Here is a 56071-nt window from a genome sequence, read left to right as displayed (position 1 = left end):
TAGGGCTCCACGGCGGTCACCTCGGCCCACTTCTGCCGGGCGTCGGCGTGGAAGCGGTCCAGTTCGGCGGTGGTGTAGCCGTCGCCGATGACGACCACGTCGAGGCGGTCGGCGGTGGGTCCGTTGTCGACCATCTTGGCAACGGCGCCGTCGGCCGCCCGCTGCGCCTCGGAGAGGCGCCCCGCGCTCTCGGCCCGGGCGCCCGCGGCCGGTACGAGGGTGTGCCCGGAGCCGGCCTCGCCGCCGTGCTCCGGCCCCGGTATCTCCACCTCCACGCGCGGTTTCGGCGGTGTGTCGGCCGCCCCCGCCGGGCCGGCCGCCAGCAGCATCGCGGCCGCGCAGGCCACCGCGAAGGCGCCGCGCACGGCGGAACGGACGGCTGGACGGCGTACGGCCGGACGGCCTCGGCCTGTGCTGCGTACGGCTGGACCCATCAAGTCCTCCCCCGGGAAAGGTGGTTAAGCGGCGCGATAAGCACGCTGAATCGGCTGCTTAAATTAGGGTGCCGCAGGGGGCGTGCGCAATGGCCCGGTCCCCCTGAATACTGAGGAGTTCGAGCAACCAGGGGGATTTCATGGACGAACCGGCCCGCATCGGTCGCCGAGTTCAGCGCATGCGCACCGAACTCGGCATGACCCAGCGACAGTTGGCGGAGCCCAGCTATACGCCCGCCTACATCTCGACGCTGGAGTCGGGCAAGGTCCGCCCCTCCGAGACGGCGCTGCGCTTCCTCGCCGGCCGCCTGAACACCTCGTACGAGGAACTCGCCACCGGCCGCCCCGCCCACCTGGCCACCGAACTGCGGCTCGCCCTGGCCGACGCCCAGCAGACCCTCGCCACCGGCGACGCCGACGAGGCCGCCGCCCGCTACCGGCGGCTGCTCGCCGAGGCCGAACGGCTCGGACTCGCGCCGGAACAGGCGGAGGCCCGGCTCGGACTCGGCGACTGCGCCCTGGAATCCGGGGAACTACCCGAGGCGATAGGACACTTCGAGGCGGCGGAACGCCTGCTGGCCGACGAGCCCCTCCCCCGCCGGGCCCGCCCGATCCGCGGCCGCGCGGTGGCGCACCTGCTCGCCGGCGAACTTCGCTACGCGTGCTACCTGCTCGAATCGACCATCGACGAACTGAGCACGAGCGGGCTGGCCGACCCCGAGGCGCTGGTCCTGCTGTACGCGGCGGTGATCGGCCCGTACATCGACATGGGCGCACACGCCCGCGCGGCCCACGCCGCCGAGCTCGCCCTCGCGCTCGCTCCGCGGGTCGGCGATCCGGCGCTGGTCGCGGGCATGCACCGGCAGGTGGCACGCACCTTCCTCGCCGAGGGCCGGGTGGCCGATGCCGACGCCTCCCTCGCCAAGGCCCAGGAGATCTACGGGCAGTTGCGGCTGCGGACCGATCTGGCGCACTGCCACTGGATGCGCGGCTACGTCCAGGCCCAGAACGGCGAACTGGAGGCGGCGGAGCGGGAGTTGCGGACGGCCCGCGAGATGCTGTCGGCCCGCCGCGCCGCCCTGTACACGGCCCAGGTCGAGGTCGAGCTGGCCGACGTACTGCGTAGGCTCGGCCGGTACGGGGAGGCCGCCGAACTGCTGTCGGCGCTGCTGGCTCCGGGGGACCTGGGGGACAGCCACGGCGCCGTGCACGCGGGCGGTGCGCACCGGCTCCTCGGCCTGATGGCCGAGGAACGCGGCGAGCCCGAGGCCGCCGAGGAGCACTACGTACAGGCCCTGGCGCTGCTGGAGCGCAGCGGGGCCACGGGCGACCTCGCCGATCTGTGCCGGCTGCTGGGCGACCTGCTGCGGCGGACGGGGCGGACCGAGGCGGCCCTGGACGCGTACCGCACGGGGCTGGGCCACCGGTCCGCCCCGGGCACCACCACCCTGGGCCCGGCGCCCGCCGCTCCCGCGTTCCGGATCGACGTGGTCGACCGGATCGACCGGATCGACCGGGTCAGTGGTTCTCGGTCGGCTGGAGGTCGCGTGGAATGAGCGTCCAGGTGGTGGCCGCGGCGGCGACGGCGAGGGCTCCCGCCATCAGGAACGCCGGGGTGATGGCGAGCGTGTAGGCGTGCGAGGCGGTGTCGATCAGCGCCTGGCCGACGGCCCCGCCCAGCCGTTCCGCGGTGTGGGCGGCTTCGCCGACGGAGTCGCGCACGGCCGCTGCGCTCGGCCCGTCCAGGTCGAGGACCGGCAGGTTGCCCCGGTAGAGGGCGGCCGCGGTGGAGCCGAGGATGGCGACGCCCATGGCCGAGCCCAGCTCGTAGCAGGTCTCCTCGATGGCGGCGGCACTGGACACCTCGTCCGCGGGCGCGGCGGAGATCAGCGTGACCGAGGCGACCGTCGTGGCGAGTCCGGCGCCGAGACCCATGACGGTCAGGGCGGCCGCGAAGGCCGGGTAGCCGAGCTCGGCGAACTGCTGGAAGCCCCAGGGCAGGGCCATGCCGGCGGCCAGCACGACCAGTCCGGCGCCGAGCACGTGCCGGATCGCGAAGCGCTGCATGAGGGTGGGGGCCACCATCGAGGCGCAGATCAGCGCGAGCGGCGCCGGCAGCAGGCGCAGGCCCGCCTCCAGCGGGGTGTAGCCCTGGCCGTACTGGAACCACTGCGTGACGAGGAACAGGATCGCGCCCATGCCCATCATGGGCAGGAAGATCGCGGTGGCCGCGACGCTGAAGGCGGGCTTGCCGAAGAGCCGCACCTGGAGCAGGGGGTTGCCCACGCGCAGCTGGCGGCGGACGAAGACGGTCAGCGCCACGACGGCGAGGGCGAGCAGCGCCCAGGGCAGCGGGTCGGCGACACCGCTCTTGCCGAGCTGCTTGATGCCACCGGCCAGGGCGAGCATGCCGACCACGGACTGGCCGACGCCCCACCAGTCCCAGCGGCCGGTGCTGCGCGCGGAGCGCGACTCGGGCAGGTAGCGCGCACCGGCCGCGATGATGAGCACGGCGACGGGGAGGTTGAGGAGGAAGGCGGAGTGCCAGCCGTAGTCCTGGACCAGGAGACCGCCCACGACCGGGCCGAAGGCCATGCCGCCGCCGAAAACGGCCGCCCAGACGGCGAGGGCGAAGGCGCGCTCCTTGGCGTCGGTGAAGACGCTGCGCAGGATCGACAGGGTGGAGGGCATGATGGCCGCACCGCCGACGCCGAGCAGGGCGCGCGCCGCGATGACGTGCCAGGCCTCGCTGGAGAAGACGGCTGTGAGCGAGGCCAGCGCGAAGATGCCGAAGCCCGCCATGAGCAGCCGCTTGCGCCCCCAGCGGTCGCCGAGCGCGCCGGCGGTGACGAGCAGGCCGGACAGGGCGAGCGCGTAGATGTCGATGATCCACAGCTGCTGTACGGCACTGGGCTGGAGGTCGCCGACGAGGGAGGGGAAGGCCACGTTGAGGATCGTGGTGTCCATGGAGATGAGCAGGAGACTGCCGGAGAGGATCGCCAGGACGATCCACCGGCGGGGGTCCGGCGCGGGGGTGTGCATGAGGTTCCGTTCAGGTGTGGAGCGCGGTGCGGAGCGGGTCAGGGTGCGGGCGCCGGAGGCGGGGGCACCGCGCTGGTTCGCGTTCCGCTGAGGAAGGAGGTCAGGACCAGCCGGCCGATCTGGCGGGGGGCGAGGTGCCCGTCGCGGACGCCCTCGGCGGCCGCGTCGAGCAGACCCCAGAGCGAGTACCAGATCCAGTACGGGGGCAGGTCGGCGCGCAGGCGCCCCAGGCGCTGGCCGAGGGCGAGGAAGGCCAGCGCGCGCTGGTCCTGCCGGTCCACGCCGGCGCGGAACTCCGGGTCCGCGAGGACGGTGGCGTCGCGCGAGGTGAACCCGTAGAGGTGCGCCGCGGGCAGCAGGGCGACGACCAGCTCCTCGAGTGCGGCGTCGAAGGCCGCGCCGTCGGCCGTCCCGGGCAGGTCGACCGGGGTCAGGCACGCGTCGACCACGTGGATCGCGCGGACGGCGACCGCCTTCAGCAGGGCCTCGCGGGTCGCGTAGCGGCGGCTGAGGGTGGCGCGGCTGGTGCCGATTCCGGCGGCGATCTGCACCATCGAGGCGCTGTGGTCGCCGGCGAGGACACGCGCCGCGGCGTCGAGCAGTTCTTCTTCGTGCACCATGGCGGTGAGCCTCCTTCGCCTCGAACGATACAAACTTGTCTCACTCGAAGCAAATCTGCCCCACCGCGCTCGTACGAGGCCGCCCGGAAGCGGCTCGGGAAGAACCGCGCGCGCAGGCCGCGAGGGGGTAGGTGCAGCATGAGAGAACAGCGCCCGGGCGAGGCACGGGCGGGCACATCCACGGCGGAGGGGCCATGCGGGACGACGGCAGGGACGACGGCAAGGACGATGGCAAGGACGACGGCACCGGCCATGGCGACAGAGCGGGCGCGGACGCGGTCCCGGGAGACGGCCGGAACGAGAGCCCCGAGGAACGCGCGGACCGGCAGTGGCAGGAGCTGGTGCAGGAGATACGTGTCGCGCAGACCGGCGTACAGATCCTCTTCGGCTTCCTGCTGACGGTCGTCTTCACCGCCCAGTTCCACGGGCTGCCCGCATGGGACAAGGCGATCTACGTCGCCACCGTGGTCCTCGCGTCCCTGGCCACCGGCGCGCTCATCGGCCCCGTCGCCTTCCACCGCATCGTCAAGGGCCGCCGCATCAAGCCCCAGGCCGTCGCCTGGGCCTCGCGGCTCACCTTCGCGGGCATCATCCTGCTGCTGGCCAGCATGACGTCCGCGCTCTTCCTGGTCCTGCGCGTGGCCACCCGCAACGCCTTCGCGCCGTGGCTCGTGGCCGGCGTGTTCACGTGGTACCTGCTGTGCTGGTTCGCCCTGCCGCTGTGGGCGCGGGCCCGCTACACCAGGAAGCGCTGACGCCGGCCCCGGCCCGCCGCCCTACTCCCCCGAGCGGGCGCGGGCGCCCGAGCGGGTGCGTCCGGCCGTCTTCGCCCGCTGCGGGTGCCGGCGTACGTACTCGTGCTCCAGCTCGTTCATCCGCTGCGTATGGGTGACCAGGGCGTCGTCCGACCCGTGCAGCAGCGTCTCGTGTCGGGTGCGGTGGATGGCCTCCAGCTCCTTGAGCAGCCGGCCCTCCTCCAGATTCCGCGCCGACGGACCGTCGTCGTGTTCGGCCATGACCCGTGCACCTCCTCCACGCCCCAGCGGGCTCTAGCGGTGTCCGCTTCCATCATCCCCTCCGCCCCGTCCTTCCGCCGGTAGGGCAGCGGCGCCGTGGGGCGTGCGGGTCGCGAAGGTCTCGTTGGACGCCGTGGGGTGCCGCCGGCGTCACTGCCGCCTGCGTCACTGCTGCCCGGCGGCTCGCGCGCGGCAGTTGCGGGAGACCTCGGCGGCGAAGGCGCGGGCGGGCGGGGCCAGGGCGGACCAGCGGCGGACCGCCCAGCCGACCGCGAGGGGCGGCAGGGCGGGGATCGGGACGAGGCGGATCGGGCCGTCGGTGCCGGGGACGCGCCAGCCGGGCAGCGCGGGCACGACGGCGTGGCCGAGGCCCAGTTCGGCCAGGAGCAGGGCGGTGTCCCAGTCGGCGACGCTGGTGTCGGACCGTACGCGGATGCCGGATTCCGCGAGGGCGGCGTCGAGGCGGGCGCGGGAGGCGGAGTTCTCCGGAAGCCGGATGTGGCGGATCCCGGCGAGGTCGGCGGGGTCGATCCGGGAGCGGGCGGCGAGGGGGTCGTCGGCGCCCACCGCGAGCACCCAGGGCAGGGCCATCACGGGGCGCTGCTCGATGCCGCGGACCGGGTCGCCGATGGTGATCCAGGCGAGGTCGAGGTCGTCGGCCGCGAGGGCGTCGAAGCAACTGCGGCTGGAGTTCTCGGTCTGGAACTCCAGGCTCACCTCGGGGTGCCTGCGGCGAAAGGCGACGACGGCCTCGGACATGAAGTGCCGGACGGTGGTGGCGCCGGTCGTGACGCGCACCGAGCCGCCGTCCCCGCGTACGAGGTCGTCCAGGCGGCGCAGGGCGCCGTCGAGACCGGCGATGCCGTCGGCGGCGGCCGACTGGAGGATGCGGCCGGCTTCGGTGGGCACGACCCCGCGGGCGTGGCGTTCCAGCAGGCTCGCGCCGGTCTCCTTCTCCAGCCGGCGGACGTGCTGGCTGACGGCCGACTGGGTGCGGCCCAGGTCACGGGCCACGGCGCTGAGGCTTCCGGCGCGGCACACGGCCACGAACACGCGGAGGTCGTCGAGGGTCATGGACCCAAGATATCCCTTGGGTCAGGGGAGGAAATCGGAGGATTGACTTGGGGTTTGGAGTGGATCACGATCGGTGCAGGGCCCGGGCGGCAACCCGCTCCGGCCTCCGCCACCGGGGTCCGGACCCCCGGCGGAGGAGGGAACGGGTGTCGACCCACAGCCGCCCGAAAGGAGGGTCCCGTGCCGGACCACGTCGTCGCGTGGCTCCGGAGGCTCGGCGCGCGCGCCGCATCGAGCAACCCGGCGGGACCCTCCTCGCGCACCCAGGACGTGTCCGGGAGCTCGTTGCCCGCGCTGTTCGGCTCGTTCCGCCCGCTGCCGAGCGAGTCGGCCCGGCACGAGTGCCGGGCCGGGCTCGGCCGATGACCGTCAGGGGGTGAAGGTCCAGCGCTGGGCAGGGGTGTCGTCGCAGGCGGTACGGGTGAGCGGGGTGCCGTTGGCGGTGGCGGAGCCGGCCGGGGTCAGGCACTGGCCGGCGTTGCGCAGGGTGCTCTGGGGGCCTGCCTGCCAGGTCTGGCCGGCGCTGCCGTCGCACGGCCGGACGCTCACGCGGGAGGCGTTCGCGGCGTCGAGGCAGACCCCGGCCAGGCCGGTGAGGCGGCCGTCGGGCTGGAGGGTCCAGCGCTGGTTGGGGCCGCCGTGGCAGGTGTACAGCGTGGGTTCGGTGCCCGGGGTGGTCGCGCTGTGCGGGAGGTCGAGGCAGGTCGCGGAGGCGGCGTTGACGAGGGTGGCGTCGGCGGGGAGCGGGGCGGGGCGGCCGGTGAGGCCGATCTCGGCGGCGCTGGTCCAGGGGCCGCGGCCGCCCGCCTCGGTCAGGGCCCTGAGGCGCAGGTAGCGGCCCGTTCTGGCGGCCAGCGGGACGTTCTTGACCACCGAGGTGTCGGCGAAGGTGCCGGTCGCCACGGGCGGGCCCCAGTCCGCGGTGGTGTCCGAGACGTAGATCTCGTAGCCGCCGATGCGGCCGTTGACGCCGCCGTCCTGGCGGGGCAGGTAGCCGAGGCCGTCCAGCGCGTAGCGGGCGCCGAGGTCGATCTGGATCTCGTGCGGGAGCGGGGCGGGCTTCCCGGAGGACCAGGCGGTGTGCCACATCGTGGCCGGGTCGCCGTCGAAGGCGTTGACGGCGGCGCCGTTCTCGGCGCTCGTCTCCTGGCTGTCGGCGGAGACCAGGGACCAGCCCGACCGGTCGAGGGGTGAGGAGGAGGGCAGGGGCTGGGCCGGCGGGAGGGTGGTGCCGGCGGCCGAGACGCTGAACGCGCCCGACTTCGCACCGGTCTTGATCCAGAGGACGCCGGAGCGGTCGGTCGGGTCGAAGAACCACCCCGTGGCGGCCGCGTCGTAGGCGGCCTTGGAGGTCAGGCGCGCCAGGGAGGCTCCGTCCACCGTGAGCGCGGAGGGAGCGGAGGCGACGTGGAGGGTGAACTCGTAGCCGCGCGAGGACGGTTTGCCGGTGTAACTGCCGGTGGCGGCCGAGACGGAGACGTTGACCGTGCCGGAGCCGCTCGCCGGGGCGGTGACGTCCACCCGCTGGCGGGCGTAGGCCCCGGACTGGTGGGCGCGGGTGAGGCCGTCGTCCTCGTAGAGGCTGAAGGAGCTGGTGCCGCGCGGGTGGATGTCGTAGGTGAGGGTGGAGACGGGCTTCTCACCGGTGTGGTTCATCTGCGGCCACATCGGCACGATGCCGCCGCCCTTGACGAAGAGGGGCAGGGTGTCGAGCGGGGCCTGGTAGCCGTTCAGCCAGCCCGGACCGGCGTACGTCTTCCCCGTCCAGTAGTCGGTCCAGCTCCCGGCGGGCAGGTAGATCCCGTCGCGGACGGAGGTGTCCGAGACGACGGGCGCGACGAGGAGGGAGTCGCCGGCCATGAACTGGCCGCTGGTGAGGTTCCCGCGGGCCACCGGGTCGTCCGGGTACTCGAGGACCATCGCACGGGTGCTGGGGGTGCCGGTCTCGTGCGCGACGCGGCTCATCGTGTACAGGTACGGCATCAGCCGCATCTTGAGCTGGAGGTACTTGCGGTTGATGGACAGGTACGGCTCGGCGAAGCGCCAGGGCTGCTTGTCCTGGTAGCCGGCGGAGGGGTTCGTCGCGCCCCAGCCGGACATGGTCATGAAGGCCGGGGTGAAGGCCTTCCACTGGAGGTCGCGGGTGTAGGTCTTGGGGCTGCCGCCGAAGATGCCGTCGACGTCGCCGGACGCGTAGTTGAGCGCGGAGAGGCCCGCTCCGGTGATCGCGGGGACGTGCCAGCGCATGTCGTCCCAGGTGCCGTTGGTGTCTCCGGTCCAGACGACGGCGTTGCGCTGGGTGCCGGCCCAGCCGTCGACGGTCCAGACGTAGCGGCGGGCGTCGGAGTTCTTCTCGATGCCGTCGACGGCCTGCTGGACGCCGTTGAAGGCGTACTTGTAGCCGCTGCCGATCCAGGCCACGTCGGTCTTCACGCCCCGGCTGCCGGCCGTTCCCACCTCGTCCGCGATGGAGCCGAGGCCGGTCGAGGTCCACAGGCCGGTCTGGAATCCCTTGGCCTTGAGCGCGTCCACGGTGGACTTGAGGGGGGCGGTGTAACCGCAGCCGTAACCGTCGTTGGGGAGGAACCAGCCCGAGGGCATGTCGGCGGCGCGGGCGTCGGCCGCGTAGCCGACGACGTCCGGGGTGGTCTGGTGCCGGAGGCGGCCGTGGTCGCCCTGGTAGTCGGGGTTGGAGGCGTTGAAGCAGTCGGCGTTGCCCAGTTCGAAGCCCCACATCGGGGCCATGAACGGCTTGCCGCTGACGTCGGTGTAGGCATCGAGCACTCCCTTGAGGGAGTCGCCGGTGAAGTACCAGGCGTCGAAGCGCTTCTCGTCGTGGGTGAGGGCGGTGGGGGCGTTGAAGGAGTAGGAGCCGGGGGCCCAGGTGTTGCGCATGACGCCGTAGCCGTTGGTGGACATGTAGAAGGGGGCGGGGCTGGCGTTGTTGTTCTCCCGCCACTTGTTGTCGACGGCGACGGGGACGGTCTTGCCGCGCAGGGCCCATTCGCCCAGCCGCAGGCCGGTGCCGTAGAACTGCTCGTCCGCGCCGCGGGCGAGGTACTGCGTGGTCTGGCTGCCGGTCCAGCTGGTGGGCTGGGTCTCCTGCCAGACCGGGGTGGTGTTGTCGGCGCGGTAGACCGAGAACTGGAGGGGCGATTTGTTGACCCGGATGGAGAGCGCTCCGGTGGTGATGCGGTAGTACGCGCCGGCGTCGGAATAGCTCGTGGTGACGGGGCCGAAGTCGGTGGTGGGGGCGAGGTCGGTGCCGGCCGGGTCGTTGGTGAAGGCCCCGTCGGGCGAGAGCCAGAGCCGGAAGATGTCGGCGCGGGCGACGACCACGCGGGCCTTGGCGCCGCTTGAGGCCGTGACCGTGAAGGTGTTCCCGCTCTGGGTGAACCCGGTGACCGTGCCCGCGGTGGCGGTGGCCCCGGCGGGGGCCGCGGCGGCGGGTGAGGCGATGGGCCCCGCGGCGGCCAGGCCCGCGACGGTGAGGGTGGCGGCGATCAGGGCGGCGACCCGGGGGCGCCGCCGCGGCAGCGGGCCCCGGAGGCGACCGGAGCCCTCCGCGTGGCCGTGGCGGTCCCCGGGGCTGCCGCCCGGGCTGCTGCCGGAGTTGCTGCCGGGATGGCTGCCGTGCCGGCCTGGGCTCCTGCGGATGCTGGGCAGTCTCATGGGGCACTCCTCGTGCGGTCCGGATCGCGGACACATCGCTTTGGCATGCGCCTGGCAAGATAGCGCCCCATGGAGGTGAATTGAAGGAAGTTGCTCGAAGTGGCTGGCTGGCAAGCATCTTTGAACATGTGTCACCTTCGCGGTTCTTTCCTGAGGCACAGCGGCGGCCCGCCGGAGCCGCGTGGCCGGAAGTCGACCGCCGCACCGAGGAGGAGGGGCGCCCGGCGCGGGGCGGGCAGGCGGTCGAGCCCGAGGCGCTCCCCGGGGTTCGCTCCTGCGGGGTGCCGGCCCTCGGGCGGCAGTCTCCGACCGCAGGCCGAGGCGAGTTCAGACCCGGCCGGGGCACTGGCAAAAAGCCGTCTGACCTGCGCAGACGAGTCATTGTCAGACCCCTGCGCGAGGATCTTGGCATGACGACGACCACCGCTTCCGCCCTGGCCACCCGTGACGAGTACGCCGATGCGATCGGCGCCGCCCTCAGGGCGTCGGCCGCCTACTACGGCTCCGGCGAATCCGCTCTGGACGACGCCTCGTTCGACCTCCTCCTCGGCCTGATAAAGGCGTACGAGGAGCGGTACCCGGAGCACACCGACCCCGCCTCGCCGACGGGGAAGGTGGCCGGCGGCGCCGTCCCGGCCGGGGACGTCCCGCACACGGCGGCGATGCTCTCGCTGGGCAACGTGTTCGGCCCCCAGGACCTGCTCGACTGGGAGGCCTCGCTGGTCCGGCGGCTCGGGGCGCCGGTGGCGGGCGGGTACGCGGTCGAGCCCAAGCTCGACGGGGCCTCGCTGGCGGCACGCTACCGCCGGGGCCGGCTGGTGCAGCTGGTCACCCGGGGCAACGGGACGGACGGCGAGGACGTGTCGCACGCGATCGGGACGATCGTCGGTCTCCCCACGGAGCTGGCCACCGATGCCTCCTTCGAGGTGCGCGGCGAAGTGCTGCTGACGGCGGAGCAGTTCGTGCGGGCGAACGCGATACGGGCCGAGCACGGGGCCGGCCCGTTCTCCAACCCCCGCAACGGCGCGGCCGGCACGCTGCGGGCCAAGGGGCGTCCGTACACGGTGGAGATGAGCTTCTGGGCGTTCGGCGCGGTCGAGCTCGACGGCGCCGCCGGGCTCGCGGGCGCCGGCCACGCGGAGGTCATGGCCCGAGTCGCCGCGGCGGGCATCCGCACCGCGGCCGACACCCCCGCCGGGCTGACGGTGGTCGACACCATCGCCGAGGTGCAGGAGCAGGTCGACCGCATCGCCGCGCTCCGCGCCCGCCTGCCCTTCGGGATCGACGGGGTGGTCGTCAAGGTGGACTCCCTGGCGGAACAGGCCGCGGCCGGCACCGGCTCACGCCACCCGCACTGGGCGACCGCGTACAAACTGCCGGCCGTGGAGCGGCGCACACGGCTGCTGGAGGTGACCTGGTCGGTGGGGCGGACGGGGGTGCTCGCGCCCACCGCGGTCCTCGAACCGGTGGAGATCGACGGCTCGGTGGTGCGGCACGCCACGCTCCACAACCCGGCCGACATCGAGCGCCGGGGCCTGCGGATCGGCGACACCGTGACCGTCTACAAGGCGGGGGACGTGATCCCGCGCGTCGAGGCCCCGGTGGTGGAGCTGCGCACCGGCGCGGAGCGTCCGATCGAGCCGCCGGCCGTGTGCCCGGGGTGTGCGGGGGAGATAGACCGCTCCCAGGAGCGGTGGCGCTGCGCCCAGCCGGCCGACTGCGGGCGGATCGCGGCGATCCTGTACGCCGCCGGGCGGGACCAGCTCGACATCGACGGCCTGGGTGAGCGGTACGTACGGGCGCTCGTGGAGGCCGGGCAGGTCCGGGACGTGGCGGACCTGTTCACGCTGGACCACGCGCGGCTCGCCGAGGCCGCCGGGAGCGGAAAGCGGGCGGCGAAGCTGGTGGAGCGGATCGAGGCGGCGAAGGGCCTGCCGCTGTCCCGGGTGTTCTGCGCGCTCGGCGTCCTCGGGACGGGGCGGGGCATGTCCCGGCGGATCGCGCGGCACTTCGGGACCATGGAGGCCATCCGGGCGGCCGACGCGGCCGCGATGACCGCGGTGGAACTGGTCGGCGCCACCAAGGCGGCCGGGATCGTCGCCCAGGTGGCGGAGCTGGGGCCGGTCATCGACAAGCTTGCGGCGGCCGGGGTCAACCTGACCGAGCCGTCGGCCGCGACCGCCGGTGCCGGGGACGGCAACGGAGAGGGGGCCGGGGCCGGGGAGGGGCCGCTGGCCGGTCAGACGGTGGTGGTCACGGGCCGCATGGCGGGCGCGCTGGCGGCGTACGACACGCGCGACAAGGTGCGCGAGCTGATCGAGCGCGCGGGCGGGAAGTCGGCGAGCGGCATATCGGGGCGCACCACGCTCCTGGTGGCGGGCGAGAAGGCGGGCGGCAAGGTCGCCAAGGCCGAGGCCGCCGGGATCGAGATCCTCGGCGAGGAGACGTTCGCCGAGCGGATCGCCGCCTTCCTCACCCGCTGACGCGCCGGCCGCCGACCACCGGGGTGACGGCCAGGACGGGCGGAACCGGGGTGGACCACCGGTGGCCGCACGGGTCGAAGAGCAGTGCCACCGGCCGGCCCGGCCGCTGGCGCCAGGAGATCCGTTCGGGCGCGCCGTCGCACACCGGGCAGCGGGGCAGCGGGCCGGGTTCCGGCAGGCGCCCGGGTGCGGCCGCGAGGGGCGTGGGGTGCGGATCGCGCATGGAGGCTCCCTGGTCGTGCGGTTGGGCTGATGGCACTGTGCCATGGACGGGCCCTTGGCCGCACGGGCGAATCCTCCAGTGTTTTTGCTGGTCAGGCGTGTGGTCGACAGGGGGATTCCGGTCCTCTGGGGGCACTTGGTGATCAACCGCGGCTGCCGCCGGCCTCCACCAGCCCCGATTCGTACGCCGCGATGACCGCCTGGGCGCGGTCGCGGACCCCCAGCTTGCCGAAGATGCCGGTGATGTGGTTCTTGACCGTCGAGACGCTGATGTCCAGGTCCGCGGCGATCTCGGCGTTGTCGAGGCCGGTGGCCAGCAGCTGCCAGATCTCCCGCTCGCGGGGGGTGAGTTCGGGCGGGACCGCGGAGGCGGCCGGGCGGCCGCGGGCGGGGGCGGGGGTCCGTACGTAGGCGGACAGCAGCCGGGTGAGGAGCCGGGGCGCGACGGCGGCCTCGCCGCCGTGGACGATGCGGACCGCGGCGCCCAGTTCCTCCGGGGAGATGTCCTTCGGCAGGAAGCCGTAGGCGCCGGCGCGCAGGGCGGCGACCACGTACTCGTCCATGTCGAAGGTGCTGAGCGCCAGGACGCGGGTGTCGGGGAGGGTCCGCGCCAGCTCCGCGGTGGCCTGCACCCCGTCGAGGACGGGCATCCGGATGTCCATGACGACCACGTCGGGCCGCAGCTCGTGGGCGAGGGCCACGGCCCGGGCGCCGTCCTCGGCCTCGCCCACGACCCGGAACTCCGGATCCGGGCCCAGGATCAGGGCGAGTCCCCGGCGGACGAGCGGCTGGTCGTCGGCTATGAGCACGCGGATCATCGGTGTCGTTCCCCTCCCTCGCCGCCCCGCGTTCCCGGGGCCGGGAGGCGGGCCGCCACCCGGAATCCGCCGCCGTCGCGTGCGGCCGCCTCCAGGGTGCCGCCCTGGAGCGCTACGCGTTCGTGCATTCCGATCAGACCGTACCCGGTGCGCGCGGCGGGCCGCGAAACCGGCGGCGGGGCTCCGGCCCCGTCGTCGCACACCTCCACGGCGACCTCGTCCTGGCGATACGTCAGCCGTACGTGGGCCCGTGCCCGTCCCGCGTGCTTGCGGGTGTTGGTCAGCGCCTCCTGCACGATCCGGAAGAGGGTGAGGCCCACGCTGGGCGGCAGCGTGCGGACCGGCCCGTCGACGGTGAACTCCGTCTCCGTACCCGCCAGCCTCGACTCCGCGACGATCCGCTCCAGGTCGCCCGTGCCCGGCTGCGGCGCCGGAGGGGTTTCCTCGGCTTCCTCGCCGGCCCGAAGGACGTCGAGGAGCTGGCGCATCTCGCGCAGGGCGATGCGCCCCGACTGCTCCAGGGTGACCAGAGCCTCGCGCGCGGCCCCGGTGTCGTGCGCCAGGTTGGCCCGCGCACCGCCGGCCATCAGCTGCATGGCGGTGATGTGGTGGGCGACGATGTCGTGCAGTTCCCGGGCGATCCGGCGGCGTTCCTCGGCGACCGCGCGCTCGGCCTGCAGCGCGTGATGGGCGGCGACCTCCCGTTGCCGGCGGTTCACGATCAGGGCCGCGCCGATGACGAGGACCGCGCCCGCCGCGTTGGCGGCGACGGACCAGCCGGAGGGCAGCAGCATGCCGCCCTGGCCCACCGAGGGCATCGGGACGGTGACGAGGAAGGCGCCCACGACCACGGCGGGACGGCAGAACCTGACCACCGAGTAGAGCGCGATGGCGAGGCCGAGCGGGAAGTGCGGTGTGACGTCCTGGAGGGCCAGGTTCGGCACCACCCCCAGGGCCAGCACCGCAGCGAGCACGGCGGCCGGGTGGCTGCGCCGGGCGAGCAGGCACAGGGCCGCCACCACGAGGGCGCAGGCGGCCGAAAGGGTGAGCGGCATCCCCTCGGACCGGGTGCCGACCGAGAAGCCCAGCAGGTCGACGGCGGCGGCTCCGATGGCCACCAGTGCGTCGTTGCGCGTCCAGCGCAGCCTGTCGGCGCCTTTCCCCACGCTGTCGTCCATCCGTGCCCGGTCCTCCCCCACCGGCCGCCCGCCCGCCGGTGCGGGGGCGGTGCGCGCCGGTTGCTGGTGATCCAGTCTGACAGCCGGGCCCTCCGGTGCCACCGCCCCGGAGGCCCGTCCCGGACCGGGACCAGGGTCCTGGTCCGGGCCGTGGTCCGGACCCTGCTCCCACGAGCGGGTTCCTCCCCCGCCCCGACGATTCCCGGGCCGGGGGCTGATGGTCTGGAGATCCGCCGGGAACCCCCGGTGTCGTGTCAACAGACCGGAGGAGTCACGTGATCCGCGCCCTGACCGGATTCTCGACGAGAAATCCGTGGAAGGTGATCGCCGTCTGGGCCGTCCTGGGCATCGCCCTGACGTTCCTGGGCCAGGCGCTGCTCTACCGCGCCACGCAGAGCAGTACCGGCGATTTCCTGCCCTCCACCTACGACTCGGCCGCGGCCCTGAAGGTCGCCGAGGAGCGGTTCGGGGTCAAGCCGGACGCCAACACGCTGACCGTCCTGGTGGCCAGGTCGGACGGCGCGCAGCTGGGCGACGCGGACGAGCGGCGCATCGACGAGGAGGCCGCGAAGCTGGGCCGCCACCGGGTCGTCATGCCCCGGCCCGAGGAGGAGACGCCGTTCGCCCGGGACCACTCCCAGGTCCCCCGGGTCAGCCCGGCGATGACGGCCCCCGACCGCGCTTTCCGGCTGCTGACCGTGGAGCTGACCGGCAATCCGCAGGATCCGGGGCTCCAGGACACCTACCGGGCCTTCCGCGAGCACGCCCGGGCCGAGTTCGCCGCGGCCGGACTGCGGACCGGGTTCACGGGCGGGCTCGCCGACAGCGTGGACGGCGTCGATGCCGAGAAGACCCGGTCCACGGTCATCGGCGTCGTGATGCTCGCGGTGATCGTGCTGCTGCATGTGCTGGTCTTTCGCAGCGTGCTCGCCGCGCTGCTGCCGCTGCTGGTGGTGTCCGTCATCGGCGGCGCCGCGACGGGCACGGTGGTCGGCATCGCCATGCTGACCGGCATCACCCTCGATCCGTCCACCCCCCAGCTGATCAACGTCGTGCTGGTGGGCATCGGCATCGACTACTTCCTCTTCCTGCTGTTCCGCTTCCGCGAGCAGCTGCGCCTGCGGCCCGGGCAGTCGGGGCGGGCCGCGGCGGCCGAGGTGGGCGGGCGCGTGGGTACGGCGGTGACCTCGGCGGCGCTGACCATCGTCGCCGCGTTCGCGACGCTCGGGGTGGCCTCCTTCGGGCAGTTCCGGGTGCTCGGCCCGGCCGTCGCGGTCTCCGTGCTGGTGATGCTGATCGGCAGCCTCACCTTCATGCCGGCGCTGCTCGCCGTCACCGGGCGCACGATGTTCTGGCCCTCGCGCGCCCTGCGGCGCGAGCCCCGGCCGGGCGCCGCGGCCCGGCTGGGCGACCGGGTGGTGCGGCGGCCGCTGATGGCGGTCGTCGCCTGTGTGGCACTGCTCGGCGCCTTGGCCGCGGGAGTGGCCGGGATGCGGATGGACTACGGATCCGGCGCGGGTGGCGAGCGCACGGCCGCCGCGGCCACCGCGGCCGAGATCTCCCGTGCGCTGCCGGCAGGCGTGTCGGACCCGATCAGCGTCTACGTCACCGCGTCGGACGGCGTGCCGCTGACGGCCGACCGGGTCGGCGGCCTGTCCGGGACGCTGGCCCGGGTGGACGGCGTGGGCCGGGTCGCCCCGACCGTACTGAGCGAGGACCGGCTGGCAGCCCGGATCGACCTGTTCCCCCACGCCGATCCGCGCGGCCCGAAGGCCCGCGAGCTGGCCTCCGGGCCGGTCCGGCAGACGGTCGCCGCGCACCGGCCCGACGGCACCGAGGCCCATGTAGGCGGTAACGCGGCGGTGTTCGCGGACGTCGCCGCCGCCGTGGACAAGGACCTGCGGCTGGTGTTCCCCGTCGCGGCGGCGCTGATCGCGCTGATCCTGTTCCTGCTGCTGCGGAGCCTGCTCGCCCCGCTGATCCTGATGCTCGCGGTGGGGCTGGGGTTCGCCGCGACGCTGGGCGCCTCGACGCTCGTGTTCCAGCGCGCGCTCGACCAGCCGGGCGTGGGGTTCACGCTGCCGCTGGTGCTGTTCCTGTTCGTCGTCGCGCTGGGCACCGACTACAACATCCTGGTGAGCGACCGGATCCGGGAGGAGATGGAGCGGCCCGGTCCGGCCCGCGCGGCGGTGGCCCGCGCCCTGCGGCACACCGCGCCGGCCGTGGCGACAGCCGGGCTGGTGCTGGCCGCCTCGTTCGGGAGCCTGGCCGTCAACCCGTCGCCGGCGACCCAGCAGATCGGTTTCGCGACGGCGCTCGGGATCCTGCTCTCGGCCTTCGTCCTGTCGATCGTCCTGGTGCCCGCCTGCGCAGCGCTTCTGGGCCGGTCCCTCTGGTGGCCGTCCAGGTCCCGGCCCGCCGCGCCGCAGGACGGCCCGCCGCCGGCCGGTGCGGCGCGGGCAGCGGACCGCGTGCTGGTGCCCTGAGGCACCGCCCGGACGTGTGAAGGCGCCGGTGCGCGCAGGACCGTACGAGTCCCGCGCGCACCGGCGCCTTCGCCACAGCCGCAGCGTCCGGGGTCAGGAGAGTCCGCCAACCTCCGGGTGGTCCTTGAGCCAGGCGCGGACGGCCTGCTGCTCCTTGCCCTTGCCGGTGTCCTGGATCCTCGCCTCAAGGCTGGTGAGCTGCTCCTCGGTGAGCTTGAAGGAGCGCAGCCAGGCGGCCACCTCGGGCTCGTCGGCCGCGAAGCCCTTGCGGGCCAGGGTGTGGATCCCGTCGCCCTTGCCCCAGACGCCCTTCGGGTCCTCCAGCTTGGTCAGCTCGTACGAGGAGTACGCCCAGTGCGGCGACCACAGGACGGTGACCACCGGCTCCTTCTTGTCGTAGGCCCGCTTGAGTTCGGCGAGCATGCCGGGGGTGGAACCGTCGACGACCTGGTACTCGTCCTGCAGGCCGTACTCGGCGAGCACCTTGTCCTTCAGGATCGACATGGCTCCGGCGCTCGGTTCGATGCCGATGATCCGGCCCTTGAACTGCCCGGCCTTCCCCTTGAGGTCGGCGAGCGAGCGCACGTCCTTCACGTACGAGGGCACGGACAGCTCCAGCGAGGTGGAGCCGTACCAGGAGCCGAGGTCCTCGAGCTGGTCACCGTACTTCTCCCAGTACTGGGCGTGCGTGACGGGCAGCCAGGCGTCGGTCTGGAAGTCGATCTGGCCGCCGGCCAGGCCGGTGTAGAGAGCTCCGGCCTCCAGCTGGCGGGCGTCGACCTTGAAGCCGCGCCGCTCCAGGAGCTCCTTCCAGAGGAAGGTGGAGGCGATGCCCTCGTCCCACGGGATGTAGCCGAGGGAGACGGTGCGCCCCTTGCCGGTGTTCGCGGCGTCCGCCGGCCCCTGCGCGGCGCCGGAGCCGCCGAAGGTGTGCAGGGCGCCCGCGACGAGGGCCAGTACGACGGCCCCGGTGACGGCGTGGGCGGGCTGGGGGCGGTGGCTCCACAGCTTGGCCGCGCCGGTCACGGCGGAACGTGCCGTGCCGAGGGCGCGCCGGCCCAGCGGGGAGACCTGGCGGCCCAGCGCACCGGTCATCCGGTCGAGGTACATGGCCAGGATGACGATGGAGATGCCCGCCTCGAAGCCGAGGCCGATGTCGACGTTGCCGATGGCCCGGTAGACGGCCCCGCCGAGGCCGCCGCCGCCCACCATGCCGGCGATGACGACCATGGACAGGCCGAGCATGATGACCTGGTTGACGCCCGCCATGATGGTGGGCAGGGCCAGCGGCAGCTGGACGCGGACGAGGGTGTCGCGCGGGGTGGTGCCGAAGGCGTTCGCGGCCTCGACCAGTTCCGCGTCGACCTGGCGGATGCCGAGCTCGGTCATCCGTACGCCCGGCGGCAGCGAGAAGATGATGGTCGCGATGATGCCCGGAACCACGCCCACCCCGAAGAAGATGATGCCGGGGATGAGGTAGACCATGGCGGGCATGGTCTGCATGAAGTCCAGGACCGGCCGCAGGACGGCACTGACCCGCTCGGAGCGCGAGGCCCAGATGCCCAGCGGTACCGCGAACACGAGGGTGACGAGGGTGGCGACCAGGACGAGGGACAGCGTGGACATGGCGTCGGACCACAGGTCGACGGCGTCGACGAGCGCGAGACCGGCGAAGGCGAGCAGGCCCGCGAGGAGACCGCGCAGCCACCAGGCGGCGACGGCGAGGATGCCCGCGAACAGCAGCGGGGCGGGGGCGGACAGGACCGCGTCGATGCCGTCGTAGAGGCCGGTGACGAGCGCGCTGATGGCGTCGAACAGCCAGGACAGGTGGCGCTGGAGGAAGTCGACACCGCTGTCGACCCAGGCGCCGAGGTGCAGGCGGGGCATCAGGCAGCCACCTCCGCGCAGGCCATGGGGGGCCGCTGTTCGTCCCCGAGGAAGGCGACGAGGCGGTCCTGCGGTACGGAGCCGATGACGGCGCCGTCCGCGTCGGTGACGGCGACCGGGTGCGGTACGCGGGCGCTGACCGCGCACACGTCGGCGAGCGGGGTGTCGGCGTGGACGGTGGGGCAGTCGCAGGCGTCCGCGTCGAGGGGAGGCTCGTCCATCACGGCGTCGGCCGTGAGCACGCGCGAACGGTCCACGTCCTGGATGAAGGAGGCCACGTAGTCGTCGGCGGGGCGGGTGAGGATGTCCTCGGCGGTGCCCTGCTGGACGATGCGGCCGTCGCGCATGACGGCGATGCCGTCGCCCAGGCGCATGGCCTCGTTGAGGTCGTGCGTGATGAAGACGATGGTCTTCTTCAGCCGCCGCTGGAGTTCGAGCAGCTGGTCCTGCATGTCGCGGCGGATCAGCGGGTCGAGTGCGCTGAAGGACTCGTCCATCAGCAGCAGGTCGGCGTCGGTGGCCAGGGCGCGGGCCAGGCCGACGCGCTGCTGCATGCCGCCGGAGAGTTCGTCGGGCCAGGACCTCTCCCAGCCGCCGAGCCCGCACAGCGCCAGGGCCTCGGCGGCCCGGCGTTCGCGCTCGGCCCGGGGGACGCCCTGGACCTCGAGTCCGTAGGCGGCGTTCTGCAGGACGTCGCGGTGCGGGAAGAGCGCGAAGTGCTGGAAGACCATGCTGATTTTGGTGGACCGTACGCGGCGCAGTTCGCGCGGGCCGAGCGTGGTGAGGTTCTCGCCGTCGAAGAGGATGCGCCCGGCGGTGGGCTCCAGCAGCCCGTTGAGCATGCGCAGCAGCGTGGACTTGCCGGATCCCGACAGGCCCATGATGACGAAGATCTGGCCGGGCTCGACGCGGAAGGAGGCGTCGATCACCGCGGCCGTCGTTCCGTCCGCGCGCAGCTCGTCGCGGTCGGCGCCGGCCCGGAGTGCGCGGACGGCGGCCGCCGTGTCGTCCGGGCGTCTGCCGAAGACCTTGTAGACGTGCTCGGCCTGGAGCGTGGACACATACACCTCGTGGGTCGTACCGGGTACGGCACGCGCCGTACTCCGGAGTACCGGGCCGGCGGGCCGTGGAGCGGGACGGGATCCGCCCGCGTGCGCCGCGCCCCCGGCCGTTCGACCGGAGGGCATGGTTCCGCTCCAGCGGCCTCCCTGCCCGGTCTTCACCCGAGCAAACGCAAAGGTGATCTAGTTCACGCGTCGGCCCGGGCGTCGGGCCCGGAGTCGTCGGCGAGCATCGAGGCGCGCAGGTGGCCGAGGAGCCGGGTGAGCAGCCGGGAGACCTGCATCTGCGAGATGCCGAGCGCGGCGCCGATCTGGGCCTGCGTCAGCTCCTCGCCGAAGCGCATCTGGAGCATGCGGCGCTCGCGGTCGGTGAGCTGCTCCAGCAGCGGCGCCAGGGTCTGGATGTCCTCGACCAGCTCCATGGCCGGCTCCTCCTCGCCCAGGACATCGGCGAGGCTGTGCGTCTCGGAAGAGCCGCCCCCGTACTCGGCGTACGCGGCGGGCGGGGCGTCCAGGGAGCCGCTGGTGTGGCCGTTCGCGGCGACGAGACCCTCTATGACCTCCTCCTCCGAGAGGTCGAGGTGGTCGGCGAGGTCGGCGACGGTGGGCGCGCGGTCGAGTGTGACGGTCAGCACTTCCTTGGCCTTCGCGATGTCGATGCGCAGCTCCTGGAGCCGGCGCGGGACACGGACGGCCCAGGTCGTGTCGCGGAAGTGCCGCTTGATCTCGCCCGTGATGTACGGCATGGCGAGCGTGGAGAACTCGTTCTCGCGGGTCGGGTCGAAGCGGTCGATGGCCTTGATGAGGCCGATGGTGCCGACCTGGACGATGTCCTCGATGTCTCCGCCGTCGCGATTGCGGAAGCGACGCACGGCGTACTGGACGAGTGAGGCATTCATCTCAATGAGGGTGTTGCGGACGTACTGGTACTCCGGGGTGCCCTCGGTCAGCTCGCGCAGTCGCAGGAAGAAGACCTTCGACAGCTCCCTCGCGTCTGCGGGGGCCACCTCCCGGGGCTCGTCGATCCGCGGCAGGCCCGCTATGCGGGCGGCTTCGGAGGCGCGGCGAGGACTGGGCACCGGGGTGTGGGTGGCGGCGGTATGGGAGGACGGGGCAGGGACCGGCATGGGGTTCGCTCCTTGGGCTGGTCGGCTTGCGGCGCGGGACCTTGACTGCCGTAGATGGTGGCCCTCTTCTGCTCGTACGTCAAGAATTACCGGAAAAGCTTTTCACGTCTTGCATCACGTGAATCGCGTATCGCATCATGACCGCATGGGGAGCATGCCACAGCGACAGAACTGGACATTCCTGACCAATCACGCCCGTGTCCTGGTGACCATCGCCCGGGACCCGGCCGTGAGGCTCAGGGATGTGGCCATGGTCTGTGGGCTGACCGAGCGCACCGTGCAGACGATCGTCACCGACCTGGAGGCGGACGGGTACCTGCGGCGCGTCCGCGACGGCCGGCGCAACCGGTACGAGATCTCCCCGGGCGCCGTCTTCCGCCATCCGGCCGAGGGGGGCGTCCAGGTGGCCGGCCTCCTGGCCCTCCTCACCGGAGCCCCCGCGGCCCCGAGCGCGCCCGCCCCGAGCGCGCCCGCCGCGACCGCGCCGGCCGCCGGCGCTCCGCAGGCCACCGGCGCGCCGCCGGTCCGGAGCACGTCGGTCCGGAGCTCCTCGGTCCCGGGCGCCGCGCCGGTCGCGGATCTCGCCGTGGACTGATCCCCTTCAGGCCCCGCCTTCCCCTTCCGGCGCGACCGCACCGTCCGCACGGCTGCACGGCTGCACGGGCTGCACCGGCTCATGGATGCCGCGGCTCCGAGCCCTTCACGGAATACGAGCGCTCCGGGTCGCGGTGGAAGGTCAGCCGGTCCCACGTGGGGAAGGCCAGGTCCGTGATCGCCAGCAGCCGCCCGGAGCCGTCGTGCAGGGTGCGGCGCACGGTCAGCCCGCAGGCCCGGGAAGCGGCGGCCGGCGGATGGGTGGTCCGGGTCATCGTGAGGGTCTCGGTCACCCGCCCCTCCCCTGCGGCCCGGTCGAACCAGCGGTGCAGGGGCCCCAGATCCTCGTCGCGGACCTCCTCCGGCCGGTCCCGGTAGCGGGCCAATTCGGGACACCGCGCGACGGCGCCCGGGCTGAGGTACGTGACGGCGTGCGTGAGGGTCTCCCCCGCCGGGCCGCGCTCGCGACGGTGGTGGACCAGGGTGCGGTCGCCGCCCCGCATGCCGAGCAGCGCGGCGAGCGAGGGCGGGACGGTGACGCGGGTGAGCCAGCTCTGGGCGGGGGCGGGGGCGGGGCCGTGCCCCGGCAGGGCGAGGAGCCCGGGGGCCGGTGCGGTGAGCGCGACCTCCCCTTCCGTACCGGAGACGCCGGAGACGCCCGAGACGCCGGGGACAGCAGAGGCACCGGAGACACCCGCGGCACCCGCGACCGGGCGGGTGCCGCGGCGGCCCGTGACGATCAGTCCGTCCTCGCGCAGCTGCTGGAGCGCGGCCCTGATGGTCTGCCGGTTGACCTGGTAGCGGGCGGCCAGGCTGCGTTCCGAGGGCAGGGTGCCGCCGGGCGGGTGCGCCGCGCGCTCGAGTTCGTGCCGCAGCGCTGCGGCGATCCGCTGGTACTTGGGCATGGCGGCCTGGCCGCCGCCCCGCGAAGGGGAGGGCATGGCTTCTCCTCTGACGGGTGGTCAAGGACTGCGCGGGCTGTCCGCCCAACGTAGCATTGGTCTATACCTTTGGGGAGAAGAGTTCGATGTCCGGCGACCACCTTGGCCGGTTTCCCTACCCTCGCAGCGGGTTCGGCAACGGCAGGTAGCGGGCGTCCGCGCCGTCCGCCCGCGTCCACCGCAGCAGCAGGTTGGTCTTGGCCGGCAGGGCCGGAGCGGTGAGGAGCTCCGCGATTTCGGGGAGCCTGCGTGTGGCGTCGTAGCGCAGGAACTCCTCCCGTACGGCCGGCCACACGAGCGGCGAGATGTCCGGATGCCGCTCGGCCAACGCGCCCCCGATCTCCGCCAGGTGGTTGACCACCAGGCAGTAGACCAGCCGCTGCCAGGCCGCCGCGCGGTCCACGGCGGGCAGCAGCTTGACCCCCTCCGCGTCCCGGAACAGAGCCTGCACCGGCAGGCCCGCCGCGTCGACGGCGACCAGGGTGTTCTGGAGGTGGGCCTCCAGGACGATCCCGTGCCGGGCGAACAGCTCCAGCACCGGCGGCACCACCCGGCGCAGGTAGGCCCGCCACCAGGCGGCCGGATCGGCCGTGTCCGCCAGCGGGCTCCCGGCGTAGCCCTCGGCGAGTGCGGCGGCCAGCAAGGGGGTGGACCCGGGCGCGGCGTGGGCGTGCAGGCCGTCACGGACCAGGACGGCGAGCTCCTCGAAGGCGAAACCGGCCGTGCGGTAGCCGCGGTCGGCGAGCCAGGCGGCATCCACCGTGTCCGCGCCCGGCCGGCGCAGTGCGCCGAAGGCCGCCTCCACCGCCGCGTCGGTGCGCCGCAGCCCCAGCAGGTCGTGCCGCCACAGCCGGCGCACGTCGTTGGTGATCCGGACGTCGAGGCTGAACTTCACGAACAGGTCCGCGCCGGACCGCGGCACGTACAGCGTCCGGATCGAGGCGGTGGGCCAGGCCGGCAGGCGGCTCTCCCCGAGCCGCAGCAGCCGCCCGTCGGCGAAGGCCTCGCGCACCGCCGGCCGGGAGCCGACGAGGTCGAGCTGCCAGGGGTGGGCGGGCAGCAGCCGGTAACCGGCGGGCGGGCGCGGCCCGTCCAGGGCGTCCACGAGCGAGTCGACGGCGCCGGCGGCGGCCGGGCCGCCCTCCTCGGCCACCTGGTCCTCTCGCAGCCCCAGGAAGACGAGCGGGAAGCGGGCGTGGGCCTCCGGTGCGTATGGCAGCCAGCTGCCGACCGGGGCGCCGCCCCGCGCCTTGGGGGCCGGGTGGTGGGGGTGACCCATGACCAGGGACTGCTCGGAGAGCAGGTACGGGTCGGCCGGCGGCTCGGCCGCGGCGCGGGCGGTCAGCAGCGCGGCGACGGCGTTGCGGCTGTCGTCGATCTCGACCGGGAGTTCGTCGTTGGGGACGCCGGTGTACCGGAGCAGCTCGCCGGCGGTCAGCTTGACCAGTTCCGTGTGGCCGAGCGGGTGCCAGCCGTCCGCCGTGCGCAGTTCGGGGCGTACGGGCCTGCGGCCGCCGTACACCCGGATCAGCCGTCCGCTGCCGCGCAGCCGGTGGACGGCCGCTCCGGAACCGCCGAAGGCCCCGTCGGACCGGGCCGGCCCGACGGGCTCGGCGGCCTCGCGGAGCAGGCAGTTCAGGAGCGGGGTGGCGGCGTACGCGTCGGCGGCGGCGTTGAGATCCACTGGTTCCATTCGGTCCATCCGGAGCCGGGGCTCGCGGGACGCGTCCACCGGCCGTGATCTTCAGTATCCGCGATGATGACGTGACCATCCTGCAATGCGACTACCCGACGTGCGGAGCCCCAGCATGCATCCACCCGCCTCCCCGGCCGAGGAGGCCGTCGCCGCCGAGCTGGCCCGCGTGCGCCCCGGACTGCGGTCCTCGTACGAGGCCGCGCTGCCCGGTGCCCGCGCCGCCGTGCTGACCCGGCTGTGGCGTGCGCTCGCCTTCGAACCGCTGCCGTGGGTGGTGGGCCGGGAGCGGCGGCCGGGCGGCCTGGTGCTGCGGCTGGCCGGGGGCGGCCGGCTGGAGGGGCCGCCGCCGGATCCGTACGCGACCGAGCCGTACGTGGAGGAGCTGCTGCTCGACGGCCGGGCACACCGGCAGGCCGCGCGGCTGGTGGCGGCGCTGGGGGTGCCGCACGGGGAGGGGTTCGCCGCCGAGCTGGACGGCAGCACGGCCTCCCTGGCCCTCTCCCGGGCCGGGCAGCCGCCCGCGGAGCGGGACGGCGCCGCGCGGAGCACCCGGGAGTGGGAGCAGCGGGTGGTCGACGGGCATCCGTACCATCCGAACTGCCGTTCCCGGCCCGGATTCTCGGTGGCGGAGGAATTGGCGTACGCCCCCGAGCACCGGCCGGTGGTGGAGCTCGGGCTGGTCGCCGTACGGGCCGAGGAGTGCCTGGTCACCGGCGACTGGCCGGCGGAGCTGCGGGACGGGGGGCGGATCCTGGTCCCGGTGCATCCGTGGCAGGCCGCGCACGCGCTGAAGCACGAAAAGGTGCGCGGCTCGATCCCGGCGCACCCGCTGATGGCCCTGCGCACGCTCGCGCCCGCGGCCGGCGGGGCGCACGTCAAGACCGCGCTGAGCACCCGGCTGACCTCCTCCGTCCGGGACATCTCCGTGTACTCCATCGAGACGGCGGCGGCCGTCTCCGCCTTCGCCCAGAGCCTGTCCGAGCGGCTCGACGGCCGGCTGCACGTCACGCGCACGCTGGGCGCGGCGACCGCGCACAGCCCGGACCTGGCGGCCGTGCTGCGCGAGCCGCCGGAGGTCTTCGCCGACGCCGCCGCCGGCGAGCGGGTGCTGCCGGTGGCGGCGCTGGGCTCCTTCGCGCCGACGCGTTCGGCGGCCTGGCGGGCCGAGTTCGCCCGGCTGGCACTCGGGGTGTGCCTGCGGGTGCTGGAGCTCGGGGTGGGACTGGAGGCCCACGGCCAGAACCTCCTCGTCGTCCTCGCCGCCGACGGCACCCCGGTCCGGCTGGTCTACCGCGATCTCGCCGACATCCGGATCAGCCCGGCGCGGCTGGTCCGGCACGGGCTGCCGGTGCCGCCGCTGTCGGGCCGGCTGGTCACCGACGACGTGACCGTCCTGCGGCGCAAGCTGTTCGGGTCCCTGCTGACGGGCACGCTCGGCGCCACGGCCGGTTCGGCGGCCGCCTTCGCCGAAGCCCTGTCCGAGGCCGACGGACTGCCGCCCACCGCAGACACCGAGGCGCTGCTGGGGGAACCGCTGCCCACCAAGGCGCTCACGCTGATGCGGCTGAGCCCGGGCATCCCCGGCGACCAGTGGGCGTATCTGCCCAATCCGGCGGCCGGGGGGTGAGAGCCGGCGCCGGCCGGGCCGGGGAGTGTCGTACGGATCAGGCAGGACCTAGTGTTCAGGGGCATGACAGAGACCTCGTACCTCGTTTCCGTACGGACGTCCTACGACACCGTCGCCGTCGACTACGCGCGGCTGCTCACCGGGGAGTTGGAGCGCAAGCCGCTCGAGCGGGCCATGCTGGCCGCCTTCGCGGAGTGCGTGCGCGGTGAGGAGGGCGGCAGTGCGGGCCGCCCGGTGGCGGATCTCGGCTGCGGTCCCGGCCGGGTGACGGCCCATCTGGAAGGCCTGGGCGTGCGGGCCTTCGGCGTCGACCTCTCCCCGGCGATGGTGGCGGTGGCCCGCCGGACCTATCCGGGACTGCGGTTCGAGGTGGGTTCGATGGCCGCGCTCGACATCGCGGACGGGGTACTGGGCGGGGTCTTGGCCTGGTACTCCACGGTGCACACCCCGCTCCCCGGACTCCCGGCGGTTTTCGCGGAGTTCGCCCGCGTCCTGGCGCCGGGCGGGCACGTGCTGATCGCCTTCAAGGCGGGCGACGAGCGCGTCCGCCTGGAGCACGCGTACGGCCACCCGGTCGAGCTCGACGTGTACTGGACGCCCCCGGACCGTATGGCCGCCCTCCTGTCGGACGCCGGCCTGACGGAGGTGGCCCGCCTGATCCGCGAACCGGACGCCCTCGAACGCTGCCCGCAGGGCTTCCTTCTCGCGCGCAAGGCACCGGAGGGCGGTGTCGGCGGCCCGTGAGACCGGCGGCTACCAGCAGAGCGGGAGGCGGGTCACTCCGCGCATGAGGGTGCCCGGCAGCCAGTCGGGCGCGGTGGCCTCCGGGTCCGGCTCGAGATCGGGGAAACGTTCCAGCAGGGTCCGGATCGCGATGCGGCCCTCCATGCGGGCCAGCGGGGCGCCGAGGCAGAAGTGGATGCCGTGGCCGAAGGCCAGGTGACCCTGGGCCGGGCGGCGGATGTCGAAGACGTCCGGCTCCGCGAAGCGGGACGGGTCGCGGTCGGCTGCGGCCAGGGCGACCACCACCGAGGAGCCCGCCTCGATGCGGGTGCCGCCGATCTCGAGGTCGGCGCGGGCGAACCGGTACGTGGCGTGCTGCACCGGGCCGTCGTAGCGGAGCATTTCCTCCACCGCGCCGTCGATCAGGCCGTCCGGATCCGCCCGCAGGGCCGCCAGCTGGTCGGGGTGGGCCAGCAGGGCCCGTATCCCGTTGCCGATCAGGTTGACCGTGGTCTCGTGGCCCGCCACCAGCAGCAGGAAGGCCATGCCGATCAGCTCCTCCGGGGAGAGCTGGTCACCGTCCTCGTCGCGGGTCCGGATCAGTGCGCTGAGCAGGTCGTCCCCGGGCGTCCGGGCCTTGGCCCCCACGAGCTCGAAGAGGTACGCCGTCATGTGTTCCAGGACACGGCCGTCCGTGCCCGCCGGGTCCACCGGGGCCACGATCTCGCCCGACCAGGAGCGGAAACGCTCCCGGTCCAGGTCGGGTACGCCCAGGAGTTCGCAGATGACGGTCATCGGCAGCGGCGCGGCGAGGGCCGCGATCAGGTCGGCCCGGCGGTCCGGAGCCGCCGCCATCGCATCCAGCAGCTCGTCGGTGACCTCCTGCACCCGCGGCCGCAGGGCCTCGATGCGGCGTGGCGTGAACGCGCGGGCCACCAGGCGGCGCAGCCGGGTGTGGTGGGGCGGGTCCGCCTCCAGCATGTTGCTGGAGGCGGCGCTCGCCGGGGTGTTCCCGAACAGCTCCGCGCCGAGCCAGTTCTTCGACAGGGCAGGGTGGTTCAGCGCCTGGCGGGCCTCCTCGTGGCCGACGACCAGCCACGACCGGTCGCCGCCCAGCACCACCCGGTGGACGGGCCCGGCGGAGCGCAGCGCGGCGTAGAAGGGGTACGGGTCGGCGTTGAACTCTTCGGCGTGCGCGCCGAGATCCACGAGGGGCATGGATGAAGGGTACGACCGGCGGCGCCTGACCGATCCGGATATATGACCGCCGTATCGTTCCGGCTGTGCGCCGTTCGGGGGGCACGCCGCGGTGTGTGGGCCCGCCTTCACGGCGATCGGTCCCGGCGGTGGCAGGAAGGGAGTATGAGCCTCCATCGCCGCCAGGTCCTGGGAGCCGCGGCCGCGGCCCTCGTCTCCTGCCCCGGGGCAGCGGCGGCCCGGGTCCCGGACTACGGCGCGCTCGCCCGCGCGATCGACGGGCGGCTGGTGCTCCCCGGCGACCGGGACTATGACGAGGCCCGGCAGCTGTTCCAGCCCCGGTACGACTCCGTGGCGCCGGGGGCGGTCGCCTATCCCGCGCACGCCGGTGACGTGGCCGTCTGCCTGGACTTCGCACGCCGCTGCGCCGTGCCCGTGGTGCCGCGGGGCGGCGGGCACAGCTACGCGGGGTGGTCCACCCGCGCGGGCGGGCTGGTCGTCGACGCCGGCGCCATGGCCGGGGTTTCCGTCGAAGGGGACGGGGTGCGGATCGGGGCGGGGGCCCGGCTCGGGGACGTGAACTCCGCGCTCGCCGAGCGGGGGCTCGCCGTCCCGACCGGCCTGTGCCCCTCCGTCGGCATCGCCGGACTCGCCCTCGGCGGCGGCCTCGGGCTGGCCTCGCGGGCGTACGGAACCACCTCCGACCGGCTCACCGGCGCCCGCGTGGTCACCCCCGACGGGGCCGTCCGCGAGGTGGGCCCCGACCGTGATCCGGAGCTGTACTGGGCCCTGCGGGGCGGCGGGGGCGGCAACTTCGGGGTGGTCACCGAATTCCGCTTCCGCACCCACCCGGTGGGCGACTGCGCCTTCGCCGAACTCCACTGGGCAGGTGCGGACTCGGCGGCCGTGCTGGGCGGCTGGCAGCGCTGGCTGGCCGCGCTGCCGGACCCGTTCTGGAGCCAGGTCGAGTTCACCGTCGAAGCCGGCGCTCCCGCCGCGCCCCCGGCGGTCCGGGTGGTGTGCCTCGACGGACGCGCGGAGCTGGAACGGCAGTTGAACCGGCTGTCGGACCTGGTCGGCCGGCCGGCGCGGGACGGCTGGACCGTCGTACGGGACTACGGGGACACCGTACGGGCCATGTCGGGCTGCGCCGAGCGGAGTCCGGCGCAGTGCCGGCTGCCGGGAACCCTGCCCGGCCGGGACCCGCAGGGCCTGCTCGGCAGGGATTCGTACGCCGCCCGCTCCGACTTCTGGCCGGGGGCCGGGCTGCCGGATCCGGCCGTCCGGGCCGTGCTGGCCGCCGTCGCCCGGTACGGGCGGGCCGCGCCGCCCGGCGGCTTCGGGGTGGTCCAGTTCGACGGGGTCTGCGGCGGCGCCGTCAACCGGGTCCCGGCCGCCGCCACCGCCTTCGTACACCGCGACAGCGCCCTGCTGGCCCAGTACCTCGCCTACTGGCCCGTTTCCGCGACCGCCGCCGAAGCGGCCCGCCACCAGGACTGGCTCGACGGCCTCTGGCAGGACCTGCGGCCCTGGGCGGGCGGACGGGCGTACCAGAACTACGCGGACCCCCGGCTGACCGGCTGGCGCGCGGCCTATTACGGGCCGAACCTCCCCCGGCTGGAGGCGGTCCGGCGCACCTACGACCCCGACCGGCTCTTCCGCTTCCCCCAGGCCCTCTAGCCCGTGTCGTCGAAGTCCCGCCCGGCCGGCGGGGTCCGGCAGGCGCGCTCGCCGCGTTGTCGGCGGCCACCGACGCTCCGCGCCGACTCCCTCGTCCGCCGTGCGATGCACGGCACCAGACACCACTCCCTCATCCGGCCTCATCCGTCAGACACCCCCGAGGAGCTCCCGTGCGACGTACGTTGACCATGGCCGCGGTGGCCGCCGCCCTGCTGGTGCCGGGAGGGCCGCTGTCCGTCGCCGCGGCCGGGGGCGTCACCGCCCCGGTGTCGGGCAGGCACTGGACCGCGGGCGAGGCGCAGTCCTTCTGGACCGCCGAACGCATGGCCGCCGCCGTGCCGCTGCCCCCCGATCCGGAACCAGCCGCTCCGCCGGCGCCCGAGCCGGACGCGCCTCCGGCGGCCGAGCCGGACGAGATGCCGGACGGCTCCGCTCCCTCGTCCTCGCCCCCTGCCGAGTCGGCTCCCGCCGCGTCCCTGCCCTCGGAGCCGACGGATGCGCTCCCGGCGCCGCCTCCGGCAGCGGTACCGACACCCACACCGAGCCCGACTCCGACCCCCGCCCCGGCCCCCCCCCCCCTCCCCGCGCGGCTGCCGGCCGCCGGCCCCGGCGTCGGCCAGGACTTCAACGGCATCCCCGTCGTCGGCCGGATGTTCGTCGTCAAGGCCGGCGGGGCGTACTTCTGCACCGCGAGCGTGGTCGCCTCACCCCGCCACAACCTGGTGCTCAGCGCTGCGCACTGCCTGCTCGGCTCCGACACCCGGCAGATCGCCTTCGTGCCGCGGTACACGCGCGCCAATCCGCGGCCCTACGGCATGTTCCCGGTCGTGCGGGACGCGGCCGGCCGCTCCAGGATCTGGATCGACCCGCGCTACCGCTCCCTGGGCGCCGACCGCGCGGCCACCCTCGACGTGGCCTTCGCGCAGGTGGGACCGAACGCCGACGGCCTCCCCGTTCAGGAGGTGGTCGGCGGCAACCGCCTGGTCACCGGGGCCGGGTACGTCCATCCGAGCATCTCGCTGATCGGATATCCGGCCTCCGCCGCGCGCCCGCGCCTGTGCGTCAACCGGACCACGAAATTCACCAGCAAGGACCCGGGGATCCCCGGCTCGTTCCTGCGCATCGACTGCACTGGCTACCCCGGCGGAACCAGCGGCGGCCCGTTCCTGGCCCGCTACGACGCGCGGACCGGGACCGGTGACGTGGTCGGGGTCATCGGCGGCTGGAAGACGGGCGGGGACACCGCCGACACCTCCTACAGCTCGTACTTCGGCAGGGACATCAGGAAGTTGTACGAGAAGGCGGTTGCCGGGGCGAAGGCGCGGTGAGCACCCGCACCCAGCGGGTCCGGCGCGGGTTGCCGACCGTGCGCGGTGCCGCCGGCAGCCCGTCGGCGGTCAGCGGGTCGGCGGGCGCGAGCCCGAGCCTGCGGCGCAGGTCGGCGAGGGCGGCGTGGACGGGCGCGAGGACGGGCTCGATGCCCGGGTCGATGGCGGCGAGGGCGTGCGCGGTGGTCTCGATCGCCTCGGCGGCGTCCTCGGCGGCGGCCCGGCTCCACCCCCGCGGCGCCCCGGTCCCCCAGGGCACGACCGTGTCGTAGAGGTGGCAGGCGGCATCGGCCACGGCGTCGGCCCGTTCCCGGACACCCGGCGCCGCGATGGTCGGCAGTTCCATGCCGGGTCAACGAGCGGGTCCCCGCCGGGGGTGCGACCAGCCTGCCCCGGACCCGGCGCTACCCCGCGGCCGCGCCCCCGTGGATCCGGCGGGCCACGGCATGTGCGGCGGCGGTGGCCGCCCCGGCGAGGGCCAGGCCGAGGAGTGCGTCGCGGGCGGGCGTGGGCCGCAGGACCCCCGCGCGTGCCAGCCGGCCGCGGGCCCAGACGGTGAAGGGGACGACCAGGAGGGGCGAGGTGACCACGCCGGGGGTGTAGCCGCGAGTGGCGGCGGACTGCCCGAGGTGGACGAGCCCGTGCAGGCCGAAGCCGGTGAGGGCGCTCTGGTAGAACGCGGAGCGCCCGCCGGTGCGCAGCCCGTCGGCGGAGGCCACGGCGACGACGAGGCCCATGAGGCCGACGGCGGTGGCGAACTCGCGTCCGTCCACGCCCTCGAGCCGCTGCCAGACCCGGTCGGGCACGCGGGGGTGGCGTTCGCGCAGGACGGGTACCCGCGTGCGGGACCAGCGTGCCATCGTGGCCACTTCCTCGAGGTCGTGAACGGCCCAGGCGGCGAGCAGGCCCAGGGTCGCGAGCACGGGCGTGGAGCCGGACCGCTTGTGCGAGGGATTCTTCGGTTCGCTCATGAGGCGACAGTCTGCAACCAGAGCGGCAGCAGCAGGAGGGATACGAGCGAGCTCTTGATCACTATAGACGCGGAGAGGGCGACGCCCACGTCGTAGCGTTGGGCGAAGATGAACAGGTTCTGCGGGGTCGGCATCGCGGCGATCAGCACGAGGTACGCGAGCCACTCGCCCCGCACCCCGAACACCGCCCCGCACACCGCCCAGGTGAGCAGCGGGAACAGCAGGCACTTGAAGCCGATGAGGGCCAGCTCCTCGCGCGTGGTGCCCCGCAGGTCCAGGCCGACGCCGCCGAGGTGGAGGCCGAGTGCGAACAGCGCCACCGGGGAGGCGCTGTCCCCGACGAAGGCGGCTCCCTCCAGGATCACCGAGGGAACGTGCACCGAGAGCAGGTTGAGCACGATCCCCGCGTTGCAGGCCAGGACCAGTGGGGTGGCGAGCGAGGCGCCGACCGCACGGGCCGGCCGCCGCCCCGGGCCGCCTCCCGCGGGATCCGGCCGGCCGAGTTCCATCAGCGCGATGACGGCCAGGGACAGGACGCACACCTGGAAGAGGAGGATCGGGAAGATCGGGGCCGCCGTGCCGAACACGGTGATGAAGACGGGGACGGCGAAGTAGGCCGTGTTCACCTGGACTCCCGCCATCACGCGCAGGGCCACGGCGCGGGGCTCGCGCACGCCGCGGGCGACCGCGGCCGCGGCGACCGCTACCACCGCGAGGCCGGCCGCCGCGGCGTAGCCGCCGATCGCCCGCCAGTCGAACAGGGCCGCGAGGTCACCGGCGTAGATGTTGCCGAAGAGGTAGCAGGGCACGGCGAAGAGGAACGCGTAGTCCGAGAAGGCCTTGGAGGCCTCGGCCGGGACGGTCTTGCGGCGTGCGAGGAGCACCCCGCCGCCGAAGGCCAGCAGCACCGGCACGAGCTTCTCCAGCGCCGCTGCCCCGCCCATGTGTACGGCTCCTCCGTGATCGTCCGGCGAGCAGCCTATCCGTCCCGCGGATCGCCGCCCGGGGCGCATAGGCTGGCCGGTCATGAGCGACCAAGCCCGCCGCCCCCGCCCCCGACCGCGCCCGCGGACCCGCGCGGGCGCCCGCAGTTCCCCGGCCGGCACGCCCGGGCCCCGGGTGCCGGGGGTGCTCGCTCAGCTCGCGGTGGTGATGCGGACACCCGCCCGGGCCGCGCAGCCGTTGTTCGCGCAGGCGCCCAGGGCCTGGCAGCGGTGGCTGCCCTTCGGGGTCGTCGGGGTGTTCGTCGTTGCCCTGCTGCCGGTGACCATCGCGGTGCTGACGAACGACTACGGGCTGGGCGGCGGCTGGTCGGGCGCGCTGGGCGTGGCGCAGACGGTGCCGCTGCTGCTCGCCGTGACCCGGCCGATGGCCGCGTGGGCGCTGGTCCTGCTCTCGGACACGATCGGCGCGGTGCTGCTGATCCATGCCGACCGGGTGGCCGCCCACCCCTGGCCGTGGACGCCGATGGGGATCGTGGGCTATCTGGTGCTCATGGCGTGCCTGGGGCTGCGCGAGCCGATCCGGACCCTGGTCGGGGTGTGGCTGGCGACCGGTGCGGTCGGGGCGGTGCTGGGCTTCTTCGCGCCGGCGGGTTCCGTGAACACCGCCGCCCTGCTGTTCGTGCTCGCCGGGGTGATGCTGGTGCTCACGGGGGCGCTGCGCGGGCTGGGCGACGCGCAGCAGCGGATCGCCGAGCAGGAGAGCATCAGCGAGGCCGAGCGGGCCCGGCGGACGCTGCTGGAGGAACGGGCGCGGATCGCCCGGGAGTTGCACGACGTGGTGGCCCACCACATGTCGGTGATCACCGTGCAGGCCGATTCGGCGCCGTACCGGCTGTCGGGCATGACGGAGCCGGTGCAGGAGGAGTTCGCGGCGATCGCGGCGAGCGCGCGCGAGTCGCTGGGCGAGATGCGGCGGCTGCTGACGGTACTGCGCGGGGACGGCGCGCAGGGCGCGGACGGCGGCGGGGGCGAGCGGGCTCCGCAGCCGGGCATCGACCGCCTCCAGCAGCTGGTGGAGGCGACCGTACGGGCGGGGCAGCCGGTGGAGTTGTCCCTGGCCACCGGCGCGGCCGGCGCGGCCCCGCCGGCGGTGTCCCTGTCGGCGTACCGGATCGTGCAGGAGGCCCTCGCCAATGTGGTGCGGCACGCGCCCGGGGCGCGGACCCGGGTCTCGGTGACCTTCGACGAGAACGAGCTCCTGGTGCTGGCGGTCAGCGGCCCCGCGCCGGACGCGGCGGTGGAGCTGGAGAGCTCGGGCACGGGCCACGGTCTGGTGGGGATGCGGGAGCGCGTACGGTTGACCGGCGGGACCCTGGACACCGGTCCGCTGCCCGACGGCGGCTTCCGTGTCGCCGCCCGGCTGCCCCTGAAGACCGATACCGAGACCGAGACCGTCCGTACAGAGGAGGGCAGTTGACCATCCGCGTGGTCATCGTCGACGACCAGGCCATGGTGCGCGCGGGGTTCGCCGCGCTGCTGTCGGCACAGGCCGACATCGACGTGGTGGGCGAGGCGCCCGACGGACGGGAGGGCGTGCGGGTCTCCCGTTCCACGCACCCCGACGTCGTGCTGATGGACGTACGGATGCCGGAGATGGACGGGCTCACGGCCGCCCGTGAGCTCCTCGATCCCCCTCCCGGGGTGGTGCACCGGCCGAAGGTGCTGATGCTGACCACCTTCGACATCGACGACTACGTGTACGAGGCGCTGCGCGCGGGCGCCTCCGGATTCCTGCTGAAGGACGCTCCGCCCGCCGATCTGATCGCGGCGGTCCGGGTGGTCGCGTCGGGCGAGGCGCTGCTGGCGCCCTCGGTGACCCGGCGGCTGATCGCGGACTTCGTCCAGCAGCGGCCGGCGCCGCGCAAGGACCCGGCGCTGCGGCTGAACGGCCTCACGCCGCGTGAGACCGAGGTACTGGAACTCATCGCGCGCGGGCTCTCGAACCAGGAGATCGCCGGTCACCTCGTGGTGGCGGAGCAGACGGTCAAGACGCACATCGGCCGGGTGCTGTCCAAGCTCGACCTGCGCGACCGCGCCCAGGCGGTGATCTTCGCCTATGAGGCGGGCCTGGTCCGCCCGGGCGACGCCGGCTGACCTCTCCCGTGCTCACTCCGGTGGCAGCGCCCTCCTCAGGGCCTTGTGCAGGTCCTCGGCGAGTTGCAGGTCGGAGGGCGGCTTGGTGCCCTGGAGCCGGGCCAGTTGGGCGGTGAACGTCTGGGTGAAGGCGCCGTAGAGGGGGGTGCGCGGACGCTGGACGGCCTTCTCCAGTGCGGGCAGCAGGGTGCCGCGCGCGTACGCGGGGCGGCCCTGCGCGTCCCGTGGCATCCGGTCGGTGCGTTCGCCCGTCGGGGACGCGGTCGCCTGACCGGGCGGCTTGGCCGCCTCGCAGGTGAGGTTGTCGTCCTCGTACGCCGATTTCCTGGTGGCAGCGAACCCCGCGTCCAGCAGGCAGCGTTCGCTCATCCTGCTGGTGAGGAACCGGATGAGGTCCTGGGCGCCGGTGCTGCGCCGCGACCTCGCGGCGACGGCCAGGTTCTGGCCGCCCAGTACCGCCCGGCCCGGCAGGGGGGCCACGGCCAGCTGCTCCTCGGACAGGGACTGGTGGAGCGTGCGGTAGGCGTACGGCCAGTGGCGCAGGAAGGCGGTACGGCCGGCCGAGAAGTCGGTGAGCGTGGCCGCCTCGTCGGAGTGGACGGCGTCCGGCAGGGTGTAGGCCGCCTGGGTGCGGCTGCGCAGCTCGTCCAGTCCCGCCTTCAGATCGTCCACGGAACCCGCGTAGCGGCCCTCCTTGTCGGTGAGGGACAGTGGCCCGGCGGCGGAGGCGAAGGCCTCGATGCCGTTGACGGTGAGGCCTTCGTACGACGCGTCGAGCTGAGCGGTCCAGCCCTTCTCATAGGCGTCGGGCTTCTTCTTGGCTCCGTCGAGCGCGCCGATCAGCTGCTGGACGACGGACCAGGCGGTGTCCTTGCCGAGTTCGGTGTTCGTGATGCCCACGCCCTTCAGGTAGTCGCGGCGGTAGAAGAGCAACCCCACGTCGCTGTTGAAGGGGACGGCATACAGCTTGTCCGCCCAGCGGGCGGTCGCGGCGACCGAGGGGATGACGTCATCGTCGACGAGCCCGTCCGGGAGCGGCTGGACGAGACCCGCGGCGGCGAACTCCGGCACCCAGGTCACGTCCAGGTTGACCACGTCGTACTCGGCGCCGCCGGACTGCAGTGCGCCGAGCAGCTGGCTGCGCTGCCGGTCCGCGGAGCCCGGCAGCTCGACCAGGCGGGCCCGCCGGTCGGAGCCCTTGCGCTTCTGCTCGTCGTTCCACTCCTCGATCAGCTGCTGGCGGATGCCGCCCTTGCCGGTCACGTCCCGGCCGCTGGCCAGCACGATGTCCCCCGCCTGGTCGGCGCCCGGAGTACCGGACTTCCCGTCTGCGGCTCCGCCGCCGTCGCACCCCACTGCGAGCAGCAGGACGAGGAGCATCGCGCAGGCGCCGCGCCGTGGCCGCGAGGGGCCGAGCCTCATCCTTCGTCCCCCGTCCCGGTCCTGGCGACCTCGTCCCGCAGCCGGGCGACGAGATCGCCCTTGGTGTCCAGGCAGCGGCCGCCGCTCGCCTCGGAGACGGCCGCGTCCGGTTTGCCCTTGTCGCAGCCGCCGCTGTCGAGGGACGCCATCACCACCGGTGTCTTCTTCTCCCTGGCGGAGGCCAGCAGACCGGCGAGCAGGCCGCCCTCGGTCAGCCGGTTGTTGTCCTCGTCGTCCGTGATGTAGACGATCAGCTGCGGACGGTGCCCGTCCGTACCGCGCCGCCCCATCTCCTCCAGGGCCGCGACCAGCGCCTTGTAGGGGTCTGCTTCCAGGTCCTTGACACGGGCGTTGGCGGCGATGACGCTCTGGGCCTCCTCGCGCCGGTGGTTGCCGAACCCCAGCACTTCGCTGTACGGGCGAGGGCTGCCGGGCTCGGAGGCGACCGCCCAGACGCCGTACTCGTCGCGCTCACCAAGCCCCGCGAGGGACTGGGCGATGATGCCGGGGGCGCCGCCGGGGCCCTCCCACAAGGCGCCCATGGACCCGGACGAGTCGAGCAGGAAGAGGACCCGGCCCGGCCCGTTGGCCTCCCGGTAGCCCTTCAGCGCCGCGGTCATCACGGGCGCGTACGGGCGGTCGGCGGCGGTGAGCGGGCCGGGGTTCTCCAGGGCACCGAAGTCGTGGAAGACGACGCCGGTGGCGGCGGAGGGGTCGGTGCCGTTGCCGAGCGGCCGGTGCCCGGGTGCCGCGCTGCGGAAGCCGTCCGTCCCGAACACGACGAGCCCCGCCCCCGCCGCGGCGCTCGTCGCGGCCTTCTTCCCGTCCGTGTCCTTGCCGGTCAGCCACGCGTGGAACCGCTCCACGCCCGCGTCGCGCGCGTCCTCGTCCCGGTCGGCGTCCAGCCAGCGCACCCGTACGAACGTCGGGGTGAGGCCCGGGACGTCCACGGGGTACTCGGCCATCCGCGGGGCCCGCGTCGCACTGTCGCAGCCCACTCCGGTCCTGAGCAGGAACTCCGGCACCAGGGCGGCGGTGCGCTCGTCGACGGCCTTGTCGTCGGGCAGTGCGCACAGCAGGTCCCCGCCGGTGCGTGCGGGAGGTCCCGCCTGGGCCACTGCGCGTTCGGCGGTGGCCGGGTCCGGCGCGCCCGGGCCGTAGAGGCCGGCGGTCGCGAGCAGGCCGGAGTCGGTGTTCTCCGGGTCGGTGCGCCGTATCTCGGTTCCCGGCCGGCGCTTCCTGAGGGCCTCACTCAGGGCCGCCAGGCCTCCCACGCGGTCGGCGACCCCCTCCGTCGCCAGGTTCTGCGGCACCGCGAGGACGACCGGCGAAAACGCGAAGGGGTCGGGATCGGGCTCCAGCGCGGCGTAGCTCCGCTCGGTGGAAGCGGGACGGGCCCGGTCGGCACTCGCGGACGTGGCCGGAATCCAGATGTCCGGTTGAGGGCCGATGTCGCGCTGCGGGTTGTCGTCGCCCGTCGGCCGCTGCCAGGGGTCGGACTGCCGGTTGAAGGCGGCGACGGCCGCGGCGGCGCCGGCGCTGTAGACGGTGATGCCGCTGCGTCTGCACCCGTCACCCGTCCTGTTCTCGTCCGACATCAGATACGCCTCGGCCGCCCTGCGGACGGTGGGTTCGAGATCGGGGTCGGTGAGGAGGCGGAGTTCGAGCGGCGGCTTGCAGGGGGGCTTGTCGTCGAGGAGGACGAGGCCGGTGGTGACAAGGCCGGCGAGCGCCACGGGCACGCCGACGACGGCCGCCAGCTTGCGGCCGTTGAGGGGACGGAGCCGGCCGCGCCGGCCGGGGCGGCCGGGTCTGCTCCCGCCGGGAGCGCCGCCTTGTCCTTCGGCGGGCCGCCGGCTCCCCGGCGCGGCCGCCGATTGCGGCGAAGTCCGCCCGCTGCCGCCCCTGTTCGGGGTGACGGAGGGCCGGGTCGCGCGGTCCGGCGAGCGGACGGGCGGGGCGGCGAGCAGCACGTCGGCGCCCGACGTGGCGGAGCGGCTCTGCGGCTCCCACGGCTCGGAGGGGTCGCGCAGCGTCGTGTGGTGCGCGGACATGTAGTCCCTCAGCCGGCCGGCGAGGTCCTCGAAGCCGACCTCGCCGCCCTGTCCCCGAACGCCCTCGCTCAGGACGCGCACGAGCCGGTCGGTGAACGGCGTGGGGGTGTCCGCGTCGCCCGCATCGATGCGGTTGTTGGCCTGGACGCTCATCAGCAGCGAGATCCGCTGCCGGTGGGCGGCGCCGAGGGCGTCCCAGGCCCCCGAGGCGTTGCCCGCGTAGCAGCAGTCGAGGATGACGACCACCTGCTCCGCCCTGGCGCCGGACAGCACGGTCAGGACGCTCTTCCAGGGCGCCGCGCCGAGGAACACGGACTCGGTGCCCGGGACGATCTTCGCCCGCCGCATCAGCAGCCAGAGCTCGTCACCGGTGCTGGGGACGGCTCCGTGGCCGGAGAAGTAGAGCAGGAGCAGCCCCTCGGCCGCCTCGACCGCGTTCTCCAGCTGCCGGTCGAACTGGTCCACGGTGCGCGGCCGGGCGACGGTGATCTCTTCCTCGGTGAACACCCCGCCTTCGCGCAGCGAGCGTTCGAGCCCGGTGAGGTTGTGCTCGACGGCGTGGAGGTCGCCGGACACCCCGAAAGGGTGTCCGGGCTGGGTGAAGTCGTATGCGGGAACTCCGACGAGCAGCGCCCGGTTCACTTTGCCACGCGGGTCGAAGCGCGCCATCGGGCTATCTCCCGTCGCTGTCCGGCGCGACCTCGACCTCTGGGGGTTCGCCGTGTTCCACGGCACGGCGGTTCTCCCGCCACGCGCGCACGCCGCTCTTCACCTGCTCGAACACCTCGTCGAACAACTTGGGCGCGGCGGCGCCGATCAGCACCAGCACGATCTCCAGCCCGACCCCCATCGGACTGCCGGGCCCGTCCTCCGTTCCGGCGCGCTCCTGGATCTCCAGCCTGCCGTTGTTCCTGTGCGTTTCCAGCCTGTGCTCCCGCTCGAGCCACGCCTTCAGCGCCCGGACGTCGCTCTCGCTCGCACCTTCGGTCAGGCGCACGCGGATCGCGCTATTGGTCATGAAGTCCCCCCTCGGCCCACAACTCAGCATCATGACATGTCAGTTGGCTGCAAGGCAGCGCGAGGGCGAAAGGCGCTGCCTCCTCCACCCCCTACCCGGGTATGACATCCGACTTGGCTCCACGGTCCGACGTACGGTCCGGTGCCTCCTTCCTACCTTCCTCCCCGTCACGAGGCTCGTCCCGTGGCCCGTCACGAGGAGAGGGGAAGGGGCATGCGCCGCTTCGGAAGGACGATGGTCACGGCCGCACTGGGGCTGGCCGTCGTCGGGGGGACCGCGGGATGGGCCTCCGGGGACGACCGCCAGACCGCGGTCACCGGGCCGCCACCGGGGACCACCGCCTGGCGGGCCGACACCGCCTCCGGCCGGGCGCTGCCCGATCCGGCGGGTGCGACGCCGCGCGAGGTGGCCCGGTTCTTCGCCGGGCTGGACGAGGCCGCGCGCGGGGAGCTCGTACGGTCCCACCCGCTGGTCGTGGGGAATCTGGACGGCGCGCCGCTCCCTCTGCGGTACGAGGCAAACCGGATCGCGGTCGCCGCGACGGGTGAGGCCCGCTACGCCTCGCTCGCCGCGCCGGACCGGCGGATCCTGGCCTTCGACCCCCGTGGGCGGGGCCAGGTCGCCGAGGTTTTCGGGGACTTGGAGCACGCCGAGCACGTCTCGGTGATCGTGCCGGGGTCCGACAACGACGCCACGGCCTACGACGCCGCGCGCAAGCCCGCCACCGGGCCGGCCGGGATGGCCGGGGCGCTGCGGTCGGTGGCCGGCGGCTCGACCGCGGTGATCGCCTGGGTGGGTTACACCACCCCGGTCGGGGTGGGCCTGGACGCGGCCGGCGGACGGCTGGCCGAGGCCGGGGCGGTGCGCCTGGCCCGGTTCACCCAGGGGCTGGACGCGGTGGGGGCTCCCGACCCGGTGCTGTTCTGCCACAGCTACGGCTCGGTGGTCTGCGGACTGGCGGCCCGGCACACGGACGCCACCGACATCGTCGCCTTCGGCTCCCCCGGGATGCGCGCCGGCACCGCGGCCGCCCTGCGCACCGGCGCCCGGGTGTGGGCGGCCCGGGGGCCCTCCGACTGGATCGCCGACATCCCGAACGTGGAGTTCGCCGGGCTGGGCCACGGCGCGGATCCCACCTCCGCGGCCTTCGGGGCCCGCCGGGTGCCCGCCGCCGACGTACGGGGCCACACCGGCTACTTCGCCGCCGGGAGCCAGTCACTGGCGGCGTTCGCCGCGATCGCGAAGGGGGATGTCCGATGAGCGCGCTCACGAGGCTGAAGGGGACCGCCGACCGGATCGAGCGGCGGACGCCCGCCCACCGCGACCGGGCGATCGACGGGCTGCGCGCCCTGGCCCTGCTGGCGGTGCCGACCGGTCACTGGCTGCTCGGCGGCTTCACCCTCGACGCCGGGGGCGGCCTGCACAACGCCAGCCCGCTGTCGGCCTTCGGCGGGCTGGCCCCCGCCAGTTGGGTGCTCCAGATGCTCGGCATCTTCTTCCTCGTCGGCGGGTACGCCTCGGCGTTGTCCTTCCGGCGCCGCACGGGGTCCACGGGGGCGTGGCTGAAGGGCAGGACCGCCCGGCTGGGGCGGCCCGTGCTCGGGGTGACGGCCGTGTGGGCGCTGGCCGCGCCCGTGCTGTACGCGGCCGGGGTTCCGGAGGCCACGCTGCGGACCGGGGCCACGCTGGTGATCCAGCCGCTGTGGTTCGTCGGGGTGTACGGGGTGGTGACCGCGCTGACCCCGTACTGCGTGCGGGCGGCCCACCGGCTCGGCGGCTGGGCCGCCGCGCCGCTGCTCGGTTCGGTCGCGGTGGTGGACTTCCTGCGCTACGGGCCGCTCGCCGGCTCCGTACCGTCCTGGCTGTCCCTGATCAACATCCTGCCGGGCTGGCTGTTCGCGTACCAGCTCGGTGTGTCCTGGGGCGAGGGCCGGATCGGGCGGCGCGGCGGACTGGTGCTGCTGACCGGTGGGGCGGTGCTGTTCGCGACGCTGCTGACGGTCTTCCACTACCCGGCGTCGATGGTGGGCGTGCCCGGTGCGGCGCGGACCAACTCCCACCCGCCGTCGCTGCTGGTCCTGGCCCTGGCCGCCGCCCAGTCGGGCGCGGCGGTCCTGCTGCGCGACCGGCTGGCGAAGGTGCTCGCCCGGCCTGCGCTGTGGGCGCCGGTGGTGGTGATCAACCTGTGCGCGATGACGATCCTGTGCTGGCACCAGACGGCGATGCTGGCGGCGGCCGTGCCCGGATCATTCGTGGGCGGGCCGGCGGGGCTGGCGGGGCTGACCACGGCGCCGGACAGCTGGGGATGGCTCGCCGCGCGGGTGGCGTGGATGCCGGTGTTCGCGGTCCTGCTGGTGGCCCTCGCGCGTCACGCGCGGCGGTTCGAGGAGCCGTGGCGCACGGCGACGGCGCTGCGGCGGGCCGTGGCCGGGCTGCTCGCGGCCGGGTTCGCGGTGTTCGCGCTGGGCCTGGCCTGAGGGGGTGCCGCGCCGACCGGGGGTCGGGCCGCCTCGCGGGCGGCCCGACGGGGGCGGGGCCGGGGCCGGGGACGGGGGACCGTCAGGCGATGGACGCTGCCACGATGGCGGCGACGGCGAGGTTGCAGGAGGCCGTGACCCAGACCGCCGGGTGGGGTTCGGGGTCGACGACGATCGCGCCGAGCTTGCCCGGGGTCACCAGGTCGAGCACCAGGAAGGCCACCGCCATCAGGATCAGGCCGAGCACCCCGAAGGCCGCCGTTGACAGCAGGCCCTTGCCGAAGTCCTCGTAGGTGGTCCAGATCGAGGTGAAGACGATCCCGCCGATGCCGAGGAGGGCGGAGCTGAGCATGAGGGCGGCGTTGCGGTTGCGCTCTTCCCAGATCTGCTTCGGCAGCTTCCCGGGCGTCAGCACGTCCACGAGGACGATGCCGAGGATCAGCAGGACGAGGCCGAGGGCGCCGTAGGCGCTGGTGCGACCAAGTCCGTTGATGATGTCGCTCATTGAGAAGCCTGTCTCCGCGTGGGTGGGAAATGATGTGCCGTGGGGAGGCCGAATCTATCGCACGGCCCCGGCCCGGATCATGGGGAGGTCAGGAAATGGCAAAGGTCAGGGCTGCGCGGGCGGCCGAAGCGGAGGCCCTGACCGGGTTGGTGAGGCGCTCCAAGGCGCACTGGGGGTACGCCCCGGACTTCCTCGCCGCGCAGGCGGAGCAACTGCGGATCCGGCCGGCCGAGGTGACGGCCCGCCGTGTCGTGGTGGCCGAGGACGGCCGCGGCAGACCGCTCGGGGTCGCCTCACTGGAAGGCGGGCCTCCACAGGCGGCCCTGGGGCTGCTCTTCGTGGATCCGGTGGCCATCGGCCAGGGGGTGGGCCGGCTGCTGTACCGGGACGCGCTGCGGCGGGCCGCCGAGTTGGGGGTGTGCCGGCTGGTGATCGACTCCGATCCGCACGCGGCCGGGTTCTACCGGGCGATGGGGGCGCTTCCCGCGCCCGCGGGCGACGGCCCGGAGGGGCTGGTGCGGTTCGAGGTGGCGCCCGCCCCGCCGGCCGGCTGGGCACAGGCGTGGACCGGGGGCGGGAAGGCCGTCCACGTGGGCAACGTGGCGGAGTTCAACGCGCAGTTCGGTGACGCCTCGCTGGACCCGGACCAGTCGGCCGCGCACCACTACGCCTGCCTCGCCGCCTTCTACAGCCCCCACCCGGCGGCGCTGGTGCTGCCCCGGGCGGTGCCGCGGGGATGGACCGAGCTGGTCTGCCGGCAGCTGGGCTGGTCCGGGGTGGAGGTGTACGACGGCCTGCTGGAGCGGGGCAGCGGCCTGACCGAGGCCGTACGGGCCCGGCCGGCGCTGGCCGCGCTGCTCACCGGGGCCGGGCTGCCCCTCGTACCGTGGGGGCGGACGGAGCCGTTCGGACGGCTGGCGGGGCAGCCGTGGCGGGCGCAGGAGCTGCGGTACGAGTCGAAGTCCGCGGCGCACGAGCTGTTCGGCCGGATCCTGGCGGACGACGGGCATCCGGGGATCAGACTGCCGGCGCAGTGGCGGGCGGGCACCCGGAGGGCGGCGGTCCGCCTCGTCGCCGCCCGGGCCAAGGCCGGCGAGAGCACTGTTCTGAAATCGGAGCACGGTGTGGGGGGTTCGGGCACCACCGTGCTCACCCCGGACCGGGTCCGCGCGGCGGGCGGGGCCCGCGCCGCGCTGCGGCACCTTCCGCGCGGGCCGCTGCTGGTGGAGGAGTTCGTCCACGGACCGACGGAACCGGGTGCCGTCCGGGACCTGACGTACGACGGGTTCGTGGACCCGGCCGGCCGGCCGCACGAGGTCGGCGCGGGGCTGATGGACGTGGCGGACGGCGCCTACCGTGGCGCCACGGTGGGCCCGGGAGCGGTCCCCGCATGGGCGCAGGAGCCGCTGCTCGCGTTCGGCGCGGCGGTGGGCCGTGAACTGGCGGCTGCCGGCTACCGGGGCTGGTTCGACGTGGACTTCGTCGGCGACGACGCGGGCCGGCTCGCCCCGACCGAGACGAACCTGCGGCTGACCGGGCCGTCGATCGCCTTCATGGTGGCGGCCCGGCTGGACGCGCTCCGGGGCGCGGGGCACCTCGTACGGATCGTCGACCGGGTGGAGCTGGGGGCGCGGTTGCCCGAGGCGCAGCTCGACGAGCTGTGCGCGGTCATGGCGCGCGGCTGCGCGGAGCTCGGCGCGGTCTTCGTCCCCGCCATCCCGACCGCGGCCTTCGACCCGGCACCGTGGCTGGGCGTGCTGGTGGCCGCGCACAGCAGGCCGGCCCTGGACGCGGCCGAGGCGCTGGTGCGCGCCGAAGCGGCGGCGGTCGGCGCGCTGTTCGGCCCGCCGGTCCTGCCGTGACGGCGGTGCGTTCGGCCGGTGCGTCGCCCGCCGCCGGGCGGCGGGCTCAGCTCAGGTCCTCGTGGTCGAACGGGGAGTCCGGGGCCCGGGTGAGGTAGAGGACCACGATGATGCCCGCGATCATCAGGGGGATGTTGAAGGCGTAGACGAGCAGCGCCTGCAGGGGCCAGTCCTGTTTGGCAGCCAGGCGGTAGGCGTTGTCCTGGGGCCACCAGGCCAGCAGCAGGTAGCTCGCCGCGAGGTGGGCGGCCCTGGTGTGTCCGCCGGGGCGCCCGCGTTCCCTGGCCTTCATCAGGCGGTGGCCGGCGAACAGGAAGGAGACGCCCACACCGAAGGACACGCATTCGGCCACGTAGAGCAGGAAGAAGAGGGCCGCCCAGGGGTAGGGCACCGCGGAGAGGTCCGTGGATCCGGGCCAGAGGACGTCGGTGAACAGCAGGGCGACGAAGCCGATCACGAGCGGGAGACAGCCGTCGAACCAGCTGACGCCTCGGCGTCCGGGAAAGGGACGGATCGCCGCTGCGAACTTGCTCCCGTGTACGGCGGGCCGTTCGGAGACGGGCTGCGTGGGCAGGGGCAGGGCCGAGCGGTCCTCCTGGCCGCCCCGGTTGCGCGGCAGGGCCCGCAGCCGGACGAGGATGTGCGGGGATTCGTCCCTGGGGACGACTCCGGCCAGGTGGTTGCGCAGGCCGTAGATCGCGGGCAGCGGCCCGGTGGCATCCCAGGCCGGGTCGCCGGGCGGCGGGGTCACGTAGGCGACGAGCCGCCGCTCCCCGCCCTTGTCGATGCCGGTGACGATGGCCGCGCCGATGCCGGGGTGGGTGCGGATCGCGGCTTCGACGGGCTGAGGGTCGAGGGAGCCTCCGGGGAGGGCGATGCGGTGGCGGAGCCGGCCGGCGTACTCCAGCAGACCGTCCGGGCGCACCAGGCCGAGATCGCCGGTGGGTATCGCGTCGCCGCCGCCGGGCGGGGTGAGGTGTATCTCCCCGTGCCGGAGGTCGACCCGGCAGCCGGCGAAGGGTCTGCCGAGCAGGGAGTGCCGTTCCGGTTCGTCCACGGGGTCGGTCAGCTGCGGGACTTCGAAGCAGGTGCCCACCCCGGCGGTTTCGGCGAGGCCGTAGACGTTGAGGATCCGCACACCGGCCCGCAGCCGGCCGTGCATGGCGTCGAGTTCGTCGAGGTGGAGCCGGTCGCCGGTGACGGTGGCCATGCGCAGCGGGCGCAGCGCCTCGGGTCCGGTCCGGCGGGCTCCGGCGGCCGGCCTGGGTCCGTCGACCAGGAGGGCGCCGGCGCCGGCCGGGTCCGTGTGCACCACGCTGACCCCCTCGGCCGTCACCGCCCGCCGGACGCGATCCGTGCCGGCGGACTCCCAGGAGGCCTTCGGCGCAAGGACGAGTGCGCCGCCCGAGCACAGGGCCCGGGTCCAGCCCGCGGCGAAGGCGGTGACGTCCGGCCGGGCCGTGAACAGGTGCCGGTCCTGCGGGGTCAGCCGCGCCAGTTCGGCCCAGCCGTCGCAGGCGGCGAGCAGCAGGCCGTGCGTGACGGCTACGGGGCGCGGCCGGCTGCCCGCGGTGAACAGGACGGCCGCCCGGCCGCCGGGCGCGGGGGCATCGTCCGGCGCGTAGCCGGGCCGTTCGGCGATGGCGGCGGCTTCGTCGGTCCGTATCGCGCGCAGACCGGTGCCGGTGTCGAGGGCGGCCCGGTGCGGCGCGTGGGTGAGCAGGGCGAAGGGCGCCAGGGGTTCGAGGGCGGCGAGCTGCTGCCGGCCGGTGCGCGGCGTCTCGGCGTCGACGACGGCGTAGGCACCGCCGGCTTTGAGGACGGCGAGGAGGGCCACGACCAGTTCGGTCTGCCGGGTGGTGCCCACGGCGACGAGGCCACCGGGTCCCAGGCCGGAGGCGAGCAGGTGGTGGGCCAGGCGGTTGGCGCGCTCGTCGAGCTGTCCGTACCCGAGGCTGTCCGCGCCTGCGATGAGGGCGGGGGCCTCGGGGGTGTCCCGGACCCATCGTCCGAAGCGGTGCAGGATGGTGTCGGTGGTGCCCTCGGCGAGGTGGACGGACTGGTATCCCTGCGTCATGGACCGATGATGCCACCGGGCACCGACAACGGTGGGCTGCTGTGGATTTCGCTCGTACGGGCGGGAGTTCGGCCCCGCCGGGGGGTACCGGGGGCGAAGGCTTGACCTCAGGTTTGGTTGAGGTCCTACCGTTCCGGTCATGGATATGGAAGTCACCGCCTGGACATCGCTGCACAGCGCGATCAACGCGCAGCAGGACCGTCGCCGGATCTCCCGGGCGAGCCTGCGCCGGGTCGCCGCCTTCGCCCGCCCGCACCGCCGCGGGCTCACCCTCTTCCTCCTCCTCAGTGTGGTCGGGGCGCTCCTGGCCGTGGCGACCCCGGTGCTCGCCAGCCGGATCGTCGACGCCATCGTGGCCGGCCGTGACGGCGGCGCCGTCACTCGCCTCGCCCTCCTCATCGCGCTGATCGCGGTCGCCGAGGCGGGCCTCGGGCTGCTCACCCGCAGGCTCTCCGCCACTCTCGGGGAGGGGCTCATCCTCGACCTGCGCAAGGCCGTCTTCGACCACGTGCAGCGGATGCCCGTCGCCTTCTTCACCCGCACCCGCACGGGAGCCCTGGTCAGCCGCCTCAACAACGATGTGATCGGCGCGCAGCGGGCGTTCAGCAACACGTTGTCCGGGGTGGTCTCCAACGTGGTCACCCTGCTGCTCACCCTGGCCGTGATGCTGGGCATCTCCTGGCAGATCACTGTGCTGGCGCTGGTGCTGCTGCCGGTGTTCGTGCTGCCGGCCCGCCGGATGGGGGCCCGCATGGCCGCGATGCAGCGGGAGGCCTCCGCGCTGAACGCCGCCATGGGCACCCAGATGACGGAACGGTTCTCCGCCCCGGGCGCCACGCTGGTCAAGCTGTTCGGGCGGCCCGCCGACGAGTCCGCCGAGTTCGCGGCCCGCGCCGCGCGCGTCCGGGACATCGGGATCCGTACGGCCATGGCCCAGTCGGCCTTCATCACCGCCCTCACCCTGGTCTCGGCCCTGGCGCTCGCCCTGGTCTACGGCCTCGGCGGGTACTACGCCCTGCGCGGGACCCTGGACGCCGGCTCCGTCGTCGCCCTCGCCCTGCTGCTGACCAGGCTGTACGCGCCGCTCACCGCGCTCGCGGGGGCCCGCGTCGAGGTGATGAGCGCGATGGTGGCTTCGAGCGGGTCTTCGAGATCCTGGACCTGGAGCCCCTCATCTCCCAGAAGCCGGATGCCCGGGAGGTCCCGGAGGGACCGGTGGCCGTGGAGTTCGACCGGGTCTCCTTCGCGTACCCCTCCGCCGACAAGGTCTCCCTCGCCTCGCTGGAGGAGGTCGCCACGCTCGACTCGAGGGGTGGGACGCAGGTCCTGCACGAGGTGTCCTTCCGCGCCGAACCCGGCCGGATGGTCGCCCTGGTCGGCTCCTCCGGCGCCGGCAAGTCCACCATCGCGCAGCTGCTGCCGCGGCTGTACGACGCCGACGCGGGCGCGGTCCGCATCGGCGGGATCGACGTACGGGACCTCACGGCCGACTCGATCCGCGACACGCTCGGCATGGTCACCCAGGACGGTCACCTCTTCCACGACTCCGTACGGGCCAACCTGCTGCTGGCCCGGCCGCAGGCGCAGGAGGCGGAGCTGTGGGAGGCCCTGCGCCGCGCCCGCCTGGACGGGCTCGTCGCCTCGCTGCCGGACGGCCTCGACACGGTCGTCGGGGAGCGCGGGTACCGGCTGTCGGGCGGGGAGCGGCAGCGGCTGACCATCGCGCGGCTGCTGCTGGCCCGGCAGCGGGTGGTGATCCTCGACGAGGCCACCGCCCACCTGGACTCCACCTCGGAGGCCGCGGTGCAGGAGGCGCTGGGCGAGGCCCTGGCGGGCCGAACCGCCGTGGTGATCGCGCACCGGCTGTCGACCGTACAGGCGGCGGATCTGATCCTGGTGGTCGAGGACGGCCGGATCGTGGAACGCGGCACGCACGCCGAGCTGCTGGCGGCGGGCGGGCGGTACGAGGAGCTGTACCGCACGCAGTTCGCGGCGGCCGACACGGCCGGGGACGCGGTTCCGGGCGGCGCGGCTCCGGCGCCGGGAGCATGATGGCGTGACGGCCCGAGGGCCCGGACGTGAAGAAGGCCTGAGGCCCGATGAAGCCGTGCGGCCGCAGGCGCCGAAGCCGCAGGAGTCGCGTTCCGGGCCGCTGACGATGCAGGAGCATGCGATGGACATCAAGCTGGAGCTGGTCGCCGTACCGGTCACCGACGTCGACCGGGCCAAGGCCTTCTACGAGAGGCTCGGCTTCAACGCCGACCACGACGTCACCGTGAGCGAGGACATCCGTTTCGTGCAGCTGACCCCACCGGGGTCGGCCTGCTCGATCGCCCTGGGCAAGGGGCTCACCCGGATGACCCCGGGATCGCTGGACAACATGCAGGTCGTCGTGGCCGACATCGAGGAGGCGTACGCCGATCTGCGGGGCCGGGGCATCGAGGTGACCGAGATCCAGGACATGCCCTGGGGGTCCTTCGTCTACTTCTCCGACCCGGACGGCAACGGCTGGGCGGTCCAGCAGACCACGCCCCGCACGGCGGCGGCCGAGTGAGCGCAAAGGCGCCCTGCGAGGGTCCCCGCGCCGCCGGTTGACCTTCAAGCGGGATGAAAGTCGACAATCGCCGTCATGGACGGCACTTCTGAACCCGAACTGATGACCATCAGCGCGTTCGCCCGGCGGGTCGGGCTCGCGCCCAGCGCCCTGCGCTTCTACGACGACTGCAGCGTGCTGCGGCCCGCACACGTGGACGGCGGCACCGGCTACCGCTTCTACTCCCCCGCCCAGGAGGACCGGGCCGCACGCCTGCGCGGGCTGCGCGAGACGGGCCTGGCCCTGGCGGACGTGGTGACCGTGCTCGACGGGCCGCCCGACCGCGCCCGCGAGGTGCTGGAGCGGCACCGGGCGGCGGCCCGGGAGCGCGGCCGGGCCGCCGACGCGGCGCTCGGCGCGGTCCTGGGCGCACTGCCCGGCTCCCCCACCGTCAGCGAGTTCACCCTGGGCGGCCCCGAACTGGCGAGCGCGGCCCGGCAGGTGGCGCCGGCCGCCGGGCGCGAGCCCGCGGATCCCGTCCTGGGCTGCGTGCTGGTGGAGTACGAGGAGGACGAGGTCCGCTTCGTGGCCACCGACCGCTACCGGCTCTCGCTGCGCACCCTGCGGCCCGGCTCCCTGACCGGCCCGGCCGGCCGGGTGCTGATCGACGCGGACGCCCTGGTCGGGCTGGGGGCGTGGGCGGCGCGGGCCGCCGAGGTGACCGTGGTCGCGGGAGCCGCCGGGGCCCCGCTCACCGTCCGCCACCCGGGCGGCTCCCGCGAGGTGCCGGTGACGCCCGGGGAGTACCCGGCCTACCGGGACGTGCTGGGGGCCATGAGGCCGCCGGTGCACCGGGTGGTCGTGGACCGGGCCGCCCTGCTCGCCGCCCTCGACGGCTGCGGGGACGCCCCGGCCATCGCCGTGGAGTTGGGCCGGGACCGGCTGCTGGTGGCCGGCGCCGTGCTGCCCGCGCTGCGCGCGGAGGACGAACCGGTACGGATCGGCTTCGACCCGGCGGTGCTCGCGCCCGCCCTGGAGGCGAGCGTCGGGCCGGACGTCCTGCTGGAGCTCTTCGACCCGCCCCGGCCAGTCCTGGTCCGCTCCGCCGACCAGGGCAGTTTCACCACGCTGGTCATGCCCGTCGCCCTGCCCGCCGCCGGCCACCGAACGTGAAGGAAGCCCCCGTGAATCCGAGCAGTTCCGCGCCTGCGGACCTGAAGGTCGTCGAGCTGTGCGTCCAGGGCATGACCGCCGAGGCCGAGGGGCGGAACTCCGATGCCCGCGGCCTCTTCCAACGGGCCTGGGACATCGCGGCCGACGACTACGAAGCCTGCGTCGCCGCGCACTACCTGGCGCGGCACCAGCCGACCCCCGAGGCCACCCTCCGGTGGAACGAGACCTGCCTGGCCCTGGCCGACCGGGTGGGCGACGAGCGGGTGCGCGGCTTCCACCCGTCCCTGCACGGCACGATCGGCCGCGCGCACCTGGACCTGGGGCGCCCGGCCGAAGCGCGCGCGCATTTCGAGGCGGCCGCCGGCCGGCTGGCCGACGTACCGCCCGGACCGTACGCGGACTGGCTGCGCCTGTGTATCGCGCGCGGGCTGCGCGCCACCGCGCCCGAGGCCGCGTCGGGGCACGGGGACCCGGGCACCGGCACCGATCCGCTGCGCCCGCTGCTCGCCCGCCTGTGCGCCCGGGCCGATCTGGAGGCCCTGAGCCTGCTGCTGCCCCCGTACATGGGCAACCTGCACCGGCCCGAGGACGAGGAGCGGCTCACCGGCACCCTGCGGATGCTGCACGCCGAGCGCCGCCTCCCGGAGGCCGATCAGGCGCTGCTGGGCGAGGTGATCAGCCTGCGGGCGGGTGCGTGAAGCCGTACCCTCAGCCCTCCACGGCGACGGGGTGCCCGGCGAGCTCCCACGCGTGGTGCTTGAACTCGTGGCGGAAGTCGGCGTGGTCCTCCCACTGGCGGGCGATGCCGCGCAGCACGTCCCAGTTGTGCTCCACCGACTGGTCGATGACGCGGCGCATGGCCGCATCGGCCGACTCCCGCTGGGCAATGAGTCCCTTGATGTGAGAGGCCTCGAGGACGGCGTTGCGCAGCGCGCGCAGCGCACGGGAGTTGTCGTCCATCCCGAAGCCGTGCTCGCTGCCCGTCGCCTCGTCGAACAGCGGGGTCAGCCGCGCCTCGATGAACGCGGTGATCCGCTCGAAGTGCTGCACGTCCATCGGGGACTTCCTCTCCTGCCGGGGCCACCTCGTGCCCCCGGCGTCTTTTCCGCTCGGCTGTTCCCGGTCATTATCCAGCAGCCCGGCGCGGGCCCGTGCAACAGGATGTAGAAGGACAAAACATCGGCTTCAGGCCATAGTTGCGGCGGGCACGGACCAGCCGGCCGTCCACCGCCGGAGCCAATTCGTCCGCATCCGGTCAGGGGCCCCCGCCGGCGACCGGCCGGCCCACGCGCCGCCTTCGCAAGACCAAACGTACGTACGGGTGACGAATCGCCGACGGGCAGTCGACTCGGGGAGGCCCGGGCGCGCGGGCAGGGCCCCGCCGCCGGTGCCCCGCCCACCAGCGCGCGGACCCCCGCCGCCCGTGCGGAGCCGGCCCGCCCCTCCCCGCCCCGCGCGGGAGTTCGTATACGAAACCGCCGGGAGATCAAAAGCGGAAGCGCCGGATCGCCCCGGTGTTTTTGCGGCGCGCACCTATGGCGGACACCCGCACCGATCCGGCCAAAACCGTGAACAGGCCTCCCCCCTCGCGTCCTTGACGCCGCCGACAGGACCGTCCCATGCTGATGCCGTCCGAAATTCGAGGACACAAACCGTTGACATGAAAAAGGGGTGACAAAACATGAAGGTCAAGGTTGCCGAGAAGCAGGACACCGTTCGCACCACCACGCCTTACGTCGCCGGCTAAGGCGAATGCGAAAGCGGTGGGGGGTCCGTTGACCGGGCCCCCCACCCCTCCGGTGAGACAGATTCGGACACGGGAGAAATCCGGCATGACTGCTCCATTTCCGCGCGTGCGCCCCACCTTCTTCGCAGAACTCGACCAGGCAGCCGGCCGACTGGATTCCGGTGATCCGCAGGCCCCCGCATTTCTTCTGGTCACCTCACCGGACGGCAGCGGCAAGGCGGACACCGTGCGCGCCTGGCTCGACTCCGCCCCCCTCGGCGGCCGCACGGCCGGCCCCGTGGTGTCGGCGAGCGGGGACAGGCTGGCCCACGGCTACCTCGCCGGGCTGCAGCCGCTGGTGGACCACGCGCTGAGCACGGCGGAGACCGACGCCCCGGACCTGGTGTCCGCCGCCGAGCAGTCCCTCAAACGGATCTTCCCGCACCGCGACTCCCCCGCCTACCGGGTGCCGAAGGACCTCACGGGCATCGCGAGCCGTGACGAACGGACCCGCTTCTACTTCCACGAGTACCAGGGCAAGCTGCTCAACGGCCTGTACGAGTTCCTCGACGCCTTCCTCGCCTCCCCCGGGCGGCCCCCGTACACCCTGGTCGTCGACAACGCCGAGCGCCTGTCCCCGACGGTGGTGCAGTTCCTCGACATCGTCGCCCGCCGCCGGACGCTGTGCCGGCGCCTGACGATCGTGCTCCTCGTGGACGGCGAACCCGATGTCGCCCTCGCCGAGCACAGCGCACGGGTCACCCTGGGCCCGCTGTCCCGGGGCGAGGCCCGCGAGATGATCGGGAGCTGGGGCTTCCCGGTCCCGGAGGCCAAGCGGCTCGACGACCTGTGGCGGCTCTCGCAGGGCAGGCCGGCCCGGCTCTCGGCGCTCATGCGCTGCGCCGGCGCGAAGGTGTCGCTGCCCGACTACCTGACCTTCGACACCCACCTCGACCTCTACCTGAGCCTGATGGGCGAGAGGGCCAGGTACGACCTGCTGGAGGGTTACGTCGCGGACCACTGCGCCGATGACGACCCGGTCGCGGTCCGCAACTACGAGACCTACGACGCCGGAACCAGGGAGCGCCTGCACCGCGAGGTGCTCGGCGGCCTCGCCGGCACGCCCGAGGAGGTGTTCCACCCGGTCCACCACCTCGCCCTCGGCGACGCGTCCGACCAGGTGGTGGCGCTGTCCCCGCTGTCGATCTCCCTCCAGGAGATCGGGCTCTACGACACCTGGTTCGACCTCTTCTCCCGCTTCTGGGCGGATCCGCAGCTGCGCACCCTCCCCGGTGGCGGCCAGACGCACAACCTCGTCTACCTGCGGATGTCCTTCGTCCTCTATTCGCTCGGGCTGGCCCACACCTCGATCCCCTACCTGGACACCTTCTACGGGCATTTCCCCCAGAGCCTCTACACGCCCACGGTCCTGTATTCGCAGAGCATGGCGCACGGCCGCTACCAGTCGCCCCCGGACCTCGTCACCGCCGAGCGATTCGCCCTCCTCAACCTGGAGAAACTCGCCACCGAATTCCAGGACCACCCGAAGTACGAATACATCAAGGTGTTCGCCGAAAACGCGCTCGCCTACATCCGGGCACGGCAGGGACGGATGGACGAGGCCCTCACGCTCTGCACCGAGGGCATGGAGCGGATGCAGAAGATCTACGGCGATGAGAAATACGCCCTCCACCAGTCGATCCTCGTCTACAACACCGCGCAGATCTACGAAATGGTGAAGGACTTCCCGAAGGCGTACGAGACCTACCAGCGGACCATAGCGCTCGACCCGAACTACGGGGAATACGCGAACGACCTGGCCAACATGCTCCAGCGCACCGGCCGGTTCGACGAGGCGCTGGAATACTACGACCGGGCCATCGAGCTGTGCCCGCCCTATTACGAGGCCCATCTCAACCGGGCCCGGCTCCACGTTCAGCGGGGTGATGCGGCGGCGGCCGAGCGGGACTTCCGGCGCGTGGTGGAGCTCAAGCCCGGGGAGGCGCGGGCGCACGTGGGCCTGGGGGTGCTCCGGCTCAAGCAGGGGCGGCCCGCCGAGGCGCTGGTCAGCCTCGACGCGGCCGTGTACCACGATCCGGGGAACGCGCAGGCGTGGAGCAACCGGGGGCTGGCCCTCTCCGAGACCGGGCGCACGGAGGAAGCGGAGGAGAGCCTGCGCAGGGCGGTGGCCCGCGATCCGAAGCTGACCGAGGCCTGGAACAACCTCGCCCACGTGCTCCACGCCAGTGGCCGCCCTCAGGAGTCCCTGACCTGCCTCGACCACGCGGTACGTCTCTCCGACGACCCGGACTACGCCTACAACCGCGCGGTGCTGCGGCTCGAACTCGCCGATCCGGACGGAGCCCGCGCCGACATCGAGCTGGCCGCGGAGCGCGGCGGCGACCCCGGGGAACTGGCCGAGTTGCGCGCCCGGCTGACCGCCGAGGCGACCCCGGAGCCCGCCTCCGACTAGACAGGACGAGACAGACCCCACCCGGATCGACGAGGAGCACCGTGCCACCCACCGAGCGCCGCGAGACCCCCGAACGCCGTTCCCTTCGCGCGCTGCTGTCGGCGTACGCGGTGAGCCAGTTCGGCAACTGGCTGTTCCGCACCGGGGTCGTCTACTACGCCTACAACCAGAACCACGGCTCCAACGCCCTGCTCACCACGGCGATCGTGCTGGTGTACCTGCCGATCCTGTTCGGTTCGCGGCTGCTGGCCCCGCTGGCCGACCGCCGGGACACGCGGCGCACGCTCATCGGGCTGGACATCCTGCGCGCCGCGGTGCTCGTGGTGCTGCTCGCCGCGGTGGGGGGCGGGGCCGGCGGCGGCTTCACCTCCGCGGCCACGATCACCGTGATGGCCTTCCTCAGCCTGCTGACCCCGTTCTTCACCGCCTCGCAGACCGCCTACCTGCGCCGTGTGCTGCCGACCGAGCGGATCCCCTCGGCGCTGGCGGCGGTGTCGAAGGTGGACTGGTCGACCTTCATCCTGGGCACCGCGGCCGCTCCCCTGATGCTCCAGGTCTCGAACCTGCCCGTGCTGATCACCCTGGACATCGCCAGCTTCGTCGTCTCGGGGCTGCTGCTGGTGCGGCTGGCCCCCGCCCCCGTCCCGGCGTCCGGCCGGACGGACGGCGGGGGCGCGGGGTCCGGATCGGGCAAGCCGCGGCTGTCCGGGAGCAGCAGGTGGCTGCTGGCGAGCGTGTTCGCGCTGAACGCCGGCGCCGGGGTCATCAACGTCTACCCCAACGTCGTCGCCCGTGACTTCCTGGGCGGCGGCGCCGGCTGGCTGAGCGTCATCAACCTCGCCAACGGCACCGGCGCGGTGATCGGCGCCACTCTGGCCGCCCGGCTGCGCGGCCGCCGGGGGCTGCGTCCCGGTGTGCTGGCCGCGCTGACCGCGGCCGTTTCGCTGGCGTGCATGACGCTGGTGACGACCGCGTGGGTGGCGGTCCTCGCCAGCTCCGTCATGCTGATGGCCGGCCAGGTGTTCGCGGTGGTCTTCCAGGCCCGGATCCTGGAGAACGAGCCCGTGGCGGTGGCCGGCCGGGTCTCGGGCCTCTTCACGCTGGGGACCTTCGCCGGCGTGACGGTGAGCATCCTGCTGTTCATGGGGATCACCAGCCTCGGTTCACCGCGCGGTTCCTTCACCGTGCTGCTGCTCGTCGCGGCGGCCTCGGCGCTCGTCTCGGCGTGGATCGGCCAGGCCGCTGCGCGCAAGTACGGGGAGGCGGCCCCCGAGGCGGCCGACCGACTCCCGGACACCGGTGCGGAGTCCGCCGCCCTGCTGGTGCGGCAGGCGGGCCGGGCCTTCGCCACGGGCGTGACCGTCGCGTCCACGGTGGCGTCCGGGATCCCGCACGCGACCACCGTGAACTCCTTCGTGACCGTGTCCCTCGACCCGCCCCTCGTACTGATCTGCGTCGCGCACGGCTCCCACCTCGCCACCCTGGTCACCGAGGGCTCCCCGCTGGGCGTGACGGTCCTCGCGGCCGACCAGCGGGAGACGGCCGCGCACTTCGCGCGCGCCGAACGCCCGGTGGGCGAGGCCCAGTTCACCGGGCACGCCTGGCGGCCCGGCCCGGAGACCGGCGCCCCGCTGCTGGCGCACGGCGCGGCCTGGCTCGAAGGGCGGGTGCAGTCGGTCGTCCCCGCCGGGGACCATGCGATCGTCCTGGCCCGCGTCCTGGCGTTCACCCCGTCGGACGAGCCCGTGGAAGGTCCCCTGGTCTTCTACGGCGGCG

General features: G+C 73.9%; 44 protein-coding genes and 1 pseudogene (2 of these 45 only partly in view). 21 read left to right on the top strand and 24 right to left on the bottom strand.

The annotated features are described in order from the left end of the window. Positions 1–329: the beginning of a M64 family metallopeptidase gene (locus ACIP5M_RS06225; RefSeq protein ID WP_401193534.1), read on the bottom strand. It extends 955 nt beyond the left edge of the window; 329 of the gene's 1284 nt are visible here — the first part of the coding sequence; it begins with the start codon at positions 327–329; its stop codon lies beyond the left edge, outside the window. Between the two features lie 245 nt (positions 330–574). Between ACIP5M_RS06225 and ACIP5M_RS06220 the strand changes: the two genes are divergently transcribed. Continuing rightward, the gene (locus tag ACIP5M_RS06220) at positions 575–1990 is read left to right on the top strand and encodes a tetratricopeptide repeat protein (protein ID WP_401192568.1); all 1416 of its coding nucleotides are present in this window, start codon (positions 575–577) and stop codon (positions 1988–1990) included. Here ACIP5M_RS06220 and ACIP5M_RS06215 read toward each other — a convergent pair. Continuing rightward, positions 1953–3476: an MFS transporter gene (locus tag ACIP5M_RS06215; protein ID WP_401192565.1), complete on the bottom strand. Its 1524-nt coding sequence runs from the start codon at positions 3474–3476 to the stop codon at positions 1953–1955. The genes ACIP5M_RS06220 and ACIP5M_RS06215 overlap by 38 nt on opposite strands. A gap of 38 nt (positions 3477–3514) precedes the next feature. Next, positions 3515–4096 (bottom strand): TetR/AcrR family transcriptional regulator, encoded by a 582-nt coding sequence (locus ACIP5M_RS06210; protein ID WP_401192562.1) that lies wholly within the window; start codon positions 4094–4096, stop codon positions 3515–3517. A gap of 194 nt (positions 4097–4290) precedes the next feature. On the opposite strand from ACIP5M_RS06210, the gene ACIP5M_RS06205 reads away from it, so the two are divergent. Continuing rightward, a complete protein-coding gene (locus ACIP5M_RS06205) occupies positions 4291–4851 on the top strand; it encodes a DUF6328 family protein (RefSeq protein ID WP_401192559.1) in 561 nt (186 codons plus the stop codon). A gap of 21 nt (positions 4852–4872) precedes the next feature. On the opposite strand, the gene ACIP5M_RS06200 is transcribed toward ACIP5M_RS06205, so the two are convergent. Beyond that, positions 4873–5112: a DUF6158 family protein gene (locus ACIP5M_RS06200; protein ID WP_401192556.1), complete on the bottom strand. Its 240-nt coding sequence runs from the start codon at positions 5110–5112 to the stop codon at positions 4873–4875. Positions 5113–5277: 165 nt separating this feature from the next. Continuing rightward, positions 5278–6186, bottom strand: a complete 909-nt coding sequence (locus tag ACIP5M_RS06195; protein WP_401192553.1) for a LysR substrate-binding domain-containing protein — start codon at positions 6184–6186, stop codon at positions 5278–5280. Between the two features lie 180 nt (positions 6187–6366). On the opposite strand from ACIP5M_RS06195, the gene ACIP5M_RS06190 reads away from it, so the two are divergent. Then, the gene (locus ACIP5M_RS06190; RefSeq protein WP_401192550.1) at positions 6367–6552 is read left to right on the top strand and encodes a hypothetical protein; all 186 of its coding nucleotides are present in this window, start codon (positions 6367–6369) and stop codon (positions 6550–6552) included. 3 nt (positions 6553–6555) lie between these two features. Here the strand turns inward: ACIP5M_RS06190 and ACIP5M_RS06185 are convergent, their stop codons facing one another. Next, positions 6556–9858, bottom strand: a complete 3303-nt coding sequence (locus ACIP5M_RS06185) for a TIM-barrel domain-containing protein (protein WP_401192547.1) — start codon at positions 9856–9858, stop codon at positions 6556–6558. Positions 9859–10268: 410 nt separating this feature from the next. Between ACIP5M_RS06185 and ligA the strand changes: the two genes are divergently transcribed. Then, on the top strand, positions 10269–12341 hold the full coding sequence (gene ligA / locus ACIP5M_RS06180; RefSeq protein WP_401192544.1) for an NAD-dependent DNA ligase LigA: 2073 nt from the start codon (positions 10269–10271) through the stop codon (positions 12339–12341). Here the strand turns inward: ligA and ACIP5M_RS06175 are convergent. The 3 genes from ACIP5M_RS06175 to ACIP5M_RS06165 all read right to left on the bottom strand — a co-directional run bounded on the left by ACIP5M_RS06175 (position 12331) and on the right by ACIP5M_RS06165 (position 14559). Further along, positions 12331–12564: a hypothetical protein gene (locus ACIP5M_RS06175; RefSeq protein WP_401192541.1), complete on the bottom strand. Its 234-nt coding sequence runs from the start codon at positions 12562–12564 to the stop codon at positions 12331–12333. The genes ligA and ACIP5M_RS06175 overlap by 11 nt on opposite strands. A 142-nt stretch (positions 12565–12706) precedes the next feature. Continuing rightward, positions 12707–13381, bottom strand: a complete 675-nt coding sequence (locus tag ACIP5M_RS06170) for a response regulator (protein WP_401192538.1) — start codon at positions 13379–13381, stop codon at positions 12707–12709. Next, positions 13378–14559: a sensor histidine kinase gene (locus ACIP5M_RS06165; RefSeq protein ID WP_401192535.1), complete on the bottom strand. Its 1182-nt coding sequence runs from the start codon at positions 14557–14559 to the stop codon at positions 13378–13380. Before ACIP5M_RS06165 ends, ACIP5M_RS06170 begins: the two co-directional genes overlap by 4 nt. Positions 14560–14834: 275 nt before the next feature. Between ACIP5M_RS06165 and ACIP5M_RS06160 the strand changes: the two genes are divergently transcribed. Further along, a complete protein-coding gene (locus ACIP5M_RS06160) occupies positions 14835–17045 on the top strand; it encodes an MMPL family transporter (protein WP_401192532.1) in 2211 nt (736 codons plus the stop codon). Between the two features lie 93 nt (positions 17046–17138). Here the strand turns inward: ACIP5M_RS06160 and ACIP5M_RS06155 are convergent, their stop codons facing one another. The 3 genes from ACIP5M_RS06155 to ACIP5M_RS06145 form a co-directional block, all read right to left on the bottom strand. Then, positions 17139–18932, bottom strand: a complete 1794-nt coding sequence (locus ACIP5M_RS06155) for an ABC transporter permease/substrate binding protein (RefSeq protein ID WP_401192529.1) — start codon at positions 18930–18932, stop codon at positions 17139–17141. After that, entirely contained in the window at positions 18932–19993 is a 1062-nt protein-coding gene (locus ACIP5M_RS06150; protein ID WP_401193531.1) for a glycine betaine/L-proline ABC transporter ATP-binding protein, read from the bottom strand. The genes ACIP5M_RS06155 and ACIP5M_RS06150 overlap by 1 nt, the downstream gene beginning before the upstream one ends. Before the next feature lie 188 nt (positions 19994–20181). Next, a complete protein-coding gene (locus ACIP5M_RS06145) occupies positions 20182–21120 on the bottom strand; it encodes a SigB/SigF/SigG family RNA polymerase sigma factor (protein ID WP_401192526.1) in 939 nt (312 codons plus the stop codon). A 145-nt stretch (positions 21121–21265) separates the two neighbouring features. Here ACIP5M_RS06145 and ACIP5M_RS06140 point away from each other — a divergent pair, with 145 nt between their 5' ends. Next, the gene (locus ACIP5M_RS06140; RefSeq protein ID WP_401192523.1) at positions 21266–21715 is read left to right on the top strand and encodes a MarR family transcriptional regulator; all 450 of its coding nucleotides are present in this window, start codon (positions 21266–21268) and stop codon (positions 21713–21715) included. Positions 21716–21794: 79 nt separating this feature from the next. Here ACIP5M_RS06140 and ACIP5M_RS06135 read toward each other — a convergent pair whose 3' ends face one another. Both ACIP5M_RS06135 and ACIP5M_RS06130 read right to left on the bottom strand, forming a co-directional pair. Continuing rightward, positions 21795–22655 carry a GntR family transcriptional regulator gene (locus ACIP5M_RS06135; RefSeq protein ID WP_401192520.1) on the bottom strand — a complete coding sequence of 287 codons (861 nt, stop codon included), beginning with the start codon at positions 22653–22655 and terminating at the stop codon, positions 21795–21797. Positions 22656–22770: 115 nt separating this feature from the next. Continuing rightward, a complete protein-coding gene (locus tag ACIP5M_RS06130; RefSeq protein ID WP_401193528.1) occupies positions 22771–24357 on the bottom strand; it encodes an IucA/IucC family protein in 1587 nt (528 codons plus the stop codon). A gap of 106 nt (positions 24358–24463) precedes the next feature. On the opposite strand from ACIP5M_RS06130, the gene ACIP5M_RS06125 reads away from it, so the two are divergent. Next, positions 24464–25978: an IucA/IucC family protein gene (locus ACIP5M_RS06125; RefSeq protein WP_401192517.1), complete on the top strand. Its 1515-nt coding sequence runs from the start codon at positions 24464–24466 to the stop codon at positions 25976–25978. 63 nt (positions 25979–26041) lie between these two features. Beyond that, the gene (locus ACIP5M_RS06120; protein ID WP_401192515.1) at positions 26042–26722 is read left to right on the top strand and encodes a class I SAM-dependent DNA methyltransferase; all 681 of its coding nucleotides are present in this window, start codon (positions 26042–26044) and stop codon (positions 26720–26722) included. Between the two features lie 9 nt (positions 26723–26731). Here ACIP5M_RS06120 and ACIP5M_RS06115 read toward each other — a convergent pair whose 3' ends face one another. Further along, positions 26732–27919: a cytochrome P450 gene (locus tag ACIP5M_RS06115; RefSeq protein ID WP_401192513.1), complete on the bottom strand. Its 1188-nt coding sequence runs from the start codon at positions 27917–27919 to the stop codon at positions 26732–26734. 144 nt (positions 27920–28063) lie between these two features. On the opposite strand from ACIP5M_RS06115, the gene ACIP5M_RS06110 reads away from it, so the two are divergent. Further along, positions 28064–29578 carry an FAD-binding oxidoreductase gene (locus ACIP5M_RS06110; RefSeq protein WP_401192511.1) on the top strand — a complete coding sequence of 505 codons (1515 nt, stop codon included), beginning with the start codon at positions 28064–28066 and terminating at the stop codon, positions 29576–29578. A 170-nt stretch (positions 29579–29748) separates the two neighbouring features. Further along, complete coding sequence (locus tag ACIP5M_RS06105; protein ID WP_401192508.1) at positions 29749–30906, top strand: hypothetical protein; 1158 nt, start codon at positions 29749–29751, stop codon at positions 30904–30906. Here the strand turns inward: ACIP5M_RS06105 and ACIP5M_RS06100 are convergent. The 3 genes from ACIP5M_RS06100 to ACIP5M_RS06090 are packed head-to-tail and all read right to left on the bottom strand — an operon-like array spanning position 30860 to position 32821. After that, positions 30860–31252, bottom strand: coding sequence for a hypothetical protein (locus tag ACIP5M_RS06100; RefSeq protein WP_401192506.1), 393 nt, complete (start codon positions 31250–31252; stop codon positions 30860–30862). The two genes, ACIP5M_RS06105 and ACIP5M_RS06100, sit on opposite strands and share 47 nt — an antisense overlap. A gap of 58 nt (positions 31253–31310) precedes the next feature. Beyond that, positions 31311–31877 carry an HXXEE domain-containing protein gene (locus tag ACIP5M_RS06095; protein ID WP_401192503.1) on the bottom strand — a complete coding sequence of 189 codons (567 nt, stop codon included), beginning with the start codon at positions 31875–31877 and terminating at the stop codon, positions 31311–31313. Continuing rightward, positions 31874–32821 (bottom strand): AEC family transporter, encoded by a 948-nt coding sequence (locus tag ACIP5M_RS06090; protein WP_401192500.1) that lies wholly within the window; start codon positions 32819–32821, stop codon positions 31874–31876. Before ACIP5M_RS06090 ends, ACIP5M_RS06095 begins: the two co-directional genes overlap by 4 nt. Positions 32822–32903: 82 nt before the next feature. On the opposite strand from ACIP5M_RS06090, the gene ACIP5M_RS06085 reads away from it, so the two are divergent. Both ACIP5M_RS06085 and ACIP5M_RS06080 read left to right on the top strand, forming a co-directional pair. Continuing rightward, a complete protein-coding gene (locus ACIP5M_RS06085; RefSeq protein WP_401192498.1) occupies positions 32904–34298 on the top strand; it encodes a sensor histidine kinase in 1395 nt (464 codons plus the stop codon). Continuing rightward, positions 34295–34975, top strand: a complete 681-nt coding sequence (locus ACIP5M_RS06080) for a response regulator (protein WP_401192495.1) — start codon at positions 34295–34297, stop codon at positions 34973–34975. The genes ACIP5M_RS06085 and ACIP5M_RS06080 overlap by 4 nt, the downstream gene beginning before the upstream one ends. Positions 34976–34987: 12 nt before the next feature. Here ACIP5M_RS06080 and ACIP5M_RS06075 read toward each other — a convergent pair whose 3' ends face one another. Genes ACIP5M_RS06075 through ACIP5M_RS06065 form a run of 3 tightly spaced genes read right to left on the bottom strand, consistent with a single transcriptional unit; the run spans position 34988 to position 39469 of the window. Continuing rightward, a complete protein-coding gene (locus ACIP5M_RS06075; RefSeq protein WP_401192493.1) occupies positions 34988–36397 on the bottom strand; it encodes an extracellular solute-binding protein in 1410 nt (469 codons plus the stop codon). Beyond that, on the bottom strand, positions 36394–39120 hold the full coding sequence (locus ACIP5M_RS06070; RefSeq protein WP_401192490.1) for a caspase family protein: 2727 nt from the start codon (positions 39118–39120) through the stop codon (positions 36394–36396). Before ACIP5M_RS06070 ends, ACIP5M_RS06075 begins: the two co-directional genes overlap by 4 nt. A 4-nt stretch (positions 39121–39124) precedes the next feature. After that, the gene (locus tag ACIP5M_RS06065) at positions 39125–39469 is read right to left on the bottom strand and encodes a hypothetical protein (RefSeq protein ID WP_401192488.1); all 345 of its coding nucleotides are present in this window, start codon (positions 39467–39469) and stop codon (positions 39125–39127) included. Between the two features lie 213 nt (positions 39470–39682). Between ACIP5M_RS06065 and ACIP5M_RS06060 the strand changes: the two genes are divergently transcribed. Together ACIP5M_RS06060 and ACIP5M_RS06055 are read left to right on the top strand one after the other, a co-directional pair. Further along, positions 39683–40729, top strand: coding sequence for an alpha/beta hydrolase (locus ACIP5M_RS06060; RefSeq protein ID WP_401192485.1), 1047 nt, complete (start codon positions 39683–39685; stop codon positions 40727–40729). Beyond that, complete coding sequence (locus tag ACIP5M_RS06055) at positions 40726–41946, top strand: acyltransferase (RefSeq protein ID WP_401192482.1); 1221 nt, start codon at positions 40726–40728, stop codon at positions 41944–41946. The genes ACIP5M_RS06060 and ACIP5M_RS06055 overlap by 4 nt, the downstream gene beginning before the upstream one ends. An 82-nt stretch (positions 41947–42028) precedes the next feature. Here ACIP5M_RS06055 and ACIP5M_RS06050 read toward each other — a convergent pair whose 3' ends face one another. Next, entirely contained in the window at positions 42029–42451 is a 423-nt protein-coding gene (locus ACIP5M_RS06050; RefSeq protein WP_401192480.1) for a DUF350 domain-containing protein, read from the bottom strand. Between the two features lie 95 nt (positions 42452–42546). On the opposite strand from ACIP5M_RS06050, the gene ACIP5M_RS06045 reads away from it, so the two are divergent. Further along, entirely contained in the window at positions 42547–44313 is a 1767-nt protein-coding gene (locus ACIP5M_RS06045) for a GNAT family N-acetyltransferase (protein ID WP_401192478.1), read from the top strand. Between the two features lie 46 nt (positions 44314–44359). On the opposite strand, the gene ACIP5M_RS06040 is transcribed toward ACIP5M_RS06045, so the two are convergent. Continuing rightward, positions 44360–46390, bottom strand: coding sequence for an AMP-binding protein (locus tag ACIP5M_RS06040; RefSeq protein ID WP_401192476.1), 2031 nt, complete (start codon positions 46388–46390; stop codon positions 44360–44362). 139 nt (positions 46391–46529) lie between these two features. Between ACIP5M_RS06040 and ACIP5M_RS06035 the strand changes: the two are divergent. From ACIP5M_RS06035 to ACIP5M_RS06020, 4 genes and pseudogenes are all read left to right on the top strand, one after another. Beyond that, a pseudogene (locus tag ACIP5M_RS06035) lies at positions 46530–48442 on the top strand (ABC transporter ATP-binding protein). Between the two features lie 121 nt (positions 48443–48563). Further along, the gene (locus ACIP5M_RS06030) at positions 48564–48944 is read left to right on the top strand and encodes a VOC family protein (protein ID WP_401192474.1); all 381 of its coding nucleotides are present in this window, start codon (positions 48564–48566) and stop codon (positions 48942–48944) included. A 75-nt stretch (positions 48945–49019) separates the two neighbouring features. Beyond that, positions 49020–50096 (top strand): MerR family transcriptional regulator, encoded by a 1077-nt coding sequence (locus tag ACIP5M_RS06025; RefSeq protein WP_401192471.1) that lies wholly within the window; start codon positions 49020–49022, stop codon positions 50094–50096. Positions 50097–50107: 11 nt separating this feature from the next. Continuing rightward, positions 50108–50794: a hypothetical protein gene (locus ACIP5M_RS06020; protein WP_401192469.1), complete on the top strand. Its 687-nt coding sequence runs from the start codon at positions 50108–50110 to the stop codon at positions 50792–50794. Between the two features lie 10 nt (positions 50795–50804). On the opposite strand, the gene ACIP5M_RS06015 is transcribed toward ACIP5M_RS06020, so the two are convergent. Then, positions 50805–51152, bottom strand: a complete 348-nt coding sequence (locus ACIP5M_RS06015) for a hypothetical protein (RefSeq protein WP_401192467.1) — start codon at positions 51150–51152, stop codon at positions 50805–50807. A 776-nt stretch (positions 51153–51928) separates the two neighbouring features. On the opposite strand from ACIP5M_RS06015, the gene ACIP5M_RS06010 reads away from it, so the two are divergent. Further along, positions 51929–54295, top strand: a complete 2367-nt coding sequence (locus ACIP5M_RS06010) for a tetratricopeptide repeat protein (protein ID WP_401192465.1) — start codon at positions 51929–51931, stop codon at positions 54293–54295. 41 nt (positions 54296–54336) lie between these two features. Next, positions 54337–56071, top strand: partial view of a flavin reductase gene (locus ACIP5M_RS06005; protein WP_401192463.1) — the 5' portion only. 65 nt of this gene lie beyond the right edge of the window; 1735 of the gene's 1800 nt are visible here — the first part of the coding sequence; the start codon lies at positions 54337–54339; the stop codon falls past the right edge of the window.

The organism is Streptomyces sp. NPDC088762 (assembly GCF_044750905.1).
GTDB lineage: Bacteria > Actinomycetota > Actinomycetes > Streptomycetales > Streptomycetaceae > Streptomyces.
Note: the sequence above shows the minus strand (reverse complement) of the source record. Positions and strands in the feature narration are given on the sequence as shown.

What these genes read in the sequence shown, in the direction of transcription:
- ACIP5M_RS06220 (WP_401192568.1), top strand. Translation starts at nt 575, where the DNA reads ATGGACGAACCGGCCCGCATCGGTCGCCGAGTTCAGCGCATGCGCACC.
- ACIP5M_RS06215 (WP_401192565.1), bottom strand. Translation starts at nt 3,476, where the DNA reads ATGCACACCCCCGCGCCGGACCCCCGCCGGTGGATCGTCCTGGCGATC.
- ACIP5M_RS06210 (WP_401192562.1), bottom strand. Translation starts at nt 4,096, where the DNA reads ATGGTGCACGAAGAAGAACTGCTCGACGCCGCGGCGCGTGTCCTCGCC.
- ACIP5M_RS06205 (WP_401192559.1), top strand. Translation starts at nt 4,291, where the DNA reads ATGCGGGACGACGGCAGGGACGACGGCAAGGACGATGGCAAGGACGAC.
- ACIP5M_RS06200 (WP_401192556.1), bottom strand. Translation starts at nt 5,112, where the DNA reads ATGGCCGAACACGACGACGGTCCGTCGGCGCGGAATCTGGAGGAGGGC.
- ACIP5M_RS06195 (WP_401192553.1), bottom strand. Translation starts at nt 6,186, where the DNA reads ATGACCCTCGACGACCTCCGCGTGTTCGTGGCCGTGTGCCGCGCCGGA.
- ACIP5M_RS06185 (WP_401192547.1), bottom strand. Translation starts at nt 9,858, where the DNA reads ATGAGACTGCCCAGCATCCGCAGGAGCCCAGGCCGGCACGGCAGCCAT.
- ligA (WP_401192544.1), top strand. Translation starts at nt 10,269, where the DNA reads ATGACGACGACCACCGCTTCCGCCCTGGCCACCCGTGACGAGTACGCC.
- ACIP5M_RS06175 (WP_401192541.1), bottom strand. Translation starts at nt 12,564, where the DNA reads ATGCGCGATCCGCACCCCACGCCCCTCGCGGCCGCACCCGGGCGCCTG.
- ACIP5M_RS06170 (WP_401192538.1), bottom strand. Translation starts at nt 13,381, where the DNA reads ATGATCCGCGTGCTCATAGCCGACGACCAGCCGCTCGTCCGCCGGGGA.
- ACIP5M_RS06165 (WP_401192535.1), bottom strand. Translation starts at nt 14,559, where the DNA reads ATGGACGACAGCGTGGGGAAAGGCGCCGACAGGCTGCGCTGGACGCGC.
- ACIP5M_RS06155 (WP_401192529.1), bottom strand. Translation starts at nt 18,932, where the DNA reads ATGCCCCGCCTGCACCTCGGCGCCTGGGTCGACAGCGGTGTCGACTTC.
- ACIP5M_RS06145 (WP_401192526.1), bottom strand. Translation starts at nt 21,120, where the DNA reads ATGCCGGTCCCTGCCCCGTCCTCCCATACCGCCGCCACCCACACCCCG.
- ACIP5M_RS06140 (WP_401192523.1), top strand. Translation starts at nt 21,266, where the DNA reads ATGGGGAGCATGCCACAGCGACAGAACTGGACATTCCTGACCAATCAC.
- ACIP5M_RS06135 (WP_401192520.1), bottom strand. Translation starts at nt 22,655, where the DNA reads ATGCCCTCCCCTTCGCGGGGCGGCGGCCAGGCCGCCATGCCCAAGTAC.
- ACIP5M_RS06130 (WP_401193528.1), bottom strand. Translation starts at nt 24,357, where the DNA reads ATGGACCGAATGGAACCAGTGGATCTCAACGCCGCCGCCGACGCGTAC.
- ACIP5M_RS06125 (WP_401192517.1), top strand. Translation starts at nt 24,464, where the DNA reads ATGCATCCACCCGCCTCCCCGGCCGAGGAGGCCGTCGCCGCCGAGCTG.
- ACIP5M_RS06120 (WP_401192515.1), top strand. Translation starts at nt 26,042, where the DNA reads ATGACAGAGACCTCGTACCTCGTTTCCGTACGGACGTCCTACGACACC.
- ACIP5M_RS06115 (WP_401192513.1), bottom strand. Translation starts at nt 27,919, where the DNA reads ATGCCCCTCGTGGATCTCGGCGCGCACGCCGAAGAGTTCAACGCCGAC.
- ACIP5M_RS06110 (WP_401192511.1), top strand. Translation starts at nt 28,064, where the DNA reads ATGAGCCTCCATCGCCGCCAGGTCCTGGGAGCCGCGGCCGCGGCCCTC.
- ACIP5M_RS06100 (WP_401192506.1), bottom strand. Translation starts at nt 31,252, where the DNA reads ATGGAACTGCCGACCATCGCGGCGCCGGGTGTCCGGGAACGGGCCGAC.
- ACIP5M_RS06095 (WP_401192503.1), bottom strand. Translation starts at nt 31,877, where the DNA reads ATGAGCGAACCGAAGAATCCCTCGCACAAGCGGTCCGGCTCCACGCCC.
- ACIP5M_RS06090 (WP_401192500.1), bottom strand. Translation starts at nt 32,821, where the DNA reads ATGGGCGGGGCAGCGGCGCTGGAGAAGCTCGTGCCGGTGCTGCTGGCC.
- ACIP5M_RS06085 (WP_401192498.1), top strand. Translation starts at nt 32,904, where the DNA reads ATGAGCGACCAAGCCCGCCGCCCCCGCCCCCGACCGCGCCCGCGGACC.
- ACIP5M_RS06075 (WP_401192493.1), bottom strand. Translation starts at nt 36,397, where the DNA reads ATGAGGCTCGGCCCCTCGCGGCCACGGCGCGGCGCCTGCGCGATGCTC.
- ACIP5M_RS06070 (WP_401192490.1), bottom strand. Translation starts at nt 39,120, where the DNA reads ATGGCGCGCTTCGACCCGCGTGGCAAAGTGAACCGGGCGCTGCTCGTC.
- ACIP5M_RS06065 (WP_401192488.1), bottom strand. Translation starts at nt 39,469, where the DNA reads ATGACCAATAGCGCGATCCGCGTGCGCCTGACCGAAGGTGCGAGCGAG.
- ACIP5M_RS06060 (WP_401192485.1), top strand. Translation starts at nt 39,683, where the DNA reads ATGCGCCGCTTCGGAAGGACGATGGTCACGGCCGCACTGGGGCTGGCC.
- ACIP5M_RS06055 (WP_401192482.1), top strand. Translation starts at nt 40,726, where the DNA reads ATGAGCGCGCTCACGAGGCTGAAGGGGACCGCCGACCGGATCGAGCGG.
- ACIP5M_RS06050 (WP_401192480.1), bottom strand. Translation starts at nt 42,451, where the DNA reads ATGAGCGACATCATCAACGGACTTGGTCGCACCAGCGCCTACGGCGCC.
- ACIP5M_RS06045 (WP_401192478.1), top strand. Translation starts at nt 42,547, where the DNA reads ATGGCAAAGGTCAGGGCTGCGCGGGCGGCCGAAGCGGAGGCCCTGACC.
- ACIP5M_RS06040 (WP_401192476.1), bottom strand. Translation starts at nt 46,390, where the DNA reads ATGACGCAGGGATACCAGTCCGTCCACCTCGCCGAGGGCACCACCGAC.
- ACIP5M_RS06030 (WP_401192474.1), top strand. Translation starts at nt 48,564, where the DNA reads ATGGACATCAAGCTGGAGCTGGTCGCCGTACCGGTCACCGACGTCGAC.
- ACIP5M_RS06025 (WP_401192471.1), top strand. Translation starts at nt 49,020, where the DNA reads ATGGACGGCACTTCTGAACCCGAACTGATGACCATCAGCGCGTTCGCC.
- ACIP5M_RS06015 (WP_401192467.1), bottom strand. Translation starts at nt 51,152, where the DNA reads ATGGACGTGCAGCACTTCGAGCGGATCACCGCGTTCATCGAGGCGCGG.
- ACIP5M_RS06010 (WP_401192465.1), top strand. Translation starts at nt 51,929, where the DNA reads ATGACTGCTCCATTTCCGCGCGTGCGCCCCACCTTCTTCGCAGAACTC.